Origin of the sequence: Streptomyces sp. HUAS 15-9 (assembly GCF_025642155.1) — a bacterium.
Taxonomy (GTDB): domain Bacteria; phylum Actinomycetota; class Actinomycetes; order Streptomycetales; family Streptomycetaceae; genus Streptomyces.
Genome location: NZ_CP106798.1, coordinates 2279282 through 2335380, shown reverse-complemented (window position 1 = coordinate 2335380; position 56099 = coordinate 2279282). Strand labels below are relative to the sequence as shown.

Here is a 56099-nt window from a genome sequence, read left to right as displayed (position 1 = left end):
CCGTCTGTAACAGGGTCGGTCGGCGAGCGAAGCCCCGAAACGCCACGCCGAAGATCGAGTTCGGGCCGTTAACCCCCGCGCAGTCGGGCAGACTCGAAGCAGGCCCGAAGCAAACCTCCGGGGAAGAGGGTGAGTCGTGTGGACCGATGCATCGTCCTGGTGGACGCCGGGTATCTGCTGGGGGCCGCGGCCAGCCTCCTCGCCGGAGAACCCTCCCGCTCCCGCATCACCGTGGACCACACCGCGCTCATCCAGGCGCTGCGCGAGCGCGCCGAGGCCGACACCGAGCGGCCGCTGCTGCGCATCTACTGGTTCGACGGCGCCCCCGACCGCGTCCCCCAACCGGAGCACCGCAGGCTGCGCGTGATGCCCCGGGTCACCGTCCGGCTGGGCGCACTGACCCGCAGCGACGGACGCTGGGCGCAGAAGGGCGTGGACGCCGCCATGCACGCCGAGCTGACCGAACTGGCCCGCAACCGCGCCTGCTCCGACGTCGTCCTGGTCACCGGCGACGGCGACCTGCTGCCCGGCATGATGGCAGCCAAGGAGCACGGAGTCGCCGTCCACCTGTGGGCCGTACAGGCCGCCGACGGCGACTACAACCAGTCCGAGGACCTGGTCGCCGAGGCCGACGAACGGCGCGTCCTGGACCGTACGTGGATCACCAAGGCCGTACGCGCCAAGGAGCTCACCGGCATCTGCGCGCCGCCGCCCGCGCCCCGCCCCGAGATCGCGGCGATCCTCTCCGCGCCGCTGCCCGAGTCCTCCCTCGCCCCGGCCGCCGAGCGGCCACCGGAGGAGGGCGAACACGCGCCCGCCGCCGCGGTCTCGGACAACGGCACCCAGGAGCGGGTGCCGGCCAAGGGCGTGCCCACCCCCAAGGACCTCGCCGCGCTGCGCGCCCCCGGCACCCAGCCCGCCCCGCACCCGGCGACCGCGACCCTGCGCTGGTCCTCCGACAAGGGCTGGGTGGACCGGCCGGGCGTGGCCGCGGAGCCGGCCGAGGTCGCCGCCATGCCGATGCTCGCCCAGCTGACCACCGCCGAGCAGCGGTGGGCCGACCGGGAGGAGGACATCACCACGGTCGGCGGTGACCCGTACGAGGTGGGACAGGTCTTCGCCCGGCGGTGGATCTCCCGGCTGAGCGACCAGAGCCATCTGCAGAAGCTGTCCGGCATGTATCCGCGCATCCCGCACCGCATCGACGGCGAGCTGCTGCGCTACGCGGCCCGCTTCGGGCTGCTGGCCCACAAGGACGACCAGATCGACGAGCACGACCGTTACGCCATCCGGGCAGGCTTCTGGCGGGAGATCGACGTCCCCACGGCCGCGGAGCACGCGCCTGCTGGAGAATGAATCGAGGTAGGAGGCCCCAGGGGCGAGCAAGGGTTCCGGACCACGTACTCTCGTGTTTTGTGAACACGCGCTCGGCCCAGGCTCCACGGTATTCCGGTGACGTCGTGTGCGCGGTGCGTGGACTGACCAAAACCTACGCGGCCGTACGCGGACGACGCGGGGTGCCGGACGCGCCCGAGGTGCGGGCCACCGACGCGGTGGAGCTGGACGTCCGGCGCGGCGAGATCTTCGGACTGCTCGGGCCGAACGGGGCCGGCAAGTCCACCCTCGTACGCCAGCTGACCGGGCTGCTGCGGCCCGACGCCGGCAGCGTCGAGATCCTCGGCCACGACATCGTGCGCCACCCGGAGCGGGCCTCCCGCATCCTCGCCTACCTCGGCCAGGAATCCACCGCCCTCGACGAGCTGACGGTCTCCCTCGCCGTGGAGACCACCGCACGGCTGCGCGGCCTGGACCTCGGACGGGCGCGGGCCGAGCGGGACGCCGTGCTCGACGAGCTCGGGCTCGCCCCGATCGCCGGCCGGGCGCTGAAGAAGCTGTCCGGCGGGCAGCGGCGGCTCGCCTGCTTCGCCACCGCGCTGGTCGGGGAGCGGCCGCTGCTCGTGCTCGACGAGCCGACCACCGGCATGGACCCGGTGGCCCGGCGCGCCGTGTGGACGGCCGTCGACCGGCGGCGCGCCGAGCGCGGCACGACCGTGCTGCTCGTCACCCACAACGTCATCGAGGCCGAGACCGTGCTCGACCGGGTCGCCGTCATCGACGGGGGCCGGGTCATCGCCTGTGACACGCCGGCCGGGCTCAAGGAGCTGGTCGACGGCGAGGTGCGCGTCGAGCTGGTCTGGCGGGAGAGCGCGCCGCTGGAGGTGCCCGAGGTCGCCCGGCTGCGGGAGCGGGCCGTGGAGGCCGGCCGCCGCTGGACCCTGCGGCTGGCTCCCGAGGAGGCCCGCGCCGCTGTCGCCACGGTGACCGGCGGGGCCGCGTTCGCCGCCCTGGACGACTTCACGCTCGCCACACCCAGCCTGGAGGACGTGTATCTGGCGCTCGGCGGCGCCGCACGGCAGGGGCTGGTGAAGGCGTGAGCGGTGGAGAGCCGTATGCGTAGCGGACGGCGTGAGATCCATGGCGGAGAGGAGCGGTTCCAGGTGAGTGTCGTACCCGCCGAGGTTCTGCAGGGCGGTGCCGGGGCTGTGAAGGGGCCGGCGAAGGGCCCGGCGCGGGGCCCGGCCGAACTGGCGCCGGCCGCCAGGCTGTGGCCGTCGCTGGCCGCCGTGTACAGGGCGCAGCTGTCCCGCGCGCGGGTGGCGCGGATCCCGCTGCTGTTCGTGGCGACCTTTCAGTCGATCGGCATCATGGTCATGATGCGCGGGGTGGTGGACACCCGCGTCCAGGCCCAGTTCGTGGTGGCGGGCTCGTCGGTCGTGGTCGTGGCGTACGTCGCGCTGAACCTGCTCTCCCAGTACTTCGGGCAGCTGCGGGCCGGCGGCGGGCTCGACCACTACGCGACGCTGCCGGTGCCACCCGCGTCGGTGGTGCTCGGGGCGGCGGGGGCGTACGCGTCCTTCACCGTGCCGGGAACGCTGGTGACGGCCGGGTTCGGCTGTGTGCTCTTCGGACTGCCGCTGACCAACCTCTGGATCCTGGTGGCCGTGATCCCGCTGGCGGGTGCCGCGCTCGCCGGGCTCGGCGCCGCGTTCGGGTTGCTCTCGACGCGGCTCGAACTGGCCACGCTGCTCGGTCAGCTGGGCATGTCGGCGGCGCTGCTGCTCGGTGTGCTGCCGCCCGACAAGATGCCGGAGATCGTGCGGCTGGCCCGGGACCTGCTGCCTTCGACGTACGGCGTGGACGCCTATGCGCGGACCTTCGGGGCGCATCCTGACTGGGCGTTCGTCGTCGTTGACCTGGGCGTGTGCGCCGCCGTCGGGGTCGTCTCGCTGGCCGCCGCCACCTGGGCGTACCGGCGGGCCGCCGTCCGGTGACGCGCCGCACGGCCCGACCTGGCACGATGTCAGGGTGACCGCACCGCTGACTCCGCCTCCGCCGCCGCACGACCAGTCTCCGCACCAGACCTGGCAGGCGCCGCCGCCCGCCGGGGCGGCAGGAGGCGCGTACGAACAGGACGGTCCCGGAATGAAGACCGAAGTGCGCGACGCGGCCGTGATCACGGTGGCGATGGCGCTCGGCGGGGTGCTGCTCGGTCTGCTGTGGCTGTGGCTGGCTCCGCATGTGCCGCTGGTCGGGGACCAGGTGGGCCGGGGTTGGGTCGTCTACATCAAGGACACCGAGGGGGAGCAGGCGATCGGGGTGGACGGAACGTTCACGCTGCTCGCCCTGGCCTTCGGAGCGGTCAGCGCGGTCGTCGTCTTCCTGCTGCGGCGGCGCGGCGGTGTGCCGCTGGTGGTGGCGCTGACCGTCGGCGGGCTGCTCGGGGCGTTGCTCGCCTGGCGGCTCGGGGTGTGGCTGGGGCCCACCCAGAACGTCCTCGCCCACGCCAAGGAGGCCGGCAAGGGCGTGACCTTCTCGGCACCGCTGAAGCTGGGCACGAAGGGCGCGCTGCTGGCCTGGCCGGTGGCCGCGCTGGTGGTGCACCTCGGCCTCACGGCGCTGTTCGGCCCACGGGACCCGGACCCGTACGAGGAGGGCCCGTACCTGCAGGGGCCGTACGCGGCGCCGCCTGCGTAGGGGGTTCGAGCGTTTCGGGGGCGCGCGTTCTGGCCCGAGCGGTCTCGTTCTCCAGCGCTGGGCGGGCTGGGTCGTGCGGGCCGGGGCCGCTGAAGGCGGGGACGAAGGGTGCGCTGCCGGCCTGGCCGGCGGCCGCGCTGGTGGTGCACCTCGGGCTCACGGCACTGTTGGGCCCGCGGGGCCCGGACCCGTACGAGGAGGGCCCGTACCTGCAGGGGCCGTACGCGGCGCCGCCTGCGTAGGGGGTTCGAGCGTTTCGGGGGCGCGTGTTCTGGCCCGAGCGGTCTCGTTCTCCAGCGCTGGGCGGGCTGGGTCGTGCGGGCCGGGGCCGCTGAAGGCGGGGGCGAAGGGTGCGCTGCCGGCCTGGCCGGCGGCCGCGCTGGTGGTGCACCTCGGGCTCACGGCACTGTTGGGCCCGCGGGGCCCGGACCCGTACGAGGAGGGCCCGTACCTGCAGGGGCCGTACGTGGCGCCGCCTGCGCAGGGTGCTCAGGCGCCGTTCCCGGCGTGCGTTCGGCCGTCCGTCCAGGGTGCTGAGGCGCCCCGTTCCGGCGGCCCGAGGCGGCTCGTCCCCCAGCGCCGGGCAGGCTCGGTCGGGTCGGCCGGTGCTGGGGGTCGGCTGCTACGCCGGGCGCCTCCCGTGGTTCGAGCGGCCCTTCTTGATGCGCCACTTGCGTTTCCGGGTCTTCTTCGACATGTTCCTCGTACTTAACCGAGGAAAGGGCGTCCGTCGAGAGGTCAAACGCGTCCGATGGGGGCCAGCGTCGCCCCGGTGAGGCCGGCCAGGTCCGCGGGGGACAGCTCGACCTCCAGACCGCGGCGGCCCGCCGACACGCAGATCGTGGTGTGCGCCGAGGCCGACTCGTCCAGGACCGTGGGGAGCTTCTTGCGCTGGCCCAGCGGGGAGATGCCGCCGCGGACATAGCCCGTCGTGCGCTCGGCGAGGACCGGGTCCGCCATCGCCGCCCGCTTGCCCCCGACGGCCGTCGCCAGGGCCTTGAGGTCCAGGGAGCCCGCCACGGGGACCACGGCCACCGTCAGCCTGCCGTCCACGTCCGCCACCAGTGTCTTGAAGACCCGGTCGGGGGAGACACCCATCGCCTCGGCCGCCTCCTCGCCATAGGAGGGGTGGCCGGGGTCGTGGTCGTAGGCGTGGACCGTGTAGTCCACGCCCGCGGCCGTCAGCGCCACCGTCGCGGGGGTGCCCCCGGACTGCTGCTGCTTCTTCGGCTTCTTCGGATTCTTCGCCATCGAGGTTCCGGCCTCAGTTCAGACTCGTCCGGCCGCGCGTCAGGTCCGACGCCGGCAACGACGGCAGGTTACGGATGATGGCCGTCTCCGAGCGAAGGAGTTTCAGCTCGTCCCGCAGGCGGGAGGCCGTGTCCGGGGCCTGGAGCAGACGCTGCTTCGTCGGGGTGTCCAGCATCATCGCCGCCGCCACGAGATAGGAGACCACCGCCGGTTCGTCCGGGAGTTCCGCGCTCGTGGACAGGGACCGTTCCCGCGCGCCCGCCAGACGCTTCTGGTACTGCCGGAACGCGCGCAGCACCCCCTCCGCCAGCGCGCCCGCCTCGTCGCCCGGCTCCTCCGGCAGCTCCTCCAGGTCGGCCGTCAAAAACGCGCCCGAGGAGTCCACCGACAGCAGCCGCACCCGGGTCGTACCGGTCGCCAGCACCTCGAAGGTGCCGCCCGCCCGCTCCCGGATGGTCGCCGCGTCGGCCACACAGCCCACCGCGTTGAAGGCCTTGGCCGGGTCGGTGCCGAAGCCCGCCGCCGGTCCGCGCTCGGGCATGGCCGTCGGGTCCGGCATGCCCGGTGCGCTCGGCGCCACCTCGTGGCCGTCGCGGATCGCCACGACGGCGAACCGGCGCGGCTCGTCCTCGGGGGTCTTCAGCAGTTCGCGCATCATGGCGCGATAGCGCTCCTCGAAGACGTTCAGAGGGAGCACGAGCCCCGGGAACAGCACCGAGTTCAGCGGAAAGAGGGGGAGACGGACGGTGGTCACGGCGCCACCCTAATGGTCACCGGCGTGGGCATGTCCGCCGTGCCCGGTCCGTGGGCGCCCGGGGCCCGGGTCGAGCCGTGTCCGTGGCGCCGGGCGGACCGTCGTCAGGAGTTCGGCGCGCAGCCGCAGGAAGTGGCCCAGCGGGTCGTCCGACAGCCGGTCCCAGGGGAAGGACGTGGCGTACGGGCCGATCAGCTGCAGCTGGGCCAGGGCGTCCTGTCGGCGGTCCAGCGTGACGAGGACGTACATGAGCTTGTTGCGGATCGCGGCCGGCCAGGGGTCCGCCCCCGGGAACCGGGCGGACAGCGCGATCGCCCGGTCGGCCGCCGCGTCCAGCCGCTCACGCGCCACCTCGGCCCCGCAGTCGTCGGTCAGATAGCCGAGGGCCGCCCGCACGGGCAGCGCCTGGACCAGCGAGTCCGGCGGTGCGTCCTGCGCGGCCAGGTCGGCGAAGTCGAAGCACTCGCGGTGGGAGCCGTGCCAGGAGGCGGCCAGATAGCGCAGCGCCGCCGTATGACAGCCGTAGTGGTGCGAGGCGCGCCGGACCGCCGCCCCCCACAGCTCCTCGAAGTACTTGGGCCCGGCCTTCGAGCCGCGTGCGTGGTCCAGCGCGATCCGCCACGGCACCGGGTCGCGGTCGTCGGCGCGCGCGGCGGCCGTGATCAGCGGGCTGACGTTGCGCAGCAGCTCGACGCGGGCCGGTGACGGCCAGGCGCGGTCCACCGCCAGCTGGGCCCCGACCAGCAGCGCGCCGGGGTCGTCCGGTGCTTGCCCGCGCCACTCCTCGAACCACTCGGCACGCGAGCGGGCGAAGGCGGCCAGGCACCGCGTGTAGCGGTCGCGGTTCTCCCACTCGGCGGCCGCGCGGGTGGCGGCCAGCAGCTCGGCGGCGGCACGGAACTCGCCCCTTCCGGCCGCGACGAGGGCGGGGCCCAGGCGGTCGTCGGGCGCGTCGAGCAGCACCTCGTCATCGGCCGGCGGTGCGGCCGGGAGCGGGGCGATCCTCTTCATCCGGGTGGGGCGGATGAAAGCGGGCAGCAGAGCCATGGTGTCGACCATTGAAAGTCCGCAGGTCCGGGACGCGCCAGGGGGTGTGCCCAACCAGGGGAAAGTTGTACGCTCATCGGTCAAGGCCGGGTAAAAGGTGGCTGTTCCACCCCTGTTGAGTACCTGTCACAGGGCAGGCCCGGCCAGCCCCGAGGGCGTTCTAGCCGCGTCTGAGCAGCCGTGTCGCCCCCGCCGCCACCGTCGTCGCCAGGATCCAGCCCAGCAGGATCATCGCCGCGGACAGCCACTGCCAGCCGCCGCGCAGCTGCCACTGCCCCACCTGGCCGAGGTCTATCACCGGCAGCAGCAGATCGAGGACGAACAGCGCCGGGTTCCAGACCGGGTGCCCGCCGGGGTTCATCGGCGGATGCCCGGCGTGCGCGAAGGCCAGCGTGCCCGCCGCCCACAGCACCGCCATCCACACGGCCGCCCGGCCCGGCCGGTAGCCGTAGGCCACCGTCCAGTCCTGGACGTACCCCCACAGCTTGGCGGCCAGCGGCAGCGTCTCGCGGCGCCGGCGCTGCTTGGCCAGCAGCACCTCGCGGGCGTCCTCGTCCTCGCCGGCACCGCGCAGCACGGTGGCGAGCCGCTCGTACGGCTCCGGGTTGTACTCGGCGGTCGCCGCCGCCACCCACTCCAGCCGCCGGTTCAGCGGGAACGGACCCTGCGGCACCAGGTTCTCGTACGCGAAGCCGCCCATATGCAGATTGCCCGGCCCCGGCCAGCCGGCCGCGCGGTCCACGAGGTTGACGGTCCGCGCGCCCGACAGCACCACCTTGCCGCGCTGCGGCGCGTCCCCGAGGAAGCGCAGCTCGGGCGTCTGCACCCGGCGCAGCGACAGCTCCTGGTCGTCGGTGAAGGTGAACCGCGCCCGCTCCAGGTCGACCGCGTCGCCGAACCGCCCGTCGTCCAGCCGTACCCCGCCCTGGCACTCGAAGCGCTGGATCCGCGTCCCGCGCGCGGGAGTCGTGCCGCTCAGCAGCGGGCTGCCCACCCCGGCCGGGGTCAGATACAGCGTGCGTTCGACCGTCAGCTGGGGCGCGTTCAGGGCGAGCCGCGAGTACGGGTTGAGCAGCCGGGCGCCGCGCAGGCTCAGCGAGACCCCGATCTTGGCGCCGCGCAGGCTCAGCTCACCGTGCGACTCCAGGAGCTCCGCCTGTAAGTCCTGGCCCACGGTCATCCCGTCCCCGGCGATCGAGCGGCCGCTGCGGTCCCGGTACACGATCGCCTGGTTGAGCAGCAGATCCGTGCCGATGTGCGCGTCGGTCAGCCGGACGCCGTTGTGGAAGCGGCAGCGCGGCAGATGCAGATCGCCCTCGGTGTGCACCCGGGCCGCCTCCAGCCGGGGCACCGAGCAGTTCACGAACCGCGCGGTCGTGAAGCGGGCCTCCGGCAGCAGGACCTCCTGGTCGAAACGGCAGTCCCGCAGCTCCAGATACGGCATGACCGTGCCGCCCGCCAGGTCCAGGGCGCCGGTGACGCGCACGCCGACGAGCTTCAGCGAGGACACGCGGCCGGCCAGCGCGGGCGGACCGTCCAGCAGCAGCCAGCACACGATCCTCGCCCGCACGGTCCGCTCCGGTCCCCAGGGGTGACCGCCGTGCGGGTCGTCCACCACGGCGTCCCCGCTGCTCAGGTCGTACACACTGCCGTTGCGGAAGGCCTGCCACATGCCGGCCTCGGCGGCGGTCAGATCGTCCGGCAGGTCCCCGGCGCGCAGGCCGGCCCCCTCGGTCACTGCTCTTCCTTCTTTCTCACCTGCTCGCGGCTTTCCCACCTACTCGCGAGTCGCAACTGTGTACAACCGTTCATGCCCGCTGAGTGACATCCCGAACGCCAGACGTGAAGCGGATCTTCCGGGTTCCGGCCACGTTCTGTATCAGCCATTGATACGCGCGGACGACGGCCGACGCCGGTCTGCGAGAATTGAGGCTGTGATCTCCCGAATCGATCTGCGCGGCGACGCCCTTCCCGAGGGACCCGCCCTGCGCGACCTGCTGCCCCGAGCCGACTTCGACGTTCAGGCCGCCCTCGAGAAGGTGCGTCCGATCTGCGAAGCCGTGCATCATCGGGGCGACGCGGCGCTGATCGACTTCGCGGAGAAGTTCGACGGCGTACGGCTCGAATCCGTACGGGTCCCGGCGCAGGCGCTCGCCGACGCCCTGGAGTCCCTCGACCCGGCCGTGCGCGCCGCCCTCGAGGAGTCCATCCGGCGCGCCCGTCTCGTGCACCGCGCCCAGCGCCGTACGACCCACACGACCCAGGTCGTGCCCGGCGGCTCGGTGACCGAGAAGTGGGTGCCCGTGGAGCGCGTCGGGCTGTACGCGCCCGGCGGCCGTTCCGTCTACCCCTCCTCCGTGATCATGAACGTGGTGCCCGCGCAGGAGGCGGGCGTCGGATCGGTCGCGCTGGCCTCACCGGCCCAGGCGGACTTCGGCGGCCTGCCGCACCCGACGATCCTCGCCGCGTGCGCGCTGCTCGGCGTCGACGAGGTGTACGCCGCGGGCGGCGCCACCGCTGTGGCGATGTTCGCGTACGGCACCGAGTCCTGCGCGCCCGCCAACATGGTCACCGGCCCCGGCAACATCTGGGTCGCCGCCGCCAAGCGCTTCTTCACCGGCAGGATCGGCATCGACGCGGAGGCCGGCCCCACCGAGATCGCCGTCCTCGCGGACGACACCGCCGACCCGGCGCACGTGGCCGCCGACCTGATCAGCCAGGCCGAGCACGACCCGCTCGCCGCGGCCGTGCTGGTCACCGACTCGGTCGAGCTGGCCGACGCGGTGGAGAAGGAACTGGAGCCGCAGATCGCGGCCACCAGGCACATCGACGACCGGATCGTCCCCGCGCTGCGCGGCAGGCAGTCCGCGATCGTGCTGGTCGACGGCGTCGAAGAGGGCCTTCGGGTGGTCGACGCGTACGGCGCGGAGCACCTGGAGATCCAGACGGCGGACGCGGCCGCGGTCGCCGACCGGGTCAAGAACGCCGGTGCGATCTTCATCGGCCCCTGGGCGCCAGTCTCGCTGGGCGACTACGCGGCAGGCTCCAACCACGTCCTGCCCACCGGCGGCTGCGCCTGCCACTCCTCGGGCCTGTCCGTCCAGTCCTTCCTGCGCGGCATCCACATCGTCGACTACACGAAGGACGCGCTGGCCGAGGTGGCGCACCACGTGGTGACACTGGCGGAGGCGGAGGACCTGCCTGCGCACGGCGCGGCGATCAAGGCAAGGTTCGGGTGGAAGGTACCGACGAGCAAGTGAGCTTCGGAATCGACGATCTCCCCGTACGGGACGAGCTGCGCGGCAAGTCCCCCTACGGCGCGCCCCAGCTGGACGTCCCCGTACGGCTGAACACGAACGAGAATCCGTACCCGCTGCCCGAGCCGCTGGTCGAGCGGATCACGGAGCGGGTGCGCGAGGCCGCCCGCAATCTGAACCGCTACCCCGACCGGGACGCGGTCCAGCTGCGCACCGAGCTGGCGGCCTACCTGACGAAGACGGGCAAGTACCCGCTCGGCATGGCGAACGTCTGGGCGGCCAACGGCTCCAACGAGGTCATCCAGCAGCTGCTGCAGACCTTCGGCGGGCCGGGTCGTACGGCGATCGGCTTCGAGCCGTCGTACTCGATGCACCCGCTCATCGCGCGCGGCACGGGCACCGGCTGGATCTCCGGCCCCCGCAACGAGGACTTCACCATCGACCCCGCGGCGGCCGAGCGTGCCATCGCCGAGCACCGGCCCGACGTCGTCTTCATCACCACCCCCAACAACCCCACGGGCAACGCGGTCCCGCCCGAGACGGTGCGCGCGCTCTACGACGCGGCGCAGGCGGCCAGGCCGTCGATGGTGATCGTGGACGAGGCCTACGTCGAGTTCAGCCACGGCGACTCGCTGCTGCCGCTGCTCGAAGGCCGGCCGCATCTCGTCGTGTCGCGGACCATGTCGAAGGCCTTCGGGGCGGCGGGTCTGCGGCTCGGCTATCTCGCCGCGCACCCGGCGGTGGTGGACGCCGTACAGCTCGTACGACTGCCGTACCACCTGTCGGCGGTCACCCAGGCGACCGCGCTGGCCGCCCTGGAGCACACCGACACGCTGCTCAAGTACGTCGAGCAGCTCAAGTCGGAGCGGGACCGGCTGGTGAGCGAGCTGCTGGCGATCGGTTACGCCGTCACGGAGTCCGACGCGAACTTCGTGCAGTTCGGCCGGTTCGAGGACGCCCACACCGCCTGGCAGAGGATTCTCGACCGGGGTGTCCTGGTCCGGGACACCGGCGTACCGGGGTGGCTGCGGGTGTCCGCCGGAACCCCCAAGGAGAACGACGCGTTCCTCGACGCGGTACGTGACGTGAAGAAGGAGCTGGACGCATGAGCCGCGTTGGACGAGTGGAGCGGACCACCAAGGAGACGTCGGTCCTCGTCGAGATAGACCTCGACGGCACCGGCAGGACCGACATCGCGACAGGCGTCGGCTTCTACGACCACATGCTCGACCAGCTCGGCCGGCACGGTCTGTTCGACCTGACCGTGAAGACCGACGGCGACCTGCACATCGACTCGCACCACACCATCGAGGACACCGCCCTCGCGCTGGGCGCCGCCTTCAAGCACGCGCTCGGTGACAAGGTGGGGATCTACCGCTTCGGCAACTGCACGGTGCCGCTGGACGAGTCCCTCGCCCAGGTCACCGTCGACCTGTCCGGCCGCCCGTACCTCGTGCACACCGAGCCCGAGAACATGGCGCCGATGATCGGCGAGTACGACACCACGATGACCCGGCACATCCTGGAGTCCTTCGTCGCCCAGGCACAGATCGCGCTGCATGTGCACGTGCCCTACGGGCGCAACGCACACCACATCGTGGAGTGCCAGTTCAAGGCGCTGGCGCGGGCACTGCGCTACGCCAGCGAGCGTGACCCGCGCGCGGCGGGCATTCTGCCGTCCACGAAGGGTGCGCTGTAAGCCATGACCGGTCTGTCCACCATCCTGATCCTCGTCGGCCTCTTCCTGGTCGGCGGCATCATCTCCTTCGTCAAGCAGAAGATGCCCACGAGCCTGATCGTGCTGCTCTCGATCGGCGCGGCGATGTGTCTGGTCGCGGGTGTGCTGCGGCTGGAGGTGTGGAACTGATGAGCGCGCCGAAGAAGGTCGTGGTCTTCGACTACGGCTTCGGCAACGTCCGCTCCGCCGAGCGTGCCCTCGCGCGCGCGGGAGCCGACGTGGAGATAACGCGCAACTTCGACGCGGCCATGAACGCCGACGGCCTGCTGGTGCCGGGCGTCGGCGCCTTCGCCGCCTGTATGCAGGGTCTGCGTGAGGCCCGCGGGGACTGGATCATCGACCGTCGGCTGTCCGGCGGGCGGCCGGTGATGGGCATCTGCGTCGGCATGCAGATCCTGTTCGCGCGCGGCATCGAGCACGGCGTGGAGACCGAGGGCCTCGACGAGTGGCCCGGCTCGGTCGAGCCGCTCCAGGCCGAGATCGTGCCCCACATGGGCTGGAACACCGTCGAGGCGCCCGCCGACTCCGAGCTGTTCGCCGGCCTGGACGCGGACGCGCGCTTCTACTTCGTGCACTCCTACGCCGTCCACGACTGGACTCTGGAGACGCACAACACCGCCATGCACGCGCCCAGGGTGACCTGGTCGACGCACGGCAAGCCCTTCGTGGCCGCCGTGGAGAACGGCGCCCTGTGGGCCACGCAGTTCCACCCCGAGAAGTCCGGCGACGCCGGAGCCCAGCTCCTCACCAACTGGATCGGAACACTGTGAGCAAGCTCGAACTCCTCCCCGCCGTCGACGTCCGGGACGGACAGGCCGTCCGTCTTGTGCACGGCGAGTCCGGGACCGAGACCTCCTACGGCTCCCCTCTGGAGGCCGCCCTCGCCTGGCAGCGCTCGGGCGCCGAGTGGCTGCACCTCGTCGACCTGGACGCCGCGTTCGGCACCGGCGACAACCGCGCGCTGATCGCCGGGGTCGCCGAGCGCATGAAGGAACTGCACATCAAGGTGGAGCTGTCCGGCGGCATCCGTGACGACGACACCCTGGCCGCCGCCCTGGCCACCGGCTGCACGCGCGTGAACCTCGGTACGGCCGCCCTGGAGACCCCGGAGTGGGTCGCCAGGGTCATCGCCGAGCACGGCGACAAGATCGCCGTCGGTCTCGACGTCCGCGGTACGACCCTGCGCGGCCGCGGCTGGACCCGCGACGGCGGCGACCTCTACGAGACGCTGGAGCGCCTCGACAAGGAGGGCTGCGCCCGCTACGTCGTCACGGACATCGCCAAGGACGGGACCCTCCAGGGCCCCAACCTGGAGCTGTTGAAGAACGTGTGCGCGGCGACAGACCGGCCGGTCGTCGCCTCGGGCGGTGTGTCGTCCCTGGACGACCTGCGGGCCATCGCCGAGCTGGTACCCCTCGGTGTCGAGGGCGCCATCGTCGGGAAGGCCCTGTACGCGAAGGCGTTCACACTGGAAGAGGCCTTGGAGGCTACGTCTTGAAATCGGACACAGTGTCATGAGCGATGCCGTACGGCGCGTGCAGGGCGGCAGCCCCTGGGAGGAGAGTTTCGGTTTCGCACGTGCCGTCGCGGCGGGTGACCGCGTGCTGGTGGCCGGTACGACGGCCTTTCGGGGCCGGGTGCTGTACGGCGAGGGCGACCCGTACGAGCAGGCCAAGGTGGCCTTCACCAGCGCGCTCGAATCGATCGCCGAGTTCGGGCTCGGTCCCGAGTCGGTGCTCAGGACCCGGATATACCTGACCCATCTGCGGGACGTCGACGAGGTGGGCCGGGCCCACAAGGAGCTGTTCGACGCCGTGCGCCCCGTCTCGACCCTGCTGGTCGTGGAGGGCTTCGTCGATCCACGCATCCTGGTCGAAGTGGAACTGGAAGCCTTCAGAGGCTAGAGGCGTTGACTAGAGGCACTAGTCGACCAGAAGCACCAAGAGGAGCCTGGAGTCATGACCCTGGCGGTCCGAGTCATTCCCTGCCTGGACGTGGACAACGGCCGGGTCGTCAAGGGCGTCAACTTCCAGAACCTGCGCGACGCGGGCGACCCCGTCGAGATGGCGAAGGTGTACGACGCCGAGGGTGCCGACGAGCTGACGTTCCTGGACATCACCGCGTCCTCGGGCAACCGTGAGACGACGTACGACGTGGTGCGCCGCACCGCCGAGCAGGTGTTCATCCCGCTCACGGTCGGCGGCGGTGTGCGCACGGCAGAGGACGTCGACAAGCTGCTCCGCGCGGGCGCGGACAAGGTCGGCGTCAACACGGCGGCCATCGCGCGCCCCGACCTGCTCCGCGAGATCGCGGAGCGCTTCGGCCGCCAAGTCCTGGTCCTGTCGGTGGACGCGCGGCGCACGCAGAGCGGCTCCTTCGAGGTGACGACGCACGGCGGCCGCAAGGGCACCGGCATCGACGCCGTCGAATGGGCGCACCGGGCCGCCGAGCTGGGCGCGGGGGAGATCCTGCTCAACTCCATGGACGCGGACGGCACGAAGGACGGCTACGACCTGGAGATGATCGCGGCCGTACGCAAGCACGTCACGGTCCCGGTCATCGCCTCCGGCGGCGCCGGCCGCCTCGCCCACTTCCCCCCGGCAATCGCAGCGGGCGCGGACGCGGTCCTGGCGGCATCGGTCTTCCACTTCGGCGACCTGCGCATCGCCGAGGTCAAGCAGACCCTGCGCGAGGCGGGCCACCCCGTCCGTTAGCGCGTCACACGTACGCGCACACCGGCCCCGGCGGGCTGCCGCCGGGGCCTCTTCATGCGCCATTACGAAAGAGAAGTTGTGCAAAAGAAGTTGCGCAAAATCTATTGTGCAACTTTTCCTTCGTATCTACAGTCGTGCCCATGGCAAGCAAGGAGAACCGGCGGATCACCGATGTCGGCACGCTCAAGGCACTCGCGCATCCGCTGCGTATGAAGCTCTACCGGCTGCTGTTCGTCGCCGAGGCGGCCACCGCCTCACAGCTCGCCGAGCAGGTCGACGAGGCCGTCTCACTGGTCAGTTACCACCTGCGCAAGCTCGCCGAGCACGGTCTTGTCGAGGAGGCCGAGCCGCGCAGCGCGGACGGTCGAGAGCGCTGGTGGCGACCGGCCTCCGACGGCGTCTCCGTCCGCGACGAGGACTTTCAGGACGCGCCCGAGAAAGTGGCGGCGCATCTCGCGGCCTCCCGGCTGTTCCTGGACCAGCGCGCCGAGATGTACCGGACGTATCTGGACGAGCGCGCCCACTGGGGCCCGGAGTGGAACGGTGCCGCCCACGACTCCGAGTCGCTGCTGAGGCTGACCGCCGGGGAGCTCGCGGAGCTGAAGAAGGACCTGCACGATCTGGTCAAGCGCTACGACGAGCAGGGGTGTGCCCACGAGGCCGCCGGCGACACCGAAGGGCGCGAGCACGTCGCGCTGCACATGTACGGCTTCCCGTTCCGCGTCTGAGAGGATCCTCCCGCCGTGACCGCCACGCTCATACCGTCGCCGACCGCGCGGGCCGCCCACCGTGACCCCAACGTCCTGCGCTGGCTCACCGCCTACACCTCCTCGATGCTCGGCGACAACGTCTACTACCTCGCCCTGTCCTGGGCCGCCGTCCAGGCCGGAACGCCCGCACAGGCCGGACTCGTGATGTCGGCCAGTGCGTTACCGAGGGCCGTGCTGATGCTGGGCGGCGGCGTGATCGCCGACCGGTTCGGGCCGCACAGGGTCGTCATCGCTAGCGACGCCCTGCGCTGCGCGGCCGTCCTCGCCGTGGCCGCCCTGCTCTTCCTCGCCCGCACCGGACTGTGGCCGCTCGCCCTGCTGGCGCTGGTCTTCGGTGCCGTGGACGCCGTCTTCGTGCCCGCCGTGGGGGCCCTGCCGGCCCGGCTCACCGCCAATGACCAGCTCGGCCGGGTCCAGGGCATGCGCAGCCTCGCCATCCGCTTCGCCGCCGTCGTCGGCGCCCCGCTCGGCGGACTGGGGGTGGCCCTGGGCGGAGCCCCGGCCGCGTTCGCCCTCGCCGGGCTGCTCATTGCCGTATCCGTGCCGCTGCTGGTCTCCGTACGGGTACGGGATCTGCCGACCGAGGACGACGCGGCGAAGGGCACCGCCTGGGCGGACCTCAAGGCCGGGCTGCGCCACATCCGCGGCCACCGTGTCCTCGCCCCGCTGATGCTCGCCATCGCCCTCGGCGACCTCGGATTCGTCGGACCGCTGAACGTCGGGCTGACGCTCCTCGCCGACCAGCGCGGCTGGGGCGCCTCCGGGATGGGCTGGACACTCGCCGGGTTCGGCACCGGCGCGGGCGCCGCCTCGCTGCTGCTGGCCGTCCGCGGACGACTGCCCCGCGCCGGGCTGGTCGCCGGATGCACGGTCGTCGTCGGCTCGGTGGCCATCGGCGCCCTCGCCTACGCGCCCACTCTCGCGACGGCCGTCGGCACGGCACTGCTCGTCGGTCTGCTCACCGGGCTGAGCGGGGTGCTGTGCGGCGCGCTGCTCCAGACCCTGACCGACCCCGCCTACCTGGGCCGGGTCACCGCCCTCTCCAGCCTGGTCAGCCTCGGCCTCACCCCGCTCAGCATGCCGTTCGCCGCCGCCGCGATCGGGGCGTGGGGACTGCGCCCGGTCTACGTCGTCAGCGCCGCCGTCTGCGGACTCGGCGGCGTGGCCGCCCTCGTCGTACCGGCCCTGCGCCGCGCCGAACTGCCCCGCTGACGCTCAGCCGGCCGGTCGCTCCAGGGGCTGTGCCAGTTGGACATAGTTGCCGACCGTGTCGTCGAGTACGGCTGCGAGTACCGGGCCCTGTTGCTGGGGTTCGTGTGTGAAGCGCACGCCTAGGGCGCGCAGCCGGTCGTACTGGGCGCGGATGTCGTCCACGGAGAAGACGATGGCGGGGATCCCGGCCTCGTACAGGGCCCGGCGGTACGGCTCCGCGATGGGGCTGTCGCCGGGCTCCAGCAGCAGCTGGAGGTCCGGCTGGGCCCCGTCCGGCGCGCCGACCGTGATGAACAGCGTGCCGCCGCCCAGGTCCAGGTTGGTGCGGGTCTCGAAGCCGAGGACGTCCGTGTAGAAGGCGTGGGCCTTGGCCACGTCGTCGACGAACACGTTGGTCATCGCGACCTTGATCATGAGGCGTCCTCTCAGATGCCGAGCTGCTTCGACTCGTGCAGCTTGGCGATCGCGTTCTCGTCGCCGTCCAGCTCGACCTTCGCGGCGCTCTGCCGGCCGAACGCGAACAGCAGCAGTTCCGAAGGCTCGCCCGTCACCGTCACCACCGGCGAGCCCCGGTGCGCGACCGCCGTCTGGCCGTCCGGGCGGCGCAGCACCAGGCCGGTCGGCGCACCCCGGCCCAGCAGCCGGGCCGTGCGCTCCAGCCGGGACCACAGGGCGTCCTGGAAGACCGGGTCGAGCTCGCGCGGCGTCCAGTCGGGGTGGGCGCGGCGGACGTCCTCCGTGTGGACGTAGAACTCCACCGTGTTCGCCGCCTCGTCGATCTGCTTGAGCTGGAACGGCGAGAACCGCGGCGGGCCGGTGCGGATCAGCTGGATGAGCTCCTCGTACGGCTTCGCCGCGTACTCCTGCGTCACCTTTTCGAGACGCGGCGCGAGCGGCTTGATCAGCGTGCCCCCGGCGGCGTCCGGCCGGCGCTCGCGCACCACCACGTGCGCGGCGAGGTCACGGGTCTGCCAGCCCTCGCAGAGGGTCGGTGCCTCCGGACCGGCGGTTTCCAAGAGGTCGGCGAGCAGGAGCCGTTCACGCTTGGCGAAGGTCGACATACAGTCAGCCTACGACCAGCCACAGGGTCGGCCCAGTGGACATCCGCCGCACGCGCGCGTGCGGGTCCGTCCAGTGGACACGGACCGTCACTGTCCGTGCGGCGCGGCACAATGGCCGCATGACCAGTACGACCGGTACGCCCGGGCCCAGCAGCCTCGACCCCGAGATCGCCGCGCGCCTCAAGCGCAGCGCCGACGGTCTCGTCCCCGCCATCGCCCAGCAGTACGACACCGGAGAGGTGCTGATGCTCGGCTGGATGGACGACGAGGCGCTGCACCGCACGCTGACCACCGGCCGCTGCACCTACTGGTCGCGCAGCCGCCAGGAGTACTGGGTCAAGGGCGACACCTCCGGCCACTACCAGTGGGTCAGGTCCGTCGCCCTCGACTGCGACGCCGACACCGTGCTGGTCCAGGTGGACCAGGTCGGCGCCGCCTGCCACACCGGCGCCCGCACCTGCTTCGACGCCGACGTACTGCTCAAGGACGCCGATTCCGGCGTACCCGGCTCGGATCAGTAAGGTCAGCCGCCATGGACCTAGAGACGTTCCGCAAGCTGGCCACCGACCGCCGCGTCATCCCGGTCACCCGCAAGCTCCTCGCCGACGGCGACACCCCGGTCGGGCTCTACCGCAAGCTCGCCGCCGAGCGCCCCGGCACGTTCCTGCTGGAGTCCGCGGAGAACGGCCGCTCCTGGTCCCGCTACTCCTTCGTGGGCGTGCGCTCCGCCGCGACCCTCACCGAGCGCGACGGCCAGGCCCACTGGCTGGGAATCGCGCCCGTCGGCGTCCCCGTCGAGGGCGACCCGCTGGCCGCCCTGCGCGCCACCATCGAGGCTCTCCACACCCCCCACCAGGAGGGCATGCCGCCCTTCACCGGCGGCATGGTCGGCTACCTCGGCTACGACATCGTCCGCCGCCTGGAGAAGATCGGCCCCGGCGAGCGGGACGACCTGCGGCTCCCCGAGCTCACCATGCTCCTCACCAGCGACCTCGCGGTCATGGACCACTGGGAGGGCTCCGTCCTGCTGATCGCCAACGCGATCAACCACAACGACCTCGACACCGGCGTCGACGAGGCATACGCGGACGCCGTGGCCCGCCTCGACGCCATGGAGGCCGACCTCTCGCGCCCGGTCGCCCAGCCCCCGGCCGTCCTGCCGCCCTCCGAGCTGCCCGAGTACACCGCGCTGTGGGGCGGCCCGGACTTCCAGGAGGCCGTCGAGGACATCAAGGAGCGCATCCGGGCGGGCGAGGCCTTCCAGGTCGTCCCCTCGCAGCGCTTCGAAACGCCGTGCACGGCGAGCGCGTTGGACGTGTACCGGGTCCTCAGGGCGACCAACCCCTCGCCGTACATGTACCTGTTCCGGTTCCCCCACGAGGACGGAGGCGCCTTCGACGTCGTCGGCTCCAGCCCCGAGGCCCTGGTGAAGGTCGAGGACGGACAGGCCATGGTCCACCCCATCGCCGGCACCCGGCACCGCGGCGCCACCCCGCAGGAGGACCAGGCCCTCGCCGACGAACTGCTCGCCGACCCCAAGGAGCGCGCCGAGCACCTGATGCTCGTCGACCTCGGCCGCAACGACCTGGGGCGGGTCTGCGCACCCGGCTCGGTCGAGGTGGTCGACTTCATGTCCGTCGAGCGGTACTCCCACGTGATGCACATCGTCTCGACGGTGACCGGACGGATGGCCGACGGCCGTACCGCCTTCGACGTCCTGACCGCCTGCTTCCCGGCCGGCACCCTGTCGGGAGCCCCCAAGCCGCGCGCGATGCAGATCATCGACGAGCTGGAGCCGTCCCGCCGCGGGCTGTACGGCGGCTGTGTCGGCTACCTCGACTTCGCGGGCGACTCCGACACGGCAATTGCCATCCGTACGGCCCTGCTGCGCGACGGCACCGCGTACGTCCAGGCGGGCGCGGGCATCGTCGCCGACTCCGACCCCGTCGCCGAGGACCAGGAGTGCCGCAACAAGGCCGCGGCGGTCCTGCGCGCCGTGCACACGGCCAACCGGCTGGGCAAGCAGGGCGCTTAGCGGACAGTGGGGCGCGCATCACGTGAACCCCGGGTGACGGTTCGCCCGGGGTTCAGGCGATAGTGGACTACGTGACTGCCGTACCTCACCCCCGCCCCGAAGCCGCCGGACCCGCCGGACCAGAGCGCTCCGGCCGCCGGAGCCTAGCCCTCGCCTTGCTGTGCGGTGCGCTCGGCGCCGCCGTGGCGCTGCTGGCCACCCGGCAGCGCTGGGCGGAGGGCACCGCGACCGTGGCCGGTGGTGCCTTCCCGCTGACCGCCAAGGGCAGTGACGTCACGGGCGTCCCCGCGGCCCTCGCCATAGTGGGCCTCGCCGCGCTCGTCGCCGTCTTCGCCGTCCGCCGGGCGGGCCGCCTGCTGGTCGCCGGGCTCCTCGCGCTCTCCGGCGCCGGCACGATCGCCGCGGCCCTGGTCGGCGCGTCGGACAGCTCGGCGCTCGACGAGAAGGCAGCCCAGGCCACCGGAGACACCTCCGCGAGCGTGGCAGCGCTCAGCCACACCGGCTGGCCCTATGTCGCGGCCGCAGGCGGTCTCCTGCTGCTGCTCGCCGGGCTCCTCGCCCTGCGCTACGGACGCCTGTGGCCCGCCATGTCCGGCCGCTACGAGCGCGGCACCGACCGCCCCCGCCGCACGGCCCCGGCCGCGGACCCCGACCGCCCCGAGGACCTCTGGAAGGCCCTGGACCGCGGCGAGGACCCGACGGGGGCGTAGCCGCCGGCCGCCGGTCGCGGGACCCCCGCCCGGATGTGGCGAAACAGACGCCACCCGACCTCACGGCGGCCACCCGCGTACGGGACAATGGACCGTGAGCGTCCGGCTCACACGCACCAAGTAAACGAGCACGCAACCAGCAACGAGGAGCAAGCAATGGCGGGCAGCAGCCACGGACACACCCCGGCCGCCTGGACCGGTGTCACGATCGCCTTCTTCGGGTTCTGCGTCGCGGGCGCGTTCATGGTGATGGCCCAGCCGCTGGGCTTCTGGGCCGGTATGGCGATGGTGGCGCTCAGCCCTGTCGTCGGCGGCGTCATGCGCTCCATGGGCCTCGGCCAGCCGAAGAATGTCCACGCGGTGCCCCAGCCGCAGCCCCGGGCCGCGGTGACGCCCGAGCCGGCCGGCGTCGAGGGCTGACCGACAGTTCCTGGCCGAGGGGCGGTCCGCACCGACGAGGTGCGGACCGCCCCTCGCGCGCGTGCGGCCCCGTGCGCGGCACAATGCAAGGCGTGAACGCCGACAGCCACAGCGCCCCGGGGACCGACCGGCGGACCGGGCCGCCCGCCGCCCTGCCGGGACGGCTGGCCGTCCCCGCCGGGATCCTCGCGGCCGTCGTCGGGGCCTTCGCCTACGTCGGCACCGTCGACCCCAACGAACCAGGCCACTACCCGGTGTGCCCGCTGCTGCGCTACACGGGTGTCTACTGCCCCGGCTGCGGCGGTCTGCGCAGCGCCCACGCCTTTGTGCACGGGGACTTCCTCACCGCGCTCCAGGACAACGCGATGGCCGTGGCCGCCTATGCGGGCTTCGCGGTTCTGTGGACCGCCTGGGTCGTCCACGCGGTACGCGGACGGCCGCTGCGGTTCGATCCCGGGCCGGTACAGCTGTGGGGCCTGGGGGCGCTGATCCTGGTGTTCACCATTGTCCGGAACCTGCCCTTCGGTGGCTGGCTCCATCCTTGATCGACCGGCGAATGTCCAGGTAGTGGGACCGCACCTCCTCCGGATGCGAGGCCTGCGCCGTCCTCCGGATACCATCGCAGTGACCATGGGTTTTTCGATCGTTCGGAAGGGGGCCGCTCGCGTGAGTGTGCTCGACGAGATCATCGACGGAGTCCGTGCCGACCTCGCGGAGCGGCAGGCGCGCGTCAGCCTCGACGAGCTCAAGGAGCGCGCGGCGAAGGCGCCCGCGGCCAAGGACGGCGTCGCCGCGCTGCGCGGCGAAGGCGTCAAGGTGATCTGCGAGGTCAAGCGCTCCAGCCCGTCCAAGGGCGCGCTGGCCGCGATCGCCGATCCGGCCGGGCTCGCCGCGGACTACGAGGCAGGCGGTGCGGCCGTCATCTCGGTCCTGACCGAGCAGCGCCGCTTCGGCGGCTCGCTGGCAGACCTGGAGGCCGTCCGCGCCCGCGTGGACATCCCGGTCCTGCGCAAGGACTTCATCGTCACGTCGTACCAGCTGTGGGAGGCCCGCGCGTACGGTGCCGACCTCGCGCTGCTGATCGTCGCGGCCCTCGACCAGCCGGCCCTCGAGTCGCTGATCGAGCGTGCCGTCTCCATCGGCCTCACCCCCCTCGTCGAGGTGCACGACGAGGACGAGGTCGAACGCGCGGTGGACGCGGGCGCCAAGGTGATCGGCGTCAACGCCCGCAACCTGAAGACGCTGGAGGTCGACCGCGGCACCTTCGAGCGGGTCGCGCCGGAGATCCCGGACGGCATCGTCAAGGTCGCCGAGTCCGGTGTCCGCGGCCCGCACGACCTGATCGCCTACGCCAACGCGGGCGCCGACGCGGTGCTGGTCGGCGAGTCCCTCGTCACCGGGCGCGACCCGAAGGCGGCGGTGGCCGACCTGGTCGCCGCGGGCGAACACCCCGCACTGCGGCACGGCCGGGGCTGACACCGGTAGGGTTGCTCCCGATGACACCTCCGACTCCCGCGACCGCCACGGATCGGTACGCCCGCCTGGCGCGCGGCTGCCGTCCCCGAGGCTGCCGCGCGCCCGCGAGAAGGGTGCACGGCCGCAGGGTGCGGTACGTGATCGGAGATGAACCCGGGCAGGTCAACGGCATGCGATGGCAGCGGCCGACCTGAGGGGCGCGGGGCAGTGCCCGATATGCGGCTCCGCCGCGTGAGCGCGACCGGCCACACACGGCTCGCGGCCGACTGATCATCCCCGCCCCCACGGCGATTGGTTCACGTACCCAGACTCACCGTGAGGTTTCCGCATGCCCAGCGAGTTCTTCATCCCCGACCCCGAGGGTCAAGTCCCCAGCGCCGAAGGCTACTTCGGCGCATACGGTGGCAAGTTCATCCCGGAGGCGCTCGTCGCCGCCGTAGACGAGGTCGCCGTCGAGTACGACAAGGCGAAGGCCGACCCCGAGTTCGCCCGCGAGCTCGACGACCTGCTCGTCAACTACACCGGCCGGCCCAGCGCCCTCACCGAGGTGCCGCGGTTCGCCGAACACGCCGGTGGCGCCCGGGTGTTCCTCAAGCGTGAGGATCTCAACCACACCGGGTCCCACAAGATCAACAACGTGCTCGGCCAGGCCCTGCTCACCAAGCGCATGGGCAAGACGCGCGTCATCGCGGAGACGGGCGCCGGCCAGCACGGCGTCGCCACCGCCACCGCCTGCGCGCTGTTCGGCCTCGAATGCACCGTCTACATGGGCGAGATCGACACCCGGCGCCAGGCACTCAACGTGGCCCGCATGCGCATGCTCGGTGCCGAGGTCGTCGCCGTGAAGTCCGGCAGCCGCACCCTGAAGGACGCCATCAACGAGGCCTTCCGGGACTGGGTCGCCAACGTCGACCACACCCACTACCTCTTCGGCACCGTCGCCGGTCCGCACCCCTTCCCGGCCATGGTCCGCGACTTCCACCGGGTGATCGGTGTGGAGGCCCGCCGTCAGCTCCTGGAGCGCGCCGGGCGCCTGCCCGACGCCGCCGTCGCCTGTGTCGGCGGCGGCTCCAACGCCATCGGCCTCTTCCACGCCTTCATCCCGGACACCTCCGTCCGCCTGATCGGCTGCGAGCCCGCCGGGCACGGCGTCGAGACCGGCGAGCACGCGGCGACCCTCACCGCGGGCGAGCCCGGCATCCTGCACGGCTCCCGGTCCTACGTCCTGCAGGACGAGGAGGGCCAGATCACCGAGCCGTACTCGATCTCGGCCGGTCTGGACTACCCGGGCATCGGGCCCGAGCACTCCTACCTCAAGGACAGCGGCCGCGGCGAGTACCGCGCGGTCACCGACGACGCGGCCATGCAGGCTCTGCGCCTGCTGTCGCGCACGGAGGGCATCATCCCGGCCATCGAGAGCGCCCACGCCCTCGCCGGTGCCCTTGAGGTCGGCAAGGAACTGGGCAAGGACGGGCTGATCGTGATCAACCTGTCCGGCCGCGGCGACAAGGACATGGACACGGCCGCCCGCTACTTCGGTCTGTACGACAGCGGCGTGGACGCCGAGGTCGCCGCCGACGCCGACAGCGACACCGCCGAGATCGAGGGGGACGCCAAGTGAGCGGGAACATCCACCTGTTGACCGACACCCTCGCGGCCGCGAAGGCCGAGGGGCGGTCCGCGCTCATCGCCTACCTCCCGGCCGGGTTCCCGTCCGTGGACGGTGGCATCGAGGCGATCAAGGCCGTCCTCGACGGGGGTGCCGACGTCGTCGAGGTCGGGCTGCCGCACAGCGACCCCGTCCTGGACGGTCCGGTCATCCAGACCGCCGACGACATCGCCCTGCGGGGCGGTGTGAAGATCGCGGACGTCATGCGCACGGTCCGCGAGGCCCACGCGGCCACCGGGAAGCCGGTGCTCGTGATGACGTACTGGAACCCCATCGACCGCTACGGCGTCGAGCGCTTCACCGCCGAGCTGGCCGAGGCGGGCGGGGCGGGCTGCATCCTGCCCGACCTGCCGGTCCAGGAGTCGGCGCTGTGGCGGGAACACGCTGAGAAGCACGGGCTCGCGACGGTCTTCGTGGTCGCCCCCAGCAGCAAGGACGAGCGGCTCGCCCAGATCACCGCGGCGGGCAGCGGCTTCGTCTACGCCGCGTCCCTGATGGGCGTCACCGGCACCCGTGAGTCGGTCGGCGCGCAGGCGCAGGACCTCGTGCAGCGCACCCGGGCCGCCGGCACCGGCCTGCCCGTCTGCGTCGGGCTCGGCGTCTCCAACCGCGCCCAGGCCGCCGAGGTGGCCGGTTTCGCCGACGGGGTGATCGTCGGCTCGGCCTTCGTGAAGCGGATGCTGGACGCGCCGGACGACGCGGCCGGTCTCGAGGCGGTCCGTGAGCTCGTCGGTGAGCTGGCCAAGGGCGTGCGCGGACAGGCTTAGCGCTCAGGCCTGACCGTCAGGCATAACGGAATATTCGGTCACTCGAACGGGTGGACCTGGGACCGGGGAGGCGCGCTGCGCCTCCCCGGTTCGTTCTGGGGGTGTGAGCGAGAAGAACCGTGACGGAAAGCGCACCGCCCGGGAGCGGATTGCGGTCGAGCGCGAGAAGCAGAAGGCCGCGGAGAAGCGCCGCCGTGCGCTGATCGTGGGCGCGAGCGTCGTCTGTGTCCTCGGCCTCGCGGCGGTGATCGGCGTGATCGCCGCGAACGCCGGCAAGAACAAGGGCAGCCAGAGCGCGGGCCCGGTGGTGGTGCCCTCGGGCGCGCAGGGCAAGGACAGCCTCGCGATCCCCGTCGGCAAGGACGGAGCCAAGTCGACGCTCACGGTGTGGGAGGACTTCCGCTGCCCGGCCTGCCAGTCCTTCGAGGCGGCATACCGCCCGACACTCCACGAGCTCGCCGACGCGGGCAAGCTCAGAGTCGAGTACCACCTGGTCAGACTGATCGACGGCAACCTCGGCGGCACCGGCTCGCTGCGCGCTGCCAACGCGGCGGCCTGCGCCCAGGACGCCGGCAAGTTCCGCGACTACCACGACGTCCTCTACGCGAACCAGCCCAAGGAGACGGACGACGCCTTCGCGGACAACGCCAGGCTGATCGAGCTGGCGGGCAAGGTCCAGGGCCTCGACACCCCGGCCTTCCGGGCCTGTGTCAACGACGGCAAGCACGACAGCTGGGTCGACAAGTCGCACGCGGCCTTCAAGGCGGGCAACTTCAGCGGCACGCCGACCGTCCTGCTCGACGGCAAGAACATCTACCAGGACCGGACGATGACCCCGCAGAAGCTGAAGCAGATGGTGGAGGCGGCCAACCAGGGGTAAGTGATTCTCACGCCCCCGTTATGGACCCGTAGCCGGGCTGCCCGCCGCGTGCCGGGCCCGGCACGGTAGCGTCGACCTTGCCATGGAACTTGCCTACATTCCCAGCCCGTCGCGCGGGGTCGTGTACCTCGGCCCGATTCCGCTGCGCGGCTACGCGTTCTGCATCATCATCGGCGTCTTCGTAGCCGTCTGGCTCGGCAACAAGCGCTGGATCGCCCGCGGCGGCCGGTCCGGCACGGTGGCCGACATCGCGGTCTGGGCCGTGCCCTTCGGCCTGGTCGGCGGCCGTCTCTACCACGTGATCACGGACTACGAGCTGTACTTCAGCGAGGGCCGTGACTGGGTGGACGCCTTCAAGGTGTGGGAGGGCGGCCTCGGTATCTGGGGCGCGATCGCCCTCGGCGCGGTCGGCGCGTGGATCGGCTGCCGACGCCGGGGCATCCCGCTGCCCGCCTACGCCGACGCCATCGCCCCCGGCATCGCCCTGGCGCAGGCCCTCGGCCGCTGGGGCAACTGGTTCAACCAGGAGCTGTACGGCCGCGAGACGCATGTTCCGTGGGCGCTGCACATCACCTCCTCCGAGGGCGGCCGGGTGCCGGGCTACTACCACCCGACGTTCCTGTACGAGTCCCTGTGGTGCGTCGGCGTAGCCCTGCTGGTCATCTGGGCCGACCGCCGCTTCCAGCTGGGCCACGGCCGGGCCTTCGCCCTGTACGTCGCCGCGTACTGCGTGGGCCGCGGCTGGATCGAGTACATGCGCGTCGACGACGCCCACCACATCCTGGGCCTCCGCCTCAACGACTGGACCGCGATCATCGTGTTCCTGCTCGCGGTGGTCTACATCGTGGTGTCGTCGAAGAAGCGGCCGGGACGGGAGCTCGTGGTCGAGCCCGGCGCCGCCGAGGGCGAGGCCGCGGCGGACGGTACGGCGGAGCCCGAGGACAAGTCCGCGGACAAGCCGGAGGCCGAGGCCGGGGTGGAGGCGGCGACCGAGGCGGACGCCACCGGGTCCGCCGAGGATGCGGCAACCGGGGATTCGGAAGCCGAGGCCGAGTCGGCGTCGAAGAAGAGCTGACACCTTCGGCCGTACGACGACGCACGACCAGCCGTACGACGACGCACGACGACGAGGGCGCCCGGATCGGTCCGGGCGCCCTCGTCGCGTCTGAGGCCGGGTCTGCGGTCGCGTCTCAGGTCGGGTCTCAGGGCCTGCGGACCAGCGACAGCGTGCGCTGCGCCGCGGCCACCACCGCCGCGTCGACGAATCTGCCGTCCGGCAGCGCCAGGGCCCCCTGCTCCTCCGTCGCGGCCTTGACGATCGTCTCGGCCTGTTCGATCTCCTCCTCCGTGGGCAGGTAGGCCCGCTCGATGACCGGGAGCTGACGGGGGTGGATGGCGGCCCGGCCGAGGAAGCCCAGGGAGCGGCCGTGGGCGCAGGAGGCGGCCAGTCCATCCAGATCGCGGATGTCGGGGTGCACCGACTGGGGCGGCGGGGCCAGCCCCGCCGCCCGCGCCGCGACCACGACCCGGGAACGGCACCAGTCAAGACCCGCGTCCTCGCGTACGCCCAGGTCGGCCCGCAGATCCGCCTCGCCGAGGGAGACGCCCCGCAGGGACGGGTGGGCGGAGGCGATCGCATAGGCGTGCTCGATGCCCAGGGCCGTCTCCAGGAGGGCGTAGACGGGGAGCCCGGTGCCCTCCGCGACCCGCACCACCTCCTCGGCGTACGTCACCTTCGGGAGCCGTAGCCCTGACACGCCCGGAAGCGTGGTCACCGCGCGCAGATCGGCGGCCGCCCACGGCGCCTCCAGGGCGTTGACCCGGACGTGGACCCGGACCGGCCGGGGTTCGGACAGCAGGTCGGCGGTCGCCTCGCGGGCGTAGGCCTTGCGGTCCGGGGCGACCGCGTCCTCCAGGTCGATCACCACCACGTCCGCGCCGCAGGCCAGCGCCTTGGCCACGACGTGCGGACGGTCGCCGGGGACGTACAGCCAGGTGAGCGGGAAGGGGATCACAGGGCGCCCTCCGCGCGCAGGGCACCGAGCTCCGCCGGGGTGAGGCCCAGCTCGGTCAGGACCGCCTCGGTGTCCGCGCCGTGCGGGCGGCCCGCCCAGCGGATCGCGCCGGGGGTGGCGGAGAGCCGGAAGAGGACGTTCTGCATGCGCAGGAGGCCCAGCTCCGGGTCGTCGACGGCGGTGATGGTCTCCAGGGCCTGGTACTGCGGGTCGGCCATCACGTCCCGTACGTCCTGGATCGGCGCCGCGGCGGCCTCCGCCTTCTCGAAGGCCGCCAGGACCTCGTCCCGGGTGCGGCGGGCGATCCAGGCGCCGACCGCCTGGTCGAGCACGTCTGCGTGCGCGGCCCGTTCGGCGCCCGTCGCGAACCACGGCTCGTCGATCAGCTCCGGACGGCCGACCAGGTGCATCACGCGCTCGGCGATCGACTGGGCGGACGTCGAGACCGCGACCCAGGTGCCGTCCGCCGTGCGGTAGGTGTTGCGCGGGGCGTTGTTCTGGGAGCGGTTGCCGGTGCGCGGCTGGACGTGGCCCAGCTGGTCGTACCAGACGGGCTGCGGTCCGAGCACGGTCAGGATCGGCTCGATGATCGCCATGTCGACGACCTGGCCCTCGCCGGTGCGGTCCCGGGCCGCGAGCGCGGTCATCACCGCGTACGCCGTGGCCAGGCCCGCGATGGAGTCGGCGAGGCCGAAGGGCGGGAGCGTCGGGGGTGCGTCCGGCTCGCCGGTGATCGCGGCGAAGCCGCTCATCGCCTCGGCCAGGGTCCCGAAGCCGGGGCGGTGCGCGTAGGGGCCGAACTGGCCGAAGGCGGTGACCCGGGCGAGGATCAGCCGCGGGTTGGCGGCCGACAGCTCCGCCCAGCCCAGCTCCCACTTCTCCAGGGTGCCGGGGCGGAAGTTCTCGACGATCACGTCGGCGGTGGCGGCCAGGCGCAGCAGGGTGGCGCGGCCGCCGGGCCTGGACAGGTCGAGGGTGATGGTGCGCTTGTTGCGGCCGAGCAGCTTCCACCACAGGCCGACGCCCTGCTTCGAGGGACCGTGGCCCCGGCAGGGGTCGGGCTTGGCGGGATGCTCGACCTTGATCACCTCGGCGCCGAAGTCACCGAGCAGGGTGGCGGAGAGGGGGCCGGCGAAGAGCGTGGCGAGATCGAGGACGCGCAGGCCGGTGAGGGGTTGGGTGGAGGTGTTCATGCGGTGTACTGCGCCTCGATCTCCGGGCGGTACGGCATCGACGCCGACGCCCCCTCCCGCTGGACGGAGACGGCGGCGGCCGCGGCGGCCCACGTCAGCGCCTCCCGGATCGGCCGCTCCTCGCCGAGCGCCACCGCGAGGGCGCCGACGAAGGTGTCGCCCGCGCCCGTCGAGTCCACGGCGGTCACGGCGGGGGCGGGAACCACGAGCGGTTCGGCACCCCGGGTCAGATACAGGCAGCCGGCCGCGCCCAGGGTGACGACCACCTCCGGTACCCGGTCGAGCAGGACGTCGGCCGCCTCGCGCGGGTCGGGCCGCCCGGTGAGGGCGGTCGCCTCGTGCTCGTTGGGGACCAGTAGATCGGTGGCGGCGAGGAGTCCGGGCGGCAGCGGCTGGGTGGGGGCGGGGGTGAGGATCGTACGGACTCCGTGTCTGCGGGCCGCGTCCGCGCCCGCGAGCACCGCCGCCATGGGGATCTCCAGTTGCAGGAGCAGCGCGTCGGCGGAGGCGATCACGCCCTCGTCGCCGGGGGAGAGATGGTCCACGGTGCCGTTCGCGCCCGGGACCACCACGATCGAGTTGCCGCCCTCGTCGTCCACCACGATGTGCGCGGTGCCGGACGAGCCCTCCATGGTGCGCAGGTCGTCGGTGTCCACGCCGGAGTGCTCCAGGGTGTCGCGCAGCCGGGTGCCGAAGATGTCGTTGCCGACCGCGCCGATCATCGAGACGGTGGCGCCCGCGCGGGCCGCGGCGATCGCCTGGTTGGCGCCCTTGCCGCCGGGGATCGTACGGAACTCCCGTCCCGTGACGGTCTCTCCGAGCTGTGGGGCCTTCTCGACGTACGCGACGAGATCCATGTTCAAGCTGCCGAGTACGGCGATATGGGTCATGGGCGGGTCGCCTCCAGGTGGGTGAGGTGGGCGAGGGTGTCGAAACCGGTGCCGTCGAAGTCGGCGACGGACGTGGCGAGCCGGTTCTTCAGGGGCGTCGTCCAGCGGTCGGGAAGGGCGGTGGGGCTCCCGGCGAGGAGACCGGCGATGCTCCCCGCCGTGGCGCCGTTGGAGTCGGTGTCCCAGCCGCCCGACACCGCCCGGCAGATGGAGCCGGTGAAGTCGCCGTCCGCGTGGGTGAGGGCGGCGGCGATCAGGGCGGTGTTGGGGACGGCGTGGACCCAGTGGTGAGTGGGGGAGTGGGCGCCGTGCAGTGCGTCCACGACGGCGTCGAAGTCCTCGTGGGACCAGGCCAGTTCGATGGCGTGGTCGACGGCCGCGGCCAGCCGGGAGCGGGGCGGGATCACCGTGCGGCCGGTGCGCAGGCAGGCGTGGATGTCATGGGTGCCGGTGGCCGCGGTGGCGATCACGGCCGCGATGAACATCGCCGCGTACACGCCGTTGGCGGTGTGGGTGAGGGTGGCGTCGCGGTGGGCCTGCTCGGCGGCGGCCGCCGGGTCTCCCGGGTTGGTCCAGCCGTGCACGTCGGCGCGGATCAGGGCGCCGATCCACTCGCGGAAGGGGTTGCGGTGGCGGGCGGTGTGCGGGGGTTCGACGCCGGTGAGGAGGTTGCGGTAGGCGATGCGCTCGGCGGTGAAGGTGCGGCCGGCGGGGAGTTCGTCGAGCCAGAGCCGGGCCACGTCCGTGGTGGTGAAGGTCCTGCCGTGGCGGCGGAGCAGGAGGAGGCTGAGGAGGGGGTAGTTGAGGTCGTCGTCCTCGGGCATTCCGTCGATGTTCTCGGCGAGGGAGGTGCGGGCCGAGCGGCGGTTCCAGGGGTGGGTGGCGAGGAGGTCCTCGGGGACGCCCCTTGCGGTGAACCAGGTGGTCAGGGGCCAGTTGCCGGTGGCGCGGGCGAGTTCGCGGATGGCGTGCAGCGGGAGCTTTTCGACGGGTTTGCCGAGGAGGCATCCGGCCGCTCGGCCGAGCCAGGCGGCTTCGAGGCTGAGCGGGGTGGGGGCGGGCGTGGGGGTGGGTGCGCTCGCCCGCGCCTGCGGGGTGCCGCCTGCGCCCACCCTCCCCCGAGTTCTCGGCTGCGCTCGAACAGGGGGGACCCCCATCGCCCCAGCGGCACGACTGCCCGCAGACGGGGTGGGCCAAGCCGGGCAGCTGGCCTTGATCTTTGTCAGGTCCGTTGGCTCATGCTCTGCCAACTTGCTCGGCAGGTCGGCGAGTTCGTCCAAGAGGTCTTCCGCCAGCAACCGCAGGTACCGCGACGCCCGCCACGTCGAAGCGCCCGCCCGTGCCGGAGCCTCCGGACCTCCCGCCGCCCGCCACCGTGCCGCGATCGCCCAGGGCTCGCGGCCGTCCTGGCTCGCCTGGCGGAGTTCGTGGCCGATCAGGTCCTCCGGCTGGACCCACGTCAGCCGGAGCATCGCGGGCCCCCGAGCTCGGCGATCGCCCGCTCGTGCGCCCGCCGACGCCGTACGTCCCGCTCGAAGATCTCGCGGGTCACCTCGGTGAGTGTCCGCGCGGGTTCCCACAGGTCGAGGCGGCTGGCCTCCGCGACCGTCTTCGCCCAGTCCTCCGGGACCGGTGAGCCCAGAGCCCCGGCCAGCGCCCCCGTCATCGTCGCGATCGAGTCGCAGTCACGGCCGTAGTTGACCGCGCCCAGGACCGCCCGGCGGTGGTCGCCGCCGGAGACGACCAGCATGCCCAGGGCGATGGGGAGTTCCTCGATGGAGTGGAGACGGGAGGGGCGGCGGGCGGCGAGGGAAGGGGCGCGGTAGTCGGGGCCGACCGTGTCGTACGGCGCCACCGCCTTCCGGAGCGGGGTCAGCGCCGTCTCGAAGTCCCGGTGCGCGGCCGCCACTTCGCAGACCCGCTCGATCGCCTCCCGTGTGCCGTCCTTGGCCAGGGACAGACAGGTCGCCACCACTGACTCGGGTGTGGCGCCGGGTGTGCACGCCGCTGCCACCGCCGCCGCGAAGACGCCCGCCGCCTCACGGCCGTACGACGACTGGTGCGCGCCCGCGACGTCCAGGGCCTCGGCGTACGCGGCGGCGGGATCGGCGGCGTTGACCAGCCCGACGGGGGCCATGTACATCGCCGCGCCGCAGTTGACGATGTTGCCCGTACCGGCCTCGCGGGGGTCCACATGACCGTACGCCAGCCTTGCCACCAGCCATTTTTCCGCGAGGAAGATGCGCTGGAGCGGAAGTGCCTCGGCCTCCAGCTCGGGGATCCAGCGCGGGTTCGTCATGAGGTCCGGGACCAGGTGGTCGGCGATCGCGTACGCGTCGAGATGGTCACGAACTGTGGCGTACACCCGGACCAGCGCATGCGTCATCAAGGTGTCGTCGGTGACGTGGCCGTCGCCCTTGTGGTACGGGGCGATGGGGCGGGCGGTGCGCCAGGCGTCGCCGTTCCAGGGGCCGACGACGCCGGTGACGTGGCCGCCGTGGTGCTCGAGGATCTGGTCGGGGGAGTAGCCCTCGACGGGACCGCCGAGGGCGTCGCCGACGGCGGCTCCGACGAGTGCCCCGGTGATCCGTTCGTCCAGACCCGGCCCACTGTTCTCTTCTCCTTTGGGCGTCATGCCCCGAATCATCCTCCTGGTCGGGCCGGTTGTGCCGCTTCCAGGAGTTCGGCGAGTTCCACCAGGTCGGTGCCGGTGAGACGGGGGAGTGTGCAGCCGGGGATGGTGCGGCAGGCCTCCCGCCAGGCGGGCGGGATCGACTCGCCGCCGCCCAGGGCGCCGGTCAACGCGCCGGCGAGAGCGGGCGCCGAATCGGCGACCCGGGAGAGACAGGCCGCGGCAGGGACGGCCTCGGCGATCCGGCCGTGCGCCGCCGTGGCCAGGGCGAGGGCGACCGGGACCGTCTCGGCGGCGGCGATGCCATAGCTGTACACATGGTCGACGATCTGATGTTCGAGGAGTGGGATGAGGGCGAAGGCGGTGTCCGTCTCGCGCGCGAGTGCCAGTGCCTGCCGGGCGTTGCGGCCGATCTCCGTCTCCTGGGGCAGCTCGGCGAGCGCGGCCGTCACACACGCGTCGGCGTCGGCCCCGGTGAGGGCCAGCGCGAGTGCCGCCGCCATGGCGCGGGCGCCGTGCACCCCGTCGCCGTCCTGGGTGTAGCGGGCGTCGAACTCGGCGAGGTCGGCGGCGCCGCGGGGGTCGCCCGGGTGGGCCACCGCCAGGACGCAGGCGCGTACACAGGCCGCGTCGTCGAAGTAGTGGGGGTTGTCGTGGCCGGTGGCGGGCGGGCGCAGGCCGGCGGCGAGGTTGCCGAGTCCGGCGCGCACCGAGATACGGGCGCGCAGGGGCAGTACCGCCGACTCGACCTCGGGGGCGCGGTCGGCGGCCGCCGCCACCTCGGAGGCGACGGCGCTCCAGGTGAGGTCGATGGCGGCCCGGGTCCTGCGCTCGCGGCTGAGGTCCCCGAGCACGGTGTCGTCCCCGGCCCGCAGGACCGCCTCCGCCGCGAACACCGCCCACTCGGCGTCGTCGGAGGGGCCGAGGCGGAGCGGCTCGGGGGGCTGGTTGAGCGCGATGGGGACGGGCAGGGTGGTCGTCGCGTTCTGCTCGGCGAAGGTGTCCAGCTCGCGGGTGAGACGGCGGGTCCACTCGGGCATCCGAGCGGCCCGGTGCCGGGCGGCGGGCCAGCCGGCCGCGTCGCCCGCGGCCAGCCCCAGCAGCAGACCTTCGACACGGCGGGTCATGGCAGGACCTCGTCGACGCCGACCGGTACATCGACGCCGGCCCGCACCACTCCCGGCAGATGATCCGGCACCACCCCCGGCAGGTGATCGCGCACCACCCCCGGCAGATAGTCCGGTACGACCACGTCGGCCCCCCACTTGCCGCCCTCGCCCGGTACCAGCAGTTCCGCCACGTCCAGCACGTGGTGGCCCGCCATGGAGGGCAGGCAGCTGCCGCGGGCCGGGCCGATCGCCGCGGCCCAGTCGGCCGGGACCGCGGCCACGCCCTGGGTCGCGCCGGCCAGGGCGCCCGCCACCGCGGCCGTGGTGTCGGCGTCGCGGCCCATGTTCACCGCGGTGAGGACGGCCTCCCGGAAGTCGCCGTCGGCCGCCGCATACGCCCCGAAGGCCAGGGCCACCGCCTCGGGGGCCAGGTCGGTCCAGGGGTAGCCGCCGACGACCACGGCGGAGCGGACCGCCCGTTCCCCGCGGTGGGCCACCGCCACCGCGCGGCGCAGCGAACGGGCCGTCCACGAGTCGTCCGGGACGACCGCGAGGGCGGAGGCGACGACCACGCTCGGCGGGGCTCCCGCCGTCGCGGCGGCGACCCCGGCCGCCACCGCCTGGCCGCCGTAGATGCCCTCGCCGTCGTGGCTGACCGAGCCGTCGATCGCCACCAGGCGGGCGGCCTCGGCGGGACGGCCCGCCGCGAACACCCCGAAGGGGGCCGCCCGCATCGCGAGGCCGTCGCTCCAGGCGTGGCGGTGCTGGGCCGAGATGGGCGCGGCCAGGCCCCGCCGGAGGTTCTCCAGGGTGCCGCGCTCGCTGAAGCCCGCACCGCGGAAGGGGCCCTCGTCGCGGTCGGCGATCCACTGGTGCCAGGCCGCCTCGACATGGGCCGGGGTGAGCGCGGAGCCGTGCCGGGCGAGCAGCAGCCCCGAGAAGATCGCGTACTCGGTGTCGTCCGTGCCGGACGGCTTCTCGGCGACGTATCCGGTGATGCGGCCCCAGCGGGCGCGGATCTCGGAGGGCTTCATGTTCTCCGCCGGGGCGCCGAGCGCGTCCCCGACCGCCAGGCCGAGCAGCGCGCCGCGCGCCCGTTCGCGGAGTTCTGCGGCGCCCCCCGGCGCCGGGACCGGGGGAATGCAGGCGATGGATGCCATGCGGGAATGTCTGCCACCTGAGCGGCTCATCTGAGCCTCTTGAGCCCCAGCATCACCCGGTCGACATATGTGCATGTACAAACTCGGATGAGCGTTTCGAGGTAAAGCCGCTGGTTAGCCCAGCCTTCCCTTGCTGGCGGAATAGAAATTCGAGGCGTAGGTTCCGTGTTATCGAAAAGTAGAACCAGTCTAAAAGTTAGCTTTGCCTAAGCTCATTGGGGGACCCCGTATGGCCATCATCGACACCGAGGCGTCGCTGCACGTGGCGCACCGCGACAACCACACGCACCGGGATGTGAACGGTGGCTGGCTGCGCCCCGCCGTCTTCGGTGCCATGGACGGCCTGGTCTCCAACCTCGCCCTGCTGACCGGTGTCGCGGGCGGCTCCGTGGGCCATCAGACCATTGTCATCACCGGCCTCGCCGGTCTTGCCGCCGGTGCCTTCTCGATGGCGGCCGGCGAGTACACCTCCGTGGCCTCGCAGCGTGAGCTCGTCGAGGCGGAGCTCGACGTCGAGCGGCGGGAGCTGCGCAAGCACCCGGAGGACGAGCAGGAGGAGCTGGCCGCCCTGTACGAGGCCCGTGGCGTCGAGCCGGCGCTGGCCCGTGAGGTGGCCCGGCAGCTGTCCGAGGACCCCGAGCAGGCCCTGGAGATACACGCCCGCGAGGAGCTGGGCATCGACCCCGGCGAGCTGCCGTCGCCGCTGGTCGCGGCCGTGTCGTCGTTCGCCGCCTTCGCGCTGGGCGCCCTGCTGCCCGTGCTGCCGTATCTGCTGGGCGCGACCGCCCTGTGGCCCGCCGTGCTGCTGGCGCTCGCCGGGCTGTTCGGCTGCGGTGCCGTGGTGGCCAAGGTGACGGCGCGCAGCTGGTGGTACAGCGGGCTGCGGCAGCTCGCGCTCGGCGGTACCGCGGCCGGTGTGACGTACGCCCTGGGCAGCCTGTTCGGAACGGCCGTAGGATAGGCCCACCGCTACCTATGCGTTGGGCCGCATAAGTAGCCGTTACTCGCTGGTTTCGAATGCTTAACCACTGGGCATGAGCCGTAAGCGCTGCGGGCAATGACGCCTGCCGCGCACCCGCGGGAAGGGCGACGATGCTCCCCCGCCGCCCCCTGGGCCGTACGACGCCGATCTGATCGATCTTGTCCGCTCGGCCCCCACACACTTTTGCCGCCCGTGCGCGGCACCCCGCCGCACCCCCTGGCGTCCGCATGCTGGAACGGAGTATCCGGTTCCCGAGCACCACTCCATCATGTAACCTGCACGAAATTTCGACTTCGCAGAGGGCCAACGTCGTCCCTCGGCACCAGCACATGCCACATGACGACGACGGGAGAGCCGATGCGTACGCCGCGCCAGCCGTCCCAGCATTCCGCGAATGGCCAGAACTGGTCCTTCATGGATGCTCGCCCTGCTGCGCAGGGTATGTACGACCCCCGCAACGAGCACGACGCCTGTGGCGTCGGCTTCGTGGCCACCCTCACGGGCGAGGCGAGCCACGCGCTGGTCGAGCAGGCACTCACGGTTCTGCGCAACCTGGAGCACCGCGGCGCCACCGGCTCCGAGCCCGACTCCGGCGACGGCGCGGGCATCCTCTCGCAGGTGCCGGATGCCTTCTTCCGCGAGGTGGCCGGATTCGAACTCCCCGCGGCGGGCTCCTACGCCGTCGGCATCGCCTTCCTGCCGGAGGAGGGCACCGAGGACGCCGTCTCACGCATCGAGACGATCGCCGGTGAGGAGGGCCTGACGGTCCTCGGCTGGCGCGAGGTCCCGGTCGCCCCCGAACTGCTCGGTGCCACCGCCCGCTCCACCATGCCGGCCTTCCGGCAGATCTTCGTCACCGACGGCGCCAGCGAGGGCATCGCGCTGGACCGCAAGGCCTTCGTCCTGCGCAAGCGCGCCGAGCGCGAGGCCGGTGTCTACTACCCGTCGCTGTCCGCGCGGACGATCGTCTACAAGGGCATGCTGACCACCGGTCAGCTGGAGCCCTTCTTCCCGGACCTGTCGGACCGCCGCTTCGCGTCCGCCGTCGCGCTCGTCCACTCGCGCTTCTCCACGAACACCTTCCCGTCGTGGCCGCTGGCGCACCCGTACCGCTTCGTCGCGCACAACGGTGAGATCAACACCGTCAAGGGCAACCGCAACTGGATGCGCGCCCGCGAGAACCAGCTGGTCTCCGACCTCTTCGGGGACCGCGACATCGAGCGCATCTTCCCGGTCTGCACGCCGGACGCCTCGGACTCGGCCTCGTTCGACGAGGTGCTCGAACTCCTGCACCTGGGCGGCCGTTCGCTGCCCCACTCCGTGCTGATGATGATCCCGGAGGCGTGGGAGAACCACGACTCCATGGACCCGGCCCGGCGCGCCTTCTACCAGTACCACTCCACGATGATGGAGCCCTGGGACGGCCCGGCCTGTGTCACCTTCACCGACGGCACCCAGGTCGGCGCCGTGCTCGACCGCAACGGCCTGCGCCCCGGCCGCTACTGGGTCACCGACGAGGGCCTCGTCGTCCTCGGCTCCGAGGTCGGCGTCCTCGACATCGACCCAGCCAGGGTCGTCCGCAAGGGCCGGCTGCAGCCCGGCCGGATGTTCCTCGTCGACACCGCCGAGCACCGCATCATCGAGGACGACGAGATCAAGGCGACCCTCGCCGCCGAACACCCCTACGCCGAGTGGCTGGAGGCCGGTGAGATCGAGCTGGGCGACCTGCCCGAGCGCGAGCACATCGTCCACACCCACGCCTCGGTCACCCGTCGCCAGCAGACCTTCGGTTACACCGAGGAGGAGCTGCGCGTCATTCTGGCGCCGATGGCCAAGGCCGCCGCCGAGCCGATCGGTTCGATGGGCACGGACTCCCCGATCGCGGCCCTGTCCGAGCGCCCGCGGCTGCTCTTCGACTACTTCACCCAGCTGTTCGCGCAGGTCACCAACCCGCCGCTGGACGCCATCCGCGAGGAGCTGGTCACCTCGCTGCGCTCGTCGCTGGGCCCCGAGGGCAACATCCTGGAGCCGACGGCGGCCTCCTGCCGCAGCGTCACGCTGCCCTTCCCGGTCATCGACAACGACGAGCTCGCCAAGCTCATCCACATCAACGCCGACGGCGACATGCCCGGCTTCAAGGCCGCGACCCTCTCCGGCCTGTTCCGGGTCGGCGGCGGCGGTGACGCCCTCGCCGCGCGCATCGAGGAGATCTGCGCCGAGGCCGACGCCGCCATCGAGAACGGCGCCCGACTGATCGTCCTGTCGGACCGTCACTCCGACGCCGAGCACGCGCCGATCCCCTCGCTGCTGCTCACCGCGGCCGTCCACCACCACCTCATCCGCACCAAGCAGCGCACCCACGTGGGCCTGCTGGTCGAGGCCGGTGACGTCCGCGAGGTCCACCACGTCGCCCTGCTCATCGGCTACGGCGCCGCCGCCGTCAACCCGTACCTGGCGATGGAGTCGGTCGAGGACCTGGTCCGCGCGGGGACGTTCCTGTCGGACATCGAGTCCGAGCAGGCCATCCGCAACCTGATCTACGCCCTCGGCAAGGGCGTCCTGAAGGTCATGTCCAAGATGGGCATCTCGACCGTCGCCTCCTACCGCGGCGCCCAGGTCTTCGAGGGCGTCGGCCTCGACGAGGCCTTCGTCGAGAAGTACTTCAACGGCACGGCCACCAAGATCGGCGGCGTCGGCATCGACGTCATCGCCAAGGAGGTCGCCGCCCGCCACGCCAAGGCGTACCCGGCCTCGGGCATCGCCCCGGCCCACCGCGCGCTGGAGATCGGCGGCGAGTACCAGTGGCGCCGCGAGGGCGAGCCGCACCTGTTCGACCCGGAGACGGTCTTCCGCCTCCAGCACTCGACGCGCACCGCCCGCTACGACATCTTCAAGAAGTACACGGACCGGGTGAACGAGCAGTCCGAGCGTCTGATGACGCTGCGCGGCCTGTTCGACTTCACCTCGGACCGGCAGCCGATCTCCATCGACGAGGTCGAGCCGGCCAGCGAGATCGTCAAGCGCTTCTCCACCGGCGCCATGTCGTACGGCTCCATCTCCAAGGAGGCGCACGAGACCCTCGCCATCGCCATGAACCAGCTGGGCGGCAAGTCCAACACCGGTGAGGGCGGCGAGGACCCGGAGCGCCTGTACGACCCGGCGCGCCGGTCCAGCATCAAGCAGGTCGCCTCCGGCCGCTTCGGTGTCACCTCCGAGTACCTGGTCAACGCGGACGACATCCAGATCAAGATGGCCCAGGGCGCCAAGCCCGGCGAGGGCGGCCAGCTGCCCGGCCACAAGGTCTACCCGTGGGTGGCCAAGACCCGTCACTCGACCCCGGGTGTCGGTCTGATCTCCCCGCCGCCGCACCACGACATCTACTCGATCGAGGACCTGGCCCAGCTGATCCACGACCTGAAGAACGCGAACCCGCAGGCGCGGATTCACGTGAAGCTGGTCTCCGAGGTCGGCGTCGGCACGGTCGCTGCCGGTGTGTCCAAGGCGCACGCGGACGTGGTCCTGATCTCCGGTCACGACGGCGGCACCGGCGCCTCCCCGCTGACGTCGCTCAAGCACGCCGGCGGTCCCTGGGAGCTCGGCCTCGCCGAGACCCAGCAGACCCTGCTGCTCAACGGCCTGCGCGACCGCATCGTCGTACAGACCGACGGCCAGCTGAAGACCGGGCGTGACGTCGTCATCGCCGCGCTGCTCGGCGCCGAGGAGTTCGGTTTCGCGACCGCTCCGCTCGTCGTCTCCGGCTGCATCATGATGCGCGTCTGCCACCTCGACACCTGCCCGGTCGGCGTCGCCACCCAGAACCCGGTGCTGCGCGAGCGCTTCACCGGCAAGGCCGAGTACATCGTGAACTTCTTCCGGTTCATCGCCGAGGAGGTCCGCGAGATCCTCGCCGAGCTGGGCTTCCGCTCCATCGAGGAGGCCGTCGGCCATGCCGAGGCGCTCGACGTCACCCGTGCCGTCGACCACTGGAAGGCCCAGGGCCTGGACCTGGCGCCGCTGTTCCACGTGCCCGAGCTGCCCGCGGGCGCGGTGCGCCACCAGATCGTCGAGCAGGACCACGGCCTGGCGAAGGCCCTGGACAACGAGCTGATCAAGCTCGCCGCCGACGCCCTGGCCGCGTCCAGCGCCACCGACGCCCAGCCGGTGCGCGCCCAGGTCCAGATCCGCAACATCAACCGCACGGTCGGCACCATGCTCGGCCACGAGGTGACGAAGAAGTTCGGCGGCGCGGGTCTGCCCGACGACACCATCGACATCACCTTCACGGGTTCGGCGGGCCAGTCCTTCGGCGCCTTCCTGCCGCGCGGCATCACGCTGCGCCTGGAGGGCGACGCCAACGACTACGTCGGCAAGGGCCTCTCCGGCGGCCGAGTGATCGTCCGCCCGGACCGGGCCGCCGACCACCTCGCCGAGTACTCGACGATCGCGGGCAACACCATCGCGTACGGCGCGACCGGCGGTGAGCTGTATCTGCGCGGTCGTACGGGCGAGCGGTTCTGCGTCCGCAACTCCGGTGCCACGGTGGTCTCCGAGGGCGTGGGCGACCACGGCTGCGAGTACATGACCGGCGGTCACGCGGTGGTCCTCGGCGAGACGGGCCGTAACTTCGCGGCCGGTATGTCCGGTGGCGTCGCGTACGTGATCGACCTCGACCGCGACAACGTCAACGCCGGCAACCTCGGCGCGGTCGAGGCGCTGGACGACGCGGACAAGCAGTGGTTGCACGACGTGGTGCGCCGCCACCACCAGGAGACCGGTTCCACGGTCGCCGAGAAGCTGCTCGCCGAGTGGGACTCCGCCGTGGAGCGCTTCAGCAAGATCATCCCCAGCACGTACAAGGCAGTGCTCGCCGCCAAGGACGCCGCCGAGCGAGCCGGTCTCACCGAGACCGAGACCCACGAGAAGATGATGGAGGCGGCGATCAATGGCTGACCCGAAGGGCTTCCTGAACCACGGCCGTGAGGTCGCCAAGACCCGTCCCGTCAGCGAGCGCGTCAAGGACTGGAACGAGGTCTACGTTCCGGGCTCCCTGCTGCCGATCATCGGCAAGCAGGCCAGCCGGTGCATGGACTGCGGCATCCCGTTCTGCCACAACGGCTGTCCGCTGGGGAACCTGATCCCCGAGTGGAACGACTACGCCTACCGCGGGGACTGGGGGGCCGCCTCCGAGCGGCTGCACGCGACGAACAACTTCCCGGAGTTCACGGGCCGGCTGTGCCCCGCTCCCTGCGAGGCGGCGTGTGTGCTCGGCATCAACCAGCAGCCGGTCACCATCAAGAACGTCGAGGTCTCGATCGTCGACAAGGCGTGGGAGACCGGTGACGTCGTCCCGCAGGTGCCCGAGCGGCTGTCCGGCAAGACCGTCGCGGTCATCGGCTCGGGCCCGGCGGGCCTGGCCGCCGCCCAGCAGCTCACCCGGGCCGGCCACACGGTCGCCGTCTACGAGCGCGCGGACCGCGTCGGAGGCCTCCTGCGCTACGGCATCCCCGAGTTCAAGATGGAGAAGCGGCACATCAACCGCCGTATCGAGCAGATGCGCGCGGAGGGCACCCGCTTCCGCACCGGCATCGAGATCGGCCGCGACCTCAAGGCGACCGACCTGAAGAAGCGGTACGACGCGGTCGTCATCGCCGCCGGCGCCACGACCGCCCGTGACCTCCCGGTCCCCGGCCGCGACCTCAAGGGCGTCCACCAGGCCATGGAGTACCTGCCGCTGGCCAACAAGGTCCAGGAGGGCGACTACGTCACCGCGCCGATCTCGGCCGAGGGCAAGCACGTCGTGGTCATCGGCGGTGGCGACACCGGCGCCGACTGCGTGGGCACCGCCCACCGCCAGGGCGCGGCCTCCGTCACGCAGCTGGAGATCATGCCCCGCCCGGGTGAGGAGCGGAACCCGGTCGCCCAGCCCTGGCCGACCTTCCCGATGCTCTACAAGGTGACCAGCGCCCACGAGGAGGGCGGCGAGCGGGTCTACGCCGTCTCGACCACCCACTTCGAGGGCGACGAGGACGGCAACGTCCAGTGGCTGCACCTGGTCGAGGTCGAGTTCGTCGAGGGCAAGCTGACCCAGAAGCCGGGCACGGAGCGCAAGATCCCGGCCCAGCTGATCACCCTCGCCATGGGCTTCACCGGCACCGACCGGGAGAACGGCCTGGTCGAGCAGTTCGGCCTGGGTCTGGACGAGCGCGGCAACGTCGCCCGTGACGCCGACTTCCAGACCAATGTGCCCGGTGTGTTCGTCGCCGGTGACGCCGGCCGCGGCCAGTCGCTCATCGTCTGGGCGATCGCGGAGGGCCGCTCGGCCGCCCGCGGCGTCGACCACTTCCTGACCGGTGCCAGCGACCTGCCGGCACCGATCCGCCCGACGGACCGCTCGCTGATGGTCTGACGGCACCTCACAGACGTCCCGTACAACGGCGTACGGAACACTGACGGCGCCTGCCCACAGTCCCCGACCGGACTGGGCAGGCGCCGCCGCCTTGTCAGGGCGAACTCGCCTTCAGCCCGAACTCGCCCTCAGCCCCTCGAACCTCACGGTCGCGTCCTCGGTGTACGCCCCCACCTTGCCCTCGTTGTACGGGCGTTCGTGGTCGGTGAAGGTCACCAGAGGCTTCCCGTCCGCCTCTACGGCGAGGCCGGCGCCGTTCTGCTCCACGCGCACCGTGTACCAGTCGCCCACCGGGTACGTCGTACGCCCCGTCGCCAGGAAGCGCTGGCCCCCCGGATAGGCGGGATCCCGCTTGCCCAGCTCCCAGCCGTTGGGCTTGAGGGTGATGTAGTAGAAGTGCTCCGGATCGGTGTACGCCCAGACCAGCCACGGCACTTCCCAGGGGTTCGGGTCGGGATCGCGCAACTGCCTCACCGTCCGCATCCGCGCCTCGTACCGCACGTTCGTGTACGAGGCGGTGCTCACCACGAGGCCCGCGTGCGTCGTACCCGGGTCCCCCGCGGCCTCGGGGGAGAGCGACAGCGAGTCGTCGTCGCCCACGTTGGTGCCGTGGCCGTTGAACACCGAGAGCCAGCGGCCGTGGACGGTGCCGTCGAGCCAGGGCTTGGGCGGCGGCGCGTCCTCCCCCCGGCACCGGCTCACCGTGACCGACAGCAGCGCAGCCAGCGTGAGCGCCAGTGCCAGGGTGGTGAGGAGGCGGCCCCTGCGCCCCGGCGGGACCCGCGGGATCGGCGGGATCCGGCGGACGGTGCGCAGGGGCGGTGGGGTCATGCCGTCGAGTATGGCCCGGACGCGGTGAGGCCGACGGGCACATCGGCGGCGAAGTCCTCCGCCAGCTGGGCCAGGACACGGGAGGCGGCCAGTCCGTCGCCGAACGGATTGCCGGCGCTCGCCATCCGCCGGTACTCCGCCGGATCGTCCAGCAGCTTCTCGGCCCAGGCCACGATGGCGTCCGGGTCCGTGCCGATCAGCTTTGCCGCGCCGGCCTCGACCGCCTCCGGGCGTTCGGTGGTCGTACGCAGCACCAGCGCGGGCTTGCTCAGGCTCGGGGCCTCCTCCTGGATGCCGCCGGAGTCGGTGAGCACCAGATCGCACTCGGCCAGCGTCGCCGCGAAGTCCAGGTAGTCGAGCGGCTCGACGAGCGAGATGCCGGTGTGCCCGTCGAGTTCGGGCAGCAGCGCGTCCCGTACGGCGGGACTCTTGTGCAGCGGCAGCACGATCTCCACGTCCCCGCGCCGCGCGAGCCGGGTGAGCGCACGGCCCATCTGGCGCATCCGCTCGCCCTGGTTCTCCCGGCGGTGCAGGGTCACCAGGACCCGCCGGGCGTCCGTGCGGAACGCGGAGGTGCCGGTGCCCTCGGCCAGTACCCACAGCAGGTTGTCGATCACCGTGTTGCCGGTGGTGAACACCTGCTCCGCGGGGACGCCCTCCTCGGTCAACTGCCGTGCCGCGCGCGGGGTCGGGGCGAAGTGCCAGCGCGCGATGCGTCCGATGAGGCTGCGGTTGAGCTCCTCCGGGAAGGGGTTGTCGATGACCCCGGTGCGCAGTCCCGCCTCGACATGGGCGACCGGGATCTTCTCGTAGAACGCGGCCAGCGCGCCGACCAGCGCGGTCGTGGTGTCCCCCTGCACCACGACCAGGTCCGGCCGCTGCTCCCGCATGACCTCGCCGAGCTCGCCGACCAGCCGGGCGGTCAGCTCGGACAGCTGCTGCCGGCTGCGCATCACGTCGAGCTCGATCCGTACGTCGACACAGAGCAGGCCGAGCATCTGCTGGAGCATCTCGCGGTGCTGGCCGGTGGTGACGACGACCGGCTCGAACAGCTCACTGTCGGCCATGGCCCGCGCCACCGGCGCCAGTTTGATCGCTTCCGGCCGGGTGCCCAGCACGAGCATGGCGCGTACGGGCAGGCTTGACGGAGGTGTGGACATGGAAGGCCCCCTTAGGGCATGCGAGAAGAACGTGCCGAGGCACGGAAGATGAGAGAAGGAGAGGGGGGAGAAGAGGGACGGAGCCCGGGCGTCGCGGGGCCCGTCAGGTGAGCGCAGTTCTCAGGTGCGCGCGGTCTTCAGCCAGGTCTGCTTGCCGGTGAGCATCCGCCAGAACCCCCACCAGCCGGCGAAGAACCAGATGTAGCCGTAGAAGACGAAGACATGGGCGAGCAGCACACAGCGCACCAGCCCCAGCTCCCGCTCACGCTTGAAATACACGTAGCCGTACGTGTAGGCGGCCGTGAACGAGAGGGCGTACGGCCCGAGCAGCCACATCGGCGACACGAGCGCGTGGCCCAGCTGGACGGAGGCCACCACGGTGGCACCCAGGGCGACCAGGAAGGAGACGGGCAGCAGTGAGGTCAGCAGGATCAGGACCGGGCTGGACAGGTGGTAGAGCATGTCCAGCGCCGGCCGGGTCGGTACGTCCCTGAGGATGAGCGGGACGAGACCGGCGGACTGCAGATGGCCCTGGAACCAGCGGGATCGCTGCCGGACCAGGCGCCGCAGACTGAGCACGGCCTGCTGGGAGACCGCGGCGGTGGTGCAGTGCATATTGGTCCAGCCCTTGGCGATCAGCCGCACCCCGAGGTCGAGGTCCTCGGTGAGGCTGTCGCTCCACGGGCCGTCCCCGTCGAGCGTGTCGAGGGCGGACAGCCGCATGAACTGCCCGTTCCCGCCCATGCCCACGCTGCCGATGAAGCGCCGCGCGCTCTGGAACACATCGCCGTAGACGACGAACTCCATGTCCTGCATGCGGGCGAGCAGCCCCAGCCGCCGGTTGTACATACGGACGCAGACCTGAACCGCGCCCGTGCCCGGATCGTCGAAGTACGGGTCGACGGACTGCACGACGTGCGGGTCGAGCCGCCCGTCCGCGTCGACCACGCACAGCACGACGTCCGCCGGGTCGCGCCCGGCGAGCAGACCGGACTCCCTGAGGTGCCGCACCCCGTCGTTGAGTGCGGCCCCCTTGCCCCGGCGTGCGTTCGGCAGAGTGCGCCGGTGCAGCCGTACCAGACCCGGGTCCGCGGCCAGCGCGATGTCACTGGTGCGGTCGTCGGAGCCGTCGTCTATGACCAGGGCCATGAAATTCCCGGCGGGCAGCGAAGTGATGCGCGCCAGGCTTTCCGAAAGGACTTTCTCCTCGTTCAAACATGCCAGCAGAAATACGTAGAACCGCTCTCTCCGGTCTGTTCGAGAACGGCGAATTCTGCGTCGTGAGAGAAGAAATAGACTCGTGTTGTAACAGCCGGCCATCACGATCAGAGTGATGCTTGACCACAGGAGCAACTCAATGATCACGGCTGCCCCCGGTATGGGCGCGCATCCCGTGTCCCCGGCGTCGCAGACGCAGCCGGGCCAGCAGTATCAGGCATGCCGTCAGGCAATAGAACAGGAATCCGGCTCCCGCTATCGCCTGTAGTGCTTTGGCCAAAGGAAGGCCGGGTATCGCTTCCGGTGCGGCCATCGCTCCTGCCAGGGGCAACAGTGCCCCCAGGGCGGGTCGTCCGTACATTGTCCCCCCATATTCGGTGCGCGTCCCCAACGCGCGGAGGTGAACTTAGCAGACGTTTCGAGGGGGATGGAGTCCATTTGACAGGCCTCGCGATCGCCATAAGAATCGGTGCCTTCCTGTCGCCAAATGCTTTGTCAATCATTTGGCAAAGTGGGGGGAAGACCGTGAGACCAGTGATCCCGCCCTGGAAGCGGGCGCGCAGCCGAATTTCCGTCGCACTACTACTCGTCGCCGCTCTGCTGAGCGGCACATTCATGACCACGAACGCACAGGCGGCCGGGGGGCACCACCACCGGGGTGAGGCCGTCGGTGCGAGGTCCGGACTGAGCCGGATCGATCTCAAGGGCTGGGCTAAGACCCAGCTCACGGCGGACCGGGCCCGGCGTGCCCGGCCGCATCCCAAGGCCACCCCGACCACGCTCGCCTCCGCGGCCGGCCTCCCGGTCCGCACCGCGAGCGCCGTCACCCGGCAAGCGGCCCTGCTCGCCCCGGCCGCCGCCCCGGCGGACGCGGCCGCCGACGCAGGCCCGACCACCCTCGTCCTGTACGACACGGCGGGCCCCTACGGGCAGCTGGGCGAGCTGTACGCGATGGCCACGGCCAACCTCGCCGGCCACTTCGGCACGGTGACGGCCAAGCCGGTCCAGCAGTACACCGCCGGGATGATCGACTCGTATTCCGCTGTGATCTACATCGGCTCGACGTACTACGGCGGCACCATCCCGGACGCCGTCCCGGCAGCGTTCTACGCCGACGCGGCGTCGAGCGCCAAGCCGGTGATCTGGATGGGCGCCAACATCTGGAACATGGCGGGCGCGGTGGGCGTAGCCCAGTTCACGCAGAAGTACGGCTGGGACCCGACGACGTCGTACTACGAGGACGGCGGTTCGATCGGCAACGTCACCCAGGTGACGTACCGCGGCCAGACGCTGACCCGCGCCATTCCGGCCGGGCAGGACGGCGGAGTACTGCGCCCCAACGTGCTGACGGGCACCGGGTATCCGGCCGTCACCCGGCTCGCGGAGGGCCTGGACAGCTCGAACGGGCACACCTTCGGCTGGGCCGTCCGCTCGTCCAACCTCACGTACATCGGTGAGATCCCGTTCGCCTACGTCTCCGAGAGCGACCGCGTCATCGCCTTCGAGGACCTGCTCTTCGACGCCCTCGCCCCGGCCACCGCCGAGCGGCACCGGGCGATGGTGCGCCTGGAGGACATCAGCCCCGACTCGGATCCCGCCGAACTACGGGCGATGGCCGACTACCTGCACGCGCAGAACATCCCGTACGGCATCAACGTGATCCCCGTCTACACGGACCCCAAGGGCACCTACAACAACGGGGTCCCGCAGACCGTCACGCTCGCCCAGCGGCCGCAGGTGGTCAACGCGCTGAAGTACATGCTGGCCAGGGGCGCGGTACTGATGGACCACGGCTACACCCACCAGTACGGCAACATCGCCAACCCCTACGACGGCGTGACCGGTGACGACTTCGAGTTCTACCGGGCGCACGTCGACGCCGCCGACAACGTCGTCTACGACGGCCCGGTCGCCGAGGACTCCGCCCTGTGGGCGCAGACCCGGGTCACCAGCGCGCTCCTCCAGTTCGCCCTGGCCGGCCTGCCCAGGCCGGCGCTGTGGACCACCCCGCACTACGCGGGCTCGGCGGCCGACTACAAGGTCTTCAGCTCCAACTTCTCGGCCCGGCTGGAGCGTTCGCTCTACTTCGCCGGGACGCTGAGCGGGGCCCCGTCCGACCCGAACCGGTTCATCGGCCAGTTCTTCCCGTACGTGGTGAAGGACGTGTACGGCACGAAGGTGCTGCCGGAGAACATCGGCAACTACGAACCGGAGGCGTACAACAACCACCCGGCCCGGCTGCCCGCCGACCTCATCGCGTCGGCGAAGGCCAACCTGGCCGTACGGGACGGAGTGGCGAGCTTCTTCTACCACCCGTACTACCCGGTGCAGCCGTTGAAGGACACGATCGACGGCATGAAGGCACTCGGCTACACCTTCGTCAGCCCGGCGGCGCTGTGACGGCGCCCGCCCCCAGGAGGAGGACCGTCGCCGTCATGGCGGCGGTCCTCCTCGCCGTCGGCGGATGCGTGTCCACCGGCGGCGGCAAGGGGTCCGCCCACGGCAGCACGCACGCCTCCCGTCCCGAACCGGGAAACTCGACCCTGCGCGGCATCACGCTGCCCTCGTGGTACCGCACCGACTACGACAGCCCGGCCGCGCCCCGCTATCTGCGCGGCATCAGGGCCACCGGGGCACGCTGGGTCACCTTCACCCCGACCTGGTACCAGAAGCGCGTCACCGACTCCGCCCTGCGCACCACCGAGGAGACGGCGAGCGACGCGAGCCTGCGCAGGATCGTCGAGCGCGCCCACGCGGCCGGCCTGAAGGTGATGATCAAGCCGCACGTGGACCTGCCCGGCGACGCCGACCGCGCCGGGATCCGCCCCCGCGACCGGGCCGCCTGGTTCGCCGCGTACCGCCGCTTCATCACCCACTACGCGGACATCGCCGCCGACACCGGAGCCGAACAGCTCGCGGTCGGCACCGAACTCGCCGGGGTGTCCGGCGACACCGCCGCCTGGACGCGGGTGATCAAGTCGGTCCGCGACCACTACGACGGCCAGCTGACCTACGCCGCCAACTACGACGAGTACCAGCACATCCACTTCTGGAAAGCCCTCGACCTCATCGGTATCGACGCCTACTGGCCCCTCGTCGAGAAACCCACCACCGATGCCGCCCTGCTGAACCGCGCCTGGGCGCCGATCCGGCAGAGGCTCGCCGCGTACTCCGCACGGCAGCACCGCCGGATCCTGTTCACCGAGGCCGGCTACGTCAGCCAGCGCGGCTCCACCACCGCCCCGTACTCCTGGACCGTCAGCACACACCCGGCGGAGGCCGAACAGGCCGCCGCCTACCGGGCGCTCCTCGACTCCTTCGAGGGCCGCACCTGGTGGGCCGGCGTCTGCTGGTGGATGTGGGACGACTGGCCGGAAAGCGGAGAGACACCGGCACGCCTGGCGTACACCCCGCACGGCAAACCCGCGGAGGAGGTGCTGCGCCGGAGGTGGGCAGGCTGACTCCCTGAAACCTAGGCGGCGGTCAGCTCCGCGGACTTCGTGATCGTCAGCACCACCAGCAGGGCCAGCAGCGCCACGCACACGCCCGCCTGGACGAGGGCCCGTCGGCGGTCCCGGGGCGCGTAGGCGTATCCCAGCGTCACCGCACCGCCCGCCAGCAGACCGCCGAGGTGCCCCTGCCAGGAGGTCACCCACGCGGAGACCACCAGCCACAGCAGCAGACCCGTCATCAAGCGGTTGACCTGGTTCATGTCGGCGCCCAGGCGGCGGCCCATGACGTAGTAGGCGGCACCCAGCCCGAAGATCGCGCCGGACGCGCCGACCGCGGCCGTCTCGGGCGCGATCAGCAGCACGAGGACCGAACCGCCGAGCGCCGACAGCAGATACAGCGCCGTGAACCGCACGCGGCCCAGCAGGGTCTCCACCACCCGGCCCAGGTTCCACAGCGACACCATGTTCATCACGATGTGCAGGATGCCGAACGTGCCCTGGGTGGGCGGCAGATGGAGAAACGCCCCGGTCAGTAGCCGATACCACTCCCCGTGGGCGACGCCCTCGGGGAGGTAGCCGATGGGCACGGTGCCCAGCATGGCGAACCGGTCCACGACCGACGGACGCACCAACTCGGCAAGGTAGGCGAGGACGTTCAGCCCGATGAGCACATAGGTCACGAGCGGCACCGCGGAGATCCGGCCGCCGAACGCGGTACGCGCCTGCCGCACCGACCGCGCGCCCTCCTTCACACACTCCACGCACTGGTGGCCGACGGCGGCCTCGCGCATGCAGTCGGGGCAGATGTAGCGGTCGCAGCGGGTGCAGCGGACGTACGACTCCACCTTGGGATGGCGGTAGCAGGTGGTCACGGTGGACTCGGGGGACTCGGCATCCACGGCCGGCTCCTCGCAAGGGTCTGGGGACAAGGTCTGGGGACAGAGTGAGCCGGTGGGGGCGGCGGCGAACAAAATAGCGAACCCGGATGCGTGTGGGAGGGTGGGGGCCATGGTTGCGATCAGTCTCAGCAAGGTTCAGGAGACCGCGCCCGCGCTGGTCAGCCTGTACAAGACGGCCGGGGTGTCCCTCACGAAGCACGGGCTGGACGGACAGCGGGCCGCCGTGTACCTCGTGGTCGACCACTCGGGCTCCATGAAGCCGTACTACCGCGACGGCAGCGTCCAGGCGCTCGCCGACCGGGTCCTCGGGCTGTCCGCGCACTTCGACGACGACGGCCGGGTGCCGGTGGTGTTCTTCTCCACCGACATCGACGCGGTCACCGACATCGCCCTCGCCGACCACGAGGGCCGCATAGCGCGGATCGCGGCCGGACTCGGGCACATGGGCAGGACCAGCTACCACCTGGCGATGGACGCCGTCATCGACCACTACCTCGACAGCGGGTCCACCGACCCCGCTCTGGTGATCTTCCAGACCGACGGCGGCCCGATCAACAAGCTCGCCGCCGAACGGTTCCTGTGCAAGGCCGCGCCCCTGCCGCTGTTCTGGCAGTTCGTCGGCTTCGGCGACCCGGACAGCAAGCAGTTCGACTTCCTGCGGAAGCTGGATGAGCTGGCCGTGCCGCAGAAGCGGGTGGTGGACAACGCGGGCTTCTTCCACGCCGGTTCCGATCCACGGCAGGTGTCCGACGCCGTGCTGTACGACCGTCTCTTGGGCGAGTTCCCCCAGTGGCTGGCGGCCGCGCGGGCGCGGGGGATCGTCCGGGTGTAGACCGTGCCGGCGGGCCGTGGATCGCCTCGGCCGGGCATAGATCGTGTCGGCCCCGTTGGCTCAGCCGCGCCGTCGTGCCACCCTGAGGGAGATCCGGCGGGGAGGCGACGACGTATGGACGGCGCACGATCGGGGAACGGCGACGGGGTTTCCGCACGCAGGGGCGAGCCCGCCAAGGGCGAGCGGCTCGCCGACTGGGCCGACGGACGGCTCGGGCTCTACGCCCTGGCCAAGGCCAACATGCGCAAGGTGTTCCCGGACCACTGGTCCTTCATGCTCGGCGAGGTCTGCCTCTACAGCTTCCTCATCCTGATCCTCACCGGCGTCTACCTCACGCTCTTCTTCGAGCCGAGCGGCGCCGAGGTCGTCTACCACGGCTCCTACGGCCCGCTCAACGGCATCATCATGACCAAGGCGTACGAGTCGACGCTGCACATCAGCTTCGATGTGCGCGGCGGTCTGCTGATCCGGCAGATCCACCACTGGGCGGCGCTGGTCTTCGTCACCGGCATGCTCGTACACATGATGCGGGTGTTCTTCACCGGCGCCTTCCGCAAGCCGCGCGAGCTCAACTGGGTGTTCGGCTGGACCCTGCTGATGCTCGGCATCATCACCGGCCTGACCGGCTACTCGCTCCCCGACGACCTGCTCTCCGGGACCGGCATCCGCTTCGCCGACGGCGCGATCCTGTCCGTCCCGGTCGTGGGGACGTACCTCTCCATGTTCCTGTTCGGTGGGGAGTTCCCCGGCCACGACATCATCTCGCGGCTCTTCCCGGTCCACGTCCTGCTGCTGCCCGGGATCATGCTGGGCCTGGTCGTGGCCCATCTGATCCTGGTCTTCTTCCACAAGCACACCCAGTACCCCGGGCCCGGACGGGACCAGAAGAGCGTCGTCGGCATGCCCTTCCTGCCGGTCTACATGGCCAAGGCGGGCGGCTTCTTCTTCCTCACCTTCGGTGTGCTCGCGCTGATGGGCGGGATCGCCAGCATCAACCCGGTGTGGGCCTTCGGGCCGTACCGGCCGGACCTCGTCACCACGGGCGCGCAGCCCGACTGGTACCTCGGCTTCTCCGAGGGCCTGATCCGGGTGATGCCGGGATGGGAGATCGACGCCTGGGGCCACACACTGGAACTGGGCGTCTTCATCCCGTTCTCGCTGTTCCCGCTGATCCTGCTGGCGCTCGGGCTCTATCCCTTCCTCGAGGCGTGGGTCACCGGCGACCGGCGCGAGCACCACATCCTGGACCGGCCGCGCAACGTGCCCGTGCGCACCGGCCTCGGCGTGGCCTGGCTGAGCCTGTACGTGGTGCTGCTGATCGGTGGCGGCAACGACATCGTGGCCACGCATCTGCATCTGTCGATCAACTCGATCACCTGGTTCGTGCGGATCTCCGTCTTCGTCGTGCCGGTCCTCGCCTTCACGGTGACCAAGCGGATCTGTCTCGGGCTGCAGCGCCGGGACCGGGACAAGGTGCTGCACGGCAGGGAGACGGGCATCATCAAACTGCTGCCGCACGGCGAGTACGTCGAGGTCCATGAACCCCTGTCGCAGGACCGGCTGTTCGTCCTGACCCAGCACGAGCAGAACCCGCCGTACGAGATCGGGCCCCGCGAGGACGCCAATGGTGTGCGGCGGCCGGTGACCGTGTCCCAGCGCGTGCGCGCACGGCTCGCCCGGGCACTGTTCGGGTCCGAGACCCACATCCCGAAGCCGACCCGCGAGGAGTACCGGGAGCTCACCAGCGGCGACCACCACTGAGGACCCGCTCGCGGCACTCGTCCGGGCCGCCCCAGGCCGAGCGCAGCGCGCGGGCCCTGGTCAGCCACAGGGACAGCTCGTACTCGGCCGTGTACCCGATCGCGCCGTGCAGCTGCAACGCGGTGCGGGCGGTGGCGTAGGCGGCCTCGCACGCCTTCAGCTTGGCGGCCGCCACGTCCGCCGGGTCCATCGTCAGCGCGGCGCCGAAGAGCAGGGGGCGCGCGAACTCGAGGGCGGTCCTCGCGTCGGCCAGCCGGTGCTTCACGGCCTGGAACGAGCCGACGGGGACACCGAACTGGGTGCGCCGGCGGACGTACGCGACGGTCCTGTCGAGCAGCGCCAGACCGACGCCGAGGGCCTGGGCGGCGGTGGCGAGCCGGGCCCAGGTGAGGGCGTGGTCCACGGGCGGGTCGGGGATGAGAAGTTCGCCGCCCGGCAAGAGCGGGGTGAGGCGGCGCGCCGGGTCCAGGGAGGGGCGCACCGGGCCGGCTCCCGGGGACAGGCGCAGACCGTCGGGGGTGAGGCCGAGACGGAGGGTCGCCGCGTCCCCGTCCAGCGCGTACCCGCCGGCCGCGACCGTCGCCATCGTCTCGCCCGCCGCGAGTGGCGGGAGGAACCGTTTGGCCGGGCCGGGCTCGGCCAGCAGCGCGGCCGCCGCGACGGTCTCGACCAGCGGGCCGGGCACGATGTGCCGCCCCAGCTCCACGAAGGCGAGCGCGAGTTCCACCGGCCGGGGCCCCATCCCCTCGTACGCCTCCGGAATCACGAGCCCGAACACCCCCGCATCCGCGATACGGGACCACAGCGCGCGGCCGCTCGTACGGTCGCCGCGGCTCCAGTCCCGGACGACCGACGGCGTGTCCGCGGCGGCCAGCATCGCGTGCAGGGAGCGGGCGAAGGCGCGCTGTTCGGTGTCGGGCAGGAAGCGCATCAGCGACGTCCCTTCGGCAGGCCGAGCAGACGCTCGGCGATGATGTCGCGCTGGATCTCGTTCGTGCCCGCGTAGATGGGTCCGGCGAGGGAGAAGACATAGCCCTCCGCCCAGGCGGTGTCCGCCAACTCGCCCTCCTCGCCCAGCAGATCGAGTGCCGTCTCGTGCAGCGCGAGGTCGTACTCGGACCAGAACACCTTGTTCAGACTGGACTCGGCTCCGAGCGGCTCGCCGTCCAGGAAGCGGGAGGCGGCCTCGTAGGTGAACAGCTGGTAGGCGCGGGCGCCGATCAGGGCGTCGGCCACCCGGGCACGCGCCTGCTCCGGACTGCCCTGGGCCCGCCACAGGTCGAGGAGCCGGTCCGCGGCGGCCAGGAAGCGGCCGGGGGAGCGCAGGGTCAGGCCGCGTTCGTTGCCGGTCGTCGACATCGCGATCCGCCAGCCCTGGCCGGGCTCGCCGATCACGTCCTCGTCCGGCACGAACACCTCGTCCAGGAACAGCTCGGCGAACGCGGGCTTCCCATCGAGGCGGCCGATCGGGCGGACCGTGACGCCCGGGGCCCGCAGGTCGAACATGAGGTAGGTGAGGCCCTGGTGGGGCTTCGGGGTGTCCGGGTCGCTGCGGAACAGGCCGAAGGCGCGGTCGGCGAAGGCGGCCCGTGACGACCAGGTCTTCTGTCCGCTCAGCAGCCAGCCGCCGTCCGTGCGCACGGCCCGGGAGGTGAGGGAGGCCAGGTCGGAGCCCGCCTCCGGCTCGGACCAGGCCTGCGCCCAGACCACCTCGCCGGATGCCATCCGGGGCAGCACGCGCGCGCGTTGCTCCGCCGTGCCGTGGTCGAAGAGGGTGGGTGCGAGCAGGCTGATGCCGTTCTGGCTCACCCGGCCCGGCGCGCCCGCCGCCCAGTACTCCTCCTCGAAGACCAGCCACCGGATCAGCCCCGCGCCCCGGCCGCCGTGCTCCTCGGGCCAGGACACCACCGACCAGCGGTCCGCGGCCAGTTCGGCCTCCCAGACGCGGTGCGCCGCGAAGCCCTCCTCGGTCTCCAGGGAGGGCAGAGGAGTGCCGGGCACGTGCCCGTCGAGCCAGGCGCGGGCCTCGGCGCGGAACTCCTCGTCGGCCGGAGCGTGGGTGAGGTCCACGGCGGTCCTCCTTCCCTCAACCTTCCCTAACAAGTGTTTGGTAGGTTAGCGTGGCCCTATGACAGGCGTCGAGAGTCCGGCGTACGTGCCCGGGCACGGACTGCTGAAGGGCCGCACCGCCGTCATCACCGCGGCGGCCGGAGCGGGGATCGGCGGGGCGACCGCCCGCCGCTTCCTGGAGGAGGGCGCGCGCGTGCTGATCAGCGACGCGCACGCGCGACGGCTGAAGGAGTACGAGGCGGAACTTTGCCGTGAGCACCCGGGAGCCGTGACCGCGGTCCCCTGTGACGTCACCGACGAGTCCCAGGTGCGGGCCCTGTTCGACACCGCCGTACGGGACCTCGGGCGGCTGGACGTCGTCGTCAACAACGCCGGACTGGGCGGCACTTCGGCCCTGGTCGACATGACCGACGAGCAGTGGTCCCGCGTCCTGGACGTGACACTGAACGGCACCTTCCGCTGCACCCGGGCGGCCCTGCGCTCGATGAAGGAGACCGGGGGCGGCGTGATCGTCAACAACGCCTCCGTCGTCGGCTGGCGCGCCCAGGCCGGGCAGGCGCACTACGCGGCCGCGAAGGCGGGCGTGATGGCACTGACCCGATGCGCCGCCGTCGAGGCGGCCGAGTACGGCGTGCGGGTCAACGCGGTGGCGCCGAGCCTCGCCATGCACCCGCACCTGGCGAAGGTGACCACACCCGAACTGCTTCAGGAACTGACCGCGCGCGAGGCCTTCGGGCGGTACGCGGAACCGTGGGAGGTCGCCAACGTGATCGTCTTCCTGGCCTCCGGCTACTCCTCTTACCTGACTGGTGAAGTCGTCAGCGTCAGCAGCCAGCACCCCTAGGACCACAATGGACCCGTGCCGACCAAGAAGAAGCCCCAGGTGACCGCCGCGAAGAAGGCCCAGGTGACCGCCCCGAAGAAGCCGGCGGCCGCTGCCGCCGCCGCTCACGCGCGCCGCCGCGAACTCCTCGAGACCGCCGCCGAGGTCTTCGCCGAGCAGGGCTACAACGCCACCACCGTGCGCAGGATCGCGGACCACGCGGGCATGCTCGCGGGCAGCCTCTACTACCACTTCGACTCCAAGGAGTCGATGCTCGAAGAGATCCTGCGCACCTTCCTCGACGAGCTCTGGGACGGCTACGACACCGTCCTCGCAGCCGCTCTCGGCCCCCGCGAGACGCTGGAGGCCCTGGTCACCGAGTCCTTCCGGGAGATCGACCGGCACCGCGCCGCCGTCGCGATCTATCAGAAGGAGAGCAAGCAGCTGGTCGCGCAGGACAGGTTCACCTTCCTCGCCGAGTCCCAGCGCAAGTTCGAGACGGCCTGGCTGTCCACGCTGGAGCTCGGGGTCGCCGAGCGTGTCTTCCGCGCCGACCTCGACGTCCGGCTCACCTACCGCTTCGTGCGCGACACGGTCTGGGTCGCCGCGTCCTGGTACCGGCCCGGCGGACAGCACAGCCCGGAGGAGATCGCCCGGCAGTACCTGTCGATGGTGCTGGACGGGATCGCCGTCCGCACGTAACCCACTGGGGAGTTGCCATGCCCGAGGCCTACATAGTCGAAGCGGTCCGCACGCCCGTCGGGCGGCGCGGCGGCGGACTGAGCGGAGTCCACCCGGCCGACCTGGGTGCCCATGTGCTCAAGGAACTGATCGCGCGGGCCGGCGTGGACCCGGGCGCCGTGGAGGACG

54 protein-coding genes (1 of these 54 cut by a window edge) are annotated in these 56099 nt (G+C 71.7%); 35 read left to right on the top strand and 19 right to left on the bottom strand.

Annotation, left to right across the window (positions count from 1 at the left end; genetic code table 11):
* Positions 1-138 precede the first annotated feature (138 nt).
* The 4 genes from N8I87_RS10710 (at position 139) to N8I87_RS10695 (ending at position 4035) form a co-directional block, all read left to right on the top strand.
* Complete coding sequence (locus N8I87_RS10710; protein WP_263207713.1) at positions 139-1356, top strand: NYN domain-containing protein; 1218 nt, start codon at positions 139-141, stop codon at positions 1354-1356.
* Between the two features lie 104 nt (positions 1357-1460).
* Complete coding sequence (locus tag N8I87_RS10705) at positions 1461-2435, top strand: ABC transporter ATP-binding protein (protein ID WP_263216380.1); 975 nt, start codon at positions 1461-1463, stop codon at positions 2433-2435.
* 63 nt (positions 2436-2498) lie between these two features.
* Positions 2499-3332 carry an ABC transporter permease gene (locus tag N8I87_RS10700; RefSeq protein WP_411577371.1) on the top strand — a complete coding sequence of 278 codons (834 nt, stop codon included), beginning with the start codon at positions 2499-2501 and terminating at the stop codon, positions 3330-3332.
* 34 nt (positions 3333-3366) lie between these two features.
* A complete protein-coding gene (locus N8I87_RS10695; protein ID WP_263207709.1) occupies positions 3367-4035 on the top strand; it encodes an AAA family ATPase in 669 nt (222 codons plus the stop codon).
* Positions 4036-4773: 738 nt separating this feature from the next.
* Here N8I87_RS10695 and ybaK read toward each other — a convergent pair.
* From ybaK to N8I87_RS10665, 4 genes are all read right to left on the bottom strand, one after another.
* Positions 4774-5286 carry a Cys-tRNA(Pro) deacylase gene (gene ybaK / locus N8I87_RS10680; RefSeq protein ID WP_263207707.1) on the bottom strand — a complete coding sequence of 171 codons (513 nt, stop codon included), beginning with the start codon at positions 5284-5286 and terminating at the stop codon, positions 4774-4776.
* 13 nt (positions 5287-5299) lie between these two features.
* Entirely contained in the window at positions 5300-6040 is a 741-nt protein-coding gene (locus N8I87_RS10675; RefSeq protein ID WP_263207705.1) for an LON peptidase substrate-binding domain-containing protein, read from the bottom strand.
* A 9-nt stretch (positions 6041-6049) separates the two neighbouring features.
* Complete coding sequence (locus N8I87_RS10670; protein WP_263207703.1) at positions 6050-7099, bottom strand: hypothetical protein; 1050 nt, start codon at positions 7097-7099, stop codon at positions 6050-6052.
* A 148-nt stretch (positions 7100-7247) separates the two neighbouring features.
* The gene (locus N8I87_RS10665) at positions 7248-8825 is read right to left on the bottom strand and encodes an oxidoreductase (RefSeq protein WP_263207701.1); all 1578 of its coding nucleotides are present in this window, start codon (positions 8823-8825) and stop codon (positions 7248-7250) included.
* Between the two features lie 196 nt (positions 8826-9021).
* Between N8I87_RS10665 and hisD the strand changes: the two genes are divergently transcribed.
* The 10 genes from hisD (at position 9022) to N8I87_RS10615 (ending at position 16778) form a co-directional block, all read left to right on the top strand.
* Positions 9022-10347: a histidinol dehydrogenase gene (gene hisD / locus N8I87_RS10660; RefSeq protein WP_263207699.1), complete on the top strand. Its 1326-nt coding sequence runs from the start codon at positions 9022-9024 to the stop codon at positions 10345-10347.
* On the top strand, positions 10344-11453 hold the full coding sequence (locus N8I87_RS10655; RefSeq protein WP_263207697.1) for a histidinol-phosphate transaminase: 1110 nt from the start codon (positions 10344-10346) through the stop codon (positions 11451-11453). The genes hisD and N8I87_RS10655 overlap by 4 nt, the downstream gene beginning before the upstream one ends.
* On the top strand, positions 11450-12043 hold the full coding sequence (gene hisB / locus N8I87_RS10650; RefSeq protein WP_263207694.1) for an imidazoleglycerol-phosphate dehydratase HisB: 594 nt from the start codon (positions 11450-11452) through the stop codon (positions 12041-12043). The genes N8I87_RS10655 and hisB overlap by 4 nt, the downstream gene beginning before the upstream one ends.
* A 3-nt stretch (positions 12044-12046) precedes the next feature.
* The gene (locus tag N8I87_RS10645; protein ID WP_263207693.1) at positions 12047-12211 is read left to right on the top strand and encodes a hypothetical protein; all 165 of its coding nucleotides are present in this window, start codon (positions 12047-12049) and stop codon (positions 12209-12211) included.
* Positions 12211-12852 carry an imidazole glycerol phosphate synthase subunit HisH gene (gene hisH, locus N8I87_RS10640; RefSeq protein WP_263207691.1) on the top strand — a complete coding sequence of 214 codons (642 nt, stop codon included), beginning with the start codon at positions 12211-12213 and terminating at the stop codon, positions 12850-12852. Before N8I87_RS10645 ends, hisH begins: the two co-directional genes overlap by 1 nt.
* Positions 12849-13580 carry a bifunctional 1-(5-phosphoribosyl)-5-((5-phosphoribosylamino)methylideneamino)imidazole-4-carboxamide isomerase/phosphoribosylanthranilate isomerase PriA gene (gene priA / locus N8I87_RS10635; protein ID WP_263207688.1) on the top strand — a complete coding sequence of 244 codons (732 nt, stop codon included), beginning with the start codon at positions 12849-12851 and terminating at the stop codon, positions 13578-13580. The genes hisH and priA overlap by 4 nt, the downstream gene beginning before the upstream one ends.
* A gap of 16 nt (positions 13581-13596) precedes the next feature.
* Complete coding sequence (locus N8I87_RS10630) at positions 13597-13986, top strand: RidA family protein (RefSeq protein ID WP_263207686.1); 390 nt, start codon at positions 13597-13599, stop codon at positions 13984-13986.
* 54 nt (positions 13987-14040) lie between these two features.
* Complete coding sequence (hisF, locus tag N8I87_RS10625; protein WP_263207684.1) at positions 14041-14796, top strand: imidazole glycerol phosphate synthase subunit HisF; 756 nt, start codon at positions 14041-14043, stop codon at positions 14794-14796.
* A 140-nt stretch (positions 14797-14936) separates the two neighbouring features.
* Positions 14937-15524 carry an ArsR/SmtB family transcription factor gene (locus N8I87_RS10620; RefSeq protein ID WP_263207682.1) on the top strand — a complete coding sequence of 196 codons (588 nt, stop codon included), beginning with the start codon at positions 14937-14939 and terminating at the stop codon, positions 15522-15524.
* A 15-nt stretch (positions 15525-15539) separates the two neighbouring features.
* Positions 15540-16778 (top strand): MFS transporter, encoded by a 1239-nt coding sequence (locus tag N8I87_RS10615; RefSeq protein ID WP_263207680.1) that lies wholly within the window; start codon positions 15540-15542, stop codon positions 16776-16778.
* A 3-nt stretch (positions 16779-16781) separates the two neighbouring features.
* Here the strand turns inward: N8I87_RS10615 and N8I87_RS10610 are convergent, their stop codons facing one another.
* Both N8I87_RS10610 and N8I87_RS10605 read right to left on the bottom strand, forming a co-directional pair.
* Entirely contained in the window at positions 16782-17192 is a 411-nt protein-coding gene (locus N8I87_RS10610) for a VOC family protein (RefSeq protein ID WP_263207678.1), read from the bottom strand.
* A gap of 11 nt (positions 17193-17203) precedes the next feature.
* A complete protein-coding gene (locus N8I87_RS10605) occupies positions 17204-17839 on the bottom strand; it encodes a TIGR03085 family metal-binding protein (RefSeq protein WP_263207676.1) in 636 nt (211 codons plus the stop codon).
* 119 nt (positions 17840-17958) lie between these two features.
* Here N8I87_RS10605 and hisI point away from each other — a divergent pair, with 119 nt between their 5' ends.
* From hisI to lgt, 11 genes are all read left to right on the top strand, one after another.
* Positions 17959-18360 carry a phosphoribosyl-AMP cyclohydrolase gene (hisI, locus tag N8I87_RS10600; protein WP_263207674.1) on the top strand — a complete coding sequence of 134 codons (402 nt, stop codon included), beginning with the start codon at positions 17959-17961 and terminating at the stop codon, positions 18358-18360.
* Between the two features lie 11 nt (positions 18361-18371).
* Positions 18372-19874, top strand: a complete 1503-nt coding sequence (locus N8I87_RS10595; RefSeq protein ID WP_263207672.1) for an anthranilate synthase component I — start codon at positions 18372-18374, stop codon at positions 19872-19874.
* Positions 19875-19936: 62 nt separating this feature from the next.
* Entirely contained in the window at positions 19937-20584 is a 648-nt protein-coding gene (locus N8I87_RS10590; RefSeq protein WP_263207670.1) for a TIGR02234 family membrane protein, read from the top strand.
* 156 nt (positions 20585-20740) lie between these two features.
* Positions 20741-21004, top strand: a complete 264-nt coding sequence (locus N8I87_RS10585; RefSeq protein WP_263207668.1) for an HGxxPAAW family protein — start codon at positions 20741-20743, stop codon at positions 21002-21004.
* An 83-nt stretch (positions 21005-21087) separates the two neighbouring features.
* A complete protein-coding gene (locus N8I87_RS10580; protein WP_263216379.1) occupies positions 21088-21549 on the top strand; it encodes a DUF2752 domain-containing protein in 462 nt (153 codons plus the stop codon).
* 121 nt (positions 21550-21670) lie between these two features.
* Complete coding sequence (gene trpC, locus N8I87_RS10575; RefSeq protein ID WP_263207667.1) at positions 21671-22480, top strand: indole-3-glycerol phosphate synthase TrpC; 810 nt, start codon at positions 21671-21673, stop codon at positions 22478-22480.
* Between the two features lie 20 nt (positions 22481-22500).
* Positions 22501-22674 (top strand): tryptophan biosynthesis modulator TrpM, encoded by a 174-nt coding sequence (gene trpM / locus N8I87_RS44310; RefSeq protein WP_411577211.1) that lies wholly within the window; start codon positions 22501-22503, stop codon positions 22672-22674.
* Between the two features lie 134 nt (positions 22675-22808).
* Positions 22809-24101 carry a tryptophan synthase subunit beta gene (gene trpB, locus N8I87_RS10570; protein WP_263207665.1) on the top strand — a complete coding sequence of 431 codons (1293 nt, stop codon included), beginning with the start codon at positions 22809-22811 and terminating at the stop codon, positions 24099-24101.
* Positions 24098-24916: a tryptophan synthase subunit alpha gene (trpA, locus tag N8I87_RS10565; RefSeq protein WP_263207664.1), complete on the top strand. Its 819-nt coding sequence runs from the start codon at positions 24098-24100 to the stop codon at positions 24914-24916. Before trpB ends, trpA begins: the two co-directional genes overlap by 4 nt.
* 103 nt (positions 24917-25019) lie before the next feature.
* Positions 25020-25796 (top strand): DsbA family protein, encoded by a 777-nt coding sequence (locus N8I87_RS10560; protein WP_263207662.1) that lies wholly within the window; start codon positions 25020-25022, stop codon positions 25794-25796.
* A gap of 82 nt (positions 25797-25878) precedes the next feature.
* The gene (gene lgt, locus N8I87_RS10555) at positions 25879-26871 is read left to right on the top strand and encodes a prolipoprotein diacylglyceryl transferase (RefSeq protein ID WP_263207660.1); all 993 of its coding nucleotides are present in this window, start codon (positions 25879-25881) and stop codon (positions 26869-26871) included.
* A 127-nt stretch (positions 26872-26998) separates the two neighbouring features.
* Here lgt and N8I87_RS10550 read toward each other — a convergent pair whose 3' ends face one another.
* From N8I87_RS10550 to N8I87_RS10520, 7 genes are read right to left on the bottom strand one after another with little or no spacing between them, the layout of a single operon-like run.
* Positions 26999-27811 carry an HpcH/HpaI aldolase/citrate lyase family protein gene (locus N8I87_RS10550; protein ID WP_263207658.1) on the bottom strand — a complete coding sequence of 271 codons (813 nt, stop codon included), beginning with the start codon at positions 27809-27811 and terminating at the stop codon, positions 26999-27001.
* Positions 27808-29004: a CaiB/BaiF CoA transferase family protein gene (locus N8I87_RS10545; protein WP_263207656.1), complete on the bottom strand. Its 1197-nt coding sequence runs from the start codon at positions 29002-29004 to the stop codon at positions 27808-27810. The genes N8I87_RS10550 and N8I87_RS10545 overlap by 4 nt, the downstream gene beginning before the upstream one ends.
* A complete protein-coding gene (rbsK, locus tag N8I87_RS10540) occupies positions 29001-29894 on the bottom strand; it encodes a ribokinase (RefSeq protein WP_263207654.1) in 894 nt (297 codons plus the stop codon). Before rbsK ends, N8I87_RS10545 begins: the two co-directional genes overlap by 4 nt.
* On the bottom strand, positions 29891-31366 hold the full coding sequence (locus N8I87_RS10535) for an ADP-ribosylglycohydrolase family protein (RefSeq protein WP_263207652.1): 1476 nt from the start codon (positions 31364-31366) through the stop codon (positions 29891-29893). The genes rbsK and N8I87_RS10535 overlap by 4 nt, the downstream gene beginning before the upstream one ends.
* Entirely contained in the window at positions 31354-32529 is a 1176-nt protein-coding gene (locus N8I87_RS10530) for an ADP-ribosylglycohydrolase family protein (RefSeq protein WP_263207651.1), read from the bottom strand. Before N8I87_RS10530 ends, N8I87_RS10535 begins: the two co-directional genes overlap by 13 nt.
* Before the next feature lie 8 nt (positions 32530-32537).
* A complete protein-coding gene (locus tag N8I87_RS10525) occupies positions 32538-33653 on the bottom strand; it encodes an ADP-ribosylglycohydrolase family protein (RefSeq protein WP_263207649.1) in 1116 nt (371 codons plus the stop codon).
* The gene (locus tag N8I87_RS10520; protein ID WP_263207647.1) at positions 33650-34795 is read right to left on the bottom strand and encodes an ADP-ribosylglycohydrolase family protein; all 1146 of its coding nucleotides are present in this window, start codon (positions 34793-34795) and stop codon (positions 33650-33652) included. Before N8I87_RS10520 ends, N8I87_RS10525 begins: the two co-directional genes overlap by 4 nt.
* Before the next feature lie 229 nt (positions 34796-35024).
* Here N8I87_RS10520 and N8I87_RS10515 point away from each other — a divergent pair, with 229 nt between their 5' ends.
* From N8I87_RS10515 to N8I87_RS10505, 3 genes are all read left to right on the top strand, one after another.
* The gene (locus tag N8I87_RS10515; protein ID WP_263207646.1) at positions 35025-35756 is read left to right on the top strand and encodes a VIT1/CCC1 transporter family protein; all 732 of its coding nucleotides are present in this window, start codon (positions 35025-35027) and stop codon (positions 35754-35756) included.
* Positions 35757-36134: 378 nt separating this feature from the next.
* Positions 36135-40727: a glutamate synthase large subunit gene (gltB, locus tag N8I87_RS10510; protein WP_263216378.1), complete on the top strand. Its 4593-nt coding sequence runs from the start codon at positions 36135-36137 to the stop codon at positions 40725-40727.
* Complete coding sequence (locus tag N8I87_RS10505; RefSeq protein WP_263207644.1) at positions 40720-42183, top strand: glutamate synthase subunit beta; 1464 nt, start codon at positions 40720-40722, stop codon at positions 42181-42183. Before gltB ends, N8I87_RS10505 begins: the two co-directional genes overlap by 8 nt.
* Before the next feature lie 111 nt (positions 42184-42294).
* Here the strand turns inward: N8I87_RS10505 and N8I87_RS10500 are convergent, their stop codons facing one another.
* The 3 genes from N8I87_RS10500 to N8I87_RS10490 form a co-directional block, all read right to left on the bottom strand.
* Positions 42295-43014 (bottom strand): LamG domain-containing protein, encoded by a 720-nt coding sequence (locus N8I87_RS10500; RefSeq protein ID WP_263207643.1) that lies wholly within the window; start codon positions 43012-43014, stop codon positions 42295-42297.
* The gene (wecB, locus tag N8I87_RS10495; RefSeq protein ID WP_263207642.1) at positions 43011-44174 is read right to left on the bottom strand and encodes a non-hydrolyzing UDP-N-acetylglucosamine 2-epimerase; all 1164 of its coding nucleotides are present in this window, start codon (positions 44172-44174) and stop codon (positions 43011-43013) included. The genes N8I87_RS10500 and wecB overlap by 4 nt, the downstream gene beginning before the upstream one ends.
* A 120-nt stretch (positions 44175-44294) precedes the next feature.
* Positions 44295-45494, bottom strand: coding sequence for a glycosyltransferase (locus N8I87_RS10490; RefSeq protein WP_263216377.1), 1200 nt, complete (start codon positions 45492-45494; stop codon positions 44295-44297).
* 513 nt (positions 45495-46007) lie between these two features.
* Between N8I87_RS10490 and N8I87_RS10485 the strand changes: the two genes are divergently transcribed.
* A complete protein-coding gene (locus N8I87_RS10485) occupies positions 46008-47792 on the top strand; it encodes a polysaccharide deacetylase family protein (protein WP_263207640.1) in 1785 nt (594 codons plus the stop codon).
* Positions 47793-47827: 35 nt separating this feature from the next.
* Positions 47828-48853 (top strand): glycoside hydrolase family 113, encoded by a 1026-nt coding sequence (locus N8I87_RS10480; protein WP_263207638.1) that lies wholly within the window; start codon positions 47828-47830, stop codon positions 48851-48853.
* Between the two features lie 11 nt (positions 48854-48864).
* On the opposite strand, the gene N8I87_RS10475 is transcribed toward N8I87_RS10480, so the two are convergent.
* The gene (locus tag N8I87_RS10475; protein WP_263207636.1) at positions 48865-49743 is read right to left on the bottom strand and encodes a rhomboid family intramembrane serine protease; all 879 of its coding nucleotides are present in this window, start codon (positions 49741-49743) and stop codon (positions 48865-48867) included.
* 109 nt (positions 49744-49852) lie between these two features.
* On the opposite strand from N8I87_RS10475, the gene N8I87_RS10470 reads away from it, so the two are divergent.
* Together N8I87_RS10470 and qcrB are read left to right on the top strand one after the other, a co-directional pair.
* Positions 49853-50575, top strand: coding sequence for a vWA domain-containing protein (locus N8I87_RS10470; RefSeq protein WP_263207635.1), 723 nt, complete (start codon positions 49853-49855; stop codon positions 50573-50575).
* Positions 50576-50689: 114 nt separating this feature from the next.
* Complete coding sequence (gene qcrB / locus N8I87_RS10465; RefSeq protein ID WP_263207633.1) at positions 50690-52336, top strand: cytochrome bc1 complex cytochrome b subunit; 1647 nt, start codon at positions 50690-50692, stop codon at positions 52334-52336.
* Here the strand turns inward: qcrB and N8I87_RS10460 are convergent.
* The gene (locus tag N8I87_RS10460) at positions 52314-53267 is read right to left on the bottom strand and encodes an acyl-CoA dehydrogenase family protein (RefSeq protein ID WP_263207631.1); all 954 of its coding nucleotides are present in this window, start codon (positions 53265-53267) and stop codon (positions 52314-52316) included. The two genes, qcrB and N8I87_RS10460, sit on opposite strands and share 23 nt — an antisense overlap.
* Positions 53267-54406 carry an acyl-CoA dehydrogenase family protein gene (locus tag N8I87_RS10455; RefSeq protein ID WP_263207629.1) on the bottom strand — a complete coding sequence of 380 codons (1140 nt, stop codon included), beginning with the start codon at positions 54404-54406 and terminating at the stop codon, positions 53267-53269. Before N8I87_RS10455 ends, N8I87_RS10460 begins: the two co-directional genes overlap by 1 nt.
* A 58-nt stretch (positions 54407-54464) precedes the next feature.
* Here N8I87_RS10455 and N8I87_RS10450 point away from each other — a divergent pair, with 58 nt between their 5' ends.
* The 3 genes in view from N8I87_RS10450 to N8I87_RS10440 are tightly spaced (at most 17 nt apart) and all read left to right on the top strand, a layout consistent with a single transcriptional unit that may run on beyond the window.
* On the top strand, positions 54465-55250 hold the full coding sequence (locus N8I87_RS10450; RefSeq protein ID WP_263207627.1) for an SDR family oxidoreductase: 786 nt from the start codon (positions 54465-54467) through the stop codon (positions 55248-55250).
* Between the two features lie 15 nt (positions 55251-55265).
* The gene (locus tag N8I87_RS10445; protein ID WP_411577210.1) at positions 55266-55931 is read left to right on the top strand and encodes a TetR/AcrR family transcriptional regulator; all 666 of its coding nucleotides are present in this window, start codon (positions 55266-55268) and stop codon (positions 55929-55931) included.
* Between the two features lie 17 nt (positions 55932-55948).
* On the top strand, positions 55949-56099 hold the beginning of the coding sequence (locus N8I87_RS10440; RefSeq protein WP_263207625.1) for an acetyl-CoA C-acetyltransferase. The gene runs 1007 nt beyond the window's last position; 151 of the gene's 1158 nt are visible here — the first part of the coding sequence; it begins with the start codon at positions 55949-55951; the stop codon falls past the right edge of the window.

Excerpts from the sequence above, each read along its gene's own strand:
- ybaK (WP_263207707.1), bottom strand. The coding sequence starts at position 5,286 with ATGGCGAAGAATCCGAAGAAGCCGAAGAAGCAGCAGCAGTCCGGGGGC.
- N8I87_RS10670 (WP_263207703.1), bottom strand. The coding sequence starts at position 7,099 with ATGGTCGACACCATGGCTCTGCTGCCCGCTTTCATCCGCCCCACCCGG.
- hisB (WP_263207694.1), top strand. The coding sequence starts at position 11,450 with ATGAGCCGCGTTGGACGAGTGGAGCGGACCACCAAGGAGACGTCGGTC.
- N8I87_RS10645 (WP_263207693.1), top strand. The coding sequence starts at position 12,047 with ATGACCGGTCTGTCCACCATCCTGATCCTCGTCGGCCTCTTCCTGGTC.
- hisH (WP_263207691.1), top strand. The coding sequence starts at position 12,211 with ATGAGCGCGCCGAAGAAGGTCGTGGTCTTCGACTACGGCTTCGGCAAC.
- N8I87_RS10630 (WP_263207686.1), top strand. The coding sequence starts at position 13,597 with ATGAGCGATGCCGTACGGCGCGTGCAGGGCGGCAGCCCCTGGGAGGAG.
- hisF (WP_263207684.1), top strand. The coding sequence starts at position 14,041 with ATGACCCTGGCGGTCCGAGTCATTCCCTGCCTGGACGTGGACAACGGC.
- N8I87_RS10620 (WP_263207682.1), top strand. The coding sequence starts at position 14,937 with ATGGCAAGCAAGGAGAACCGGCGGATCACCGATGTCGGCACGCTCAAG.
- N8I87_RS10610 (WP_263207678.1), bottom strand. The coding sequence starts at position 17,192 with ATGATCAAGGTCGCGATGACCAACGTGTTCGTCGACGACGTGGCCAAG.
- N8I87_RS10605 (WP_263207676.1), bottom strand. The coding sequence starts at position 17,839 with ATGTCGACCTTCGCCAAGCGTGAACGGCTCCTGCTCGCCGACCTCTTG.
- hisI (WP_263207674.1), top strand. The coding sequence starts at position 17,959 with ATGACCAGTACGACCGGTACGCCCGGGCCCAGCAGCCTCGACCCCGAG.
- N8I87_RS10595 (WP_263207672.1), top strand. The coding sequence starts at position 18,372 with ATGGACCTAGAGACGTTCCGCAAGCTGGCCACCGACCGCCGCGTCATC.
- N8I87_RS10585 (WP_263207668.1), top strand. The coding sequence starts at position 20,741 with ATGGCGGGCAGCAGCCACGGACACACCCCGGCCGCCTGGACCGGTGTC.
- N8I87_RS10580 (WP_263216379.1), top strand. The coding sequence starts at position 21,088 with ATGCAAGGCGTGAACGCCGACAGCCACAGCGCCCCGGGGACCGACCGG.
- trpM (WP_411577211.1), top strand. The coding sequence starts at position 22,501 with ATGACACCTCCGACTCCCGCGACCGCCACGGATCGGTACGCCCGCCTG.
- trpB (WP_263207665.1), top strand. The coding sequence starts at position 22,809 with ATGCCCAGCGAGTTCTTCATCCCCGACCCCGAGGGTCAAGTCCCCAGC.
- lgt (WP_263207660.1), top strand. The coding sequence starts at position 25,879 with ATGGAACTTGCCTACATTCCCAGCCCGTCGCGCGGGGTCGTGTACCTC.
- N8I87_RS10545 (WP_263207656.1), bottom strand. The coding sequence starts at position 29,004 with ATGAACACCTCCACCCAACCCCTCACCGGCCTGCGCGTCCTCGATCTC.
- rbsK (WP_263207654.1), bottom strand. The coding sequence starts at position 29,894 with ATGACCCATATCGCCGTACTCGGCAGCTTGAACATGGATCTCGTCGCG.
- N8I87_RS10535 (WP_263207652.1), bottom strand. The coding sequence starts at position 31,366 with ATGCTCCGGCTGACGTGGGTCCAGCCGGAGGACCTGATCGGCCACGAA.
- N8I87_RS10530 (WP_263207651.1), bottom strand. The coding sequence starts at position 32,529 with ATGACGCCCAAAGGAGAAGAGAACAGTGGGCCGGGTCTGGACGAACGG.
- N8I87_RS10525 (WP_263207649.1), bottom strand. The coding sequence starts at position 33,653 with ATGACCCGCCGTGTCGAAGGTCTGCTGCTGGGGCTGGCCGCGGGCGAC.
- N8I87_RS10520 (WP_263207647.1), bottom strand. The coding sequence starts at position 34,795 with ATGGCATCCATCGCCTGCATTCCCCCGGTCCCGGCGCCGGGGGGCGCC.
- N8I87_RS10515 (WP_263207646.1), top strand. The coding sequence starts at position 35,025 with ATGGCCATCATCGACACCGAGGCGTCGCTGCACGTGGCGCACCGCGAC.
- gltB (WP_263216378.1), top strand. The coding sequence starts at position 36,135 with ATGCGTACGCCGCGCCAGCCGTCCCAGCATTCCGCGAATGGCCAGAAC.
- N8I87_RS10505 (WP_263207644.1), top strand. The coding sequence starts at position 40,720 with ATGGCTGACCCGAAGGGCTTCCTGAACCACGGCCGTGAGGTCGCCAAG.
- N8I87_RS10500 (WP_263207643.1), bottom strand. The coding sequence starts at position 43,014 with ATGACCCCACCGCCCCTGCGCACCGTCCGCCGGATCCCGCCGATCCCG.
- wecB (WP_263207642.1), bottom strand. The coding sequence starts at position 44,174 with ATGTCCACACCTCCGTCAAGCCTGCCCGTACGCGCCATGCTCGTGCTG.
- N8I87_RS10490 (WP_263216377.1), bottom strand. The coding sequence starts at position 45,494 with ATGGCCGGCTGTTACAACACGAGTCTATTTCTTCTCTCACGACGCAGA.
- N8I87_RS10485 (WP_263207640.1), top strand. The coding sequence starts at position 46,008 with ATGACCACGAACGCACAGGCGGCCGGGGGGCACCACCACCGGGGTGAG.
- N8I87_RS10480 (WP_263207638.1), top strand. The coding sequence starts at position 47,828 with ATGGCGGCGGTCCTCCTCGCCGTCGGCGGATGCGTGTCCACCGGCGGC.
- N8I87_RS10470 (WP_263207635.1), top strand. The coding sequence starts at position 49,853 with ATGGTTGCGATCAGTCTCAGCAAGGTTCAGGAGACCGCGCCCGCGCTG.
- qcrB (WP_263207633.1), top strand. The coding sequence starts at position 50,690 with ATGGACGGCGCACGATCGGGGAACGGCGACGGGGTTTCCGCACGCAGG.
- N8I87_RS10460 (WP_263207631.1), bottom strand. The coding sequence starts at position 53,267 with ATGCGCTTCCTGCCCGACACCGAACAGCGCGCCTTCGCCCGCTCCCTG.
- N8I87_RS10450 (WP_263207627.1), top strand. The coding sequence starts at position 54,465 with ATGACAGGCGTCGAGAGTCCGGCGTACGTGCCCGGGCACGGACTGCTG.